Source organism: Halalkalibacter sp. AB-rgal2 (assembly GCF_041821005.1).
Lineage (GTDB): Bacteria > Bacillota > Bacilli > Bacillales > Bacillaceae_D > Halalkalibacter.
In genome coordinates, this window is record NZ_JBGUAV010000005.1 from 173,014 (window position 1) to 215,465 (window position 42,452).

Genomic DNA, 42,452 nt, shown 5'->3' on the forward strand with positions numbered 1-42,452 from the left:
AGCGATTGATGAGCTAGTTAGAAAGCTTGACTCTGCTGGACGGTTAAATGATCCTTCACAGTACAAGAAAGATATTTGGGAGAGAGAAGAACAAAGTACGACGGGAATTGGTGATGGAATCGCGATTCCACATGCGAAAAGTGCCGGTGTCCAAACACCAGCTATTGCATTTGGGCGTTCGTCAGATGGTTTAAACTATGAATCGTTAGACGGACAGCCAACTCACTTATTCTTCATGATTGCAGCATCGGAAAATGCGACTCAATCACATTTAGATACACTATCACGCTTGTCGACATATTTAATGGATGAAGAGTTTCGCAACAAACTTCTAGCAGCAAGCTCTGAGGACGAAATTGTAAGGGCTATTGATGAAAAGGAAGAGGAGCAATTGAAATCAGAAAAGAATCCGTCTTCAAGTTCTCATTTTCAACTATTAGCGGTAACAGGCTGTCCAACAGGCATTGCGCATACGTATATGGCTGCTGATGCTTTGAAGGCAGAAGCGCAAAAGCAGGGAGTGACGATTAAGGTTGAAACGAACGGATCAGGCGGAGTGAAAAATCGTCTAACAGCTGATGAGATTGCAGCGGCTGACGCCATTATTGTTGCGGCTGATACGAAAGTAGATATGGCTCGATTCAGTGGTAAACCAGTTATTCAAACAGGAGTGACAGATGGTATCCGTAAGCCTAACGAGTTAATCTTGAAAGCGTTGTCAGATTCAGTGCCGGTGTATGAAAGTGCAGAACGAGGCAGTCAAGCAAATGAAGGGTCGGGTGAGCGCCGCGGCTTCTATAAGCACTTAATGAATGGTGTATCAAATATGCTGCCATTTGTTGTCGGAGGCGGTATTCTAATCGCGATCTCGTTTATATTTGGAATTGAGGCGAGTGATCCGAATCACCCGAGCTACAATGCCTTTGCTGATATGCTAATGACGATTGGTGGTGGCAATGCATTCGGTCTGATGATTCCTGTTCTTGCGGCCTTTATTGCGATGAGTATTGCTGACCGCCCAGGTTTTGCTGCAGGTATGGTTGGTGGATTAATTGCTTCAACAGGTGAAGCTGGCTTCTTAGGTGGTTTAATTGCCGGTTTCTTAGCAGGGTATGTCGCTTTATTTATGAAGCGTTTGTTAGAAGGGTTACCGCAATTTTTAGAAGGAATTAAAACCGTGTTACTATTTCCGGTTCTCAATATCTTTTTGACAGGTATGGCGATGCTATTGTTAGTTAGTCCATTAGCAGCCTTTAATAGTGGGTTAGAATCGTGGTTATCAGGAATGGGTACGTCGAACATGATCATTCTCGGGATTATTTTAGGTGGCATGATGGCAATTGATATGGGAGGACCAATTAATAAAGCTGCGTTCACATTTGGAATTGCGATGATTGATGCTGGAAACTTCGGTCCGCACGCAGCTGTTATGGCGGGTGGAATGGTTCCGCCACTCGGTATTGCCTTAGCGACGACTTTCTTTAAAAATAAATTTACGAAGCAAGAGCGTGAAGGTGGTAAGACCAATTACGTATTAGGATTATCGTTTATTACGGAAGGTGCGATTCCGTTTGCCGCTGCTGACCCGGGAAGAGTGATTCCTTCGATTATCGTCGGTTCAGCTGTAGCTGGTGGATTAACAGCCTTATTCGGAATCGGTTTACCGGCGCCGCACGGTGGAGCATTTGTCATTCCACTCGTTTATGGAAGTGCGCTTGCTTACTTGTTTGCGATTTTAGTCGGAGCAATCGTTACAGCTCTTATACTAGGAGTATGGAAGAAGAAAACGGTTTAAGATAAATACGGAAGCACCCAACGCTGTATGAAGCGGCTTGGGTGCTATTGGGGTTATAGAAAATTATTCGCAAATAGTCAATTTGTGTTATAGTTAAAGAATTAATTAGGGGATTTAATTCCAATTTTTAAAAGTTAGGATGTTACTGGGTAAACTAAGTATACTTTATTGTACCCTCTAATCGGTAAGGAGGAGAAAAATGAAAATAGGGTTAGAATTAATGCGATTTATTTTATTGCTTTTTGTTGGCGGCACAGTTTTAAGCATTGTTACATTCTTTGTTTATTCACTTATTGGTATTGACGCTGAAAAATACTTATGGACTTCGTTTATATTTACTCTTATTTTCATATATATTCTATATAAAAAAAGAGGATGGGGTAAGGGATATATAGATAGTAGAGCGGTTTGGGTTTCGATCAGTGTAATCATTCTATTCATACTAGTTATTCCAGATAGGTCTCCAGAGCATCTCCATACAGTTAAATACATGTATTCGTACGGCTTTCCGTTTCAATTTTTAACGTTATATGGTGAAAATAATGGTTCAAGTTTCTTTATTTCAAACCTATTTTCTGGAGGGGTTTCGAGTTGGGTTATGAACACTCAAATTTTCGGTAATTTCTTCGTAGTTTATTTTGCTTTTCAATTTTTATTAAAGGTTCGAGAGAGGAAAGTACAGAATTTGGACTTAGAAAGGGGTTAACAGTGAGGGTGCTGAAAAAGTAAAAGCAACTTTTTCAGTCCCTCGTTTTTCTTTCAGTCTTTTAATGAATAGTATTATGATAAAATAAACATACACATATTAGTATAAGGTAGGCGAACGGAGATGAAGGTTGCGATTTATCAGATGGATATTATTGCGGGTGAGATTGAACAAAATCGTCAAAAAGTAGCGAACTGGGCAGAAGAGGTTTGTAAAGAAGATTCAGTGGATCTGCTTGTTTTACCAGAAATGTGGACCACTGCGTATACACTTCCACAACTTCAGCAATTAATTGATGAAAACAACGATGAAATGGAGTTCTTTCTAGCTGGATTAGCGCAAAAATATGAAGTGAATGTTATAGCAGGATCAATCGTTGTAAAAGAAAAAGGTCACTTTTACAACCGAGCTCTCGTCTATAATCGACAAGGGGAGTTAGTATACCAATATGATAAGATTCATTTAGTGCCGATGTTAAAGGAAGACGATTATTTAACCGGTGGGCATAACAAGGCAGAAGTATTTGAATTAGAGGGACGAAAAATAGGATTGATCATTTGTTATGATCTGCGATTCCCGGAGCTCATAAGGTCTTTGGCCTTGGAGGGGGCGGAAATGCTAGTTGTTGTTGCAGAATGGCCTTTAGCTAGAGAGCAGCATTGGAATACGCTACTAAAAGCAAGAGCGATTGAAAATCAATTGTATGTCGTTAGTTCAAATCGTGTCGGTGCATATGATGGGGTGGAATTTGCTGGACAATCTCAAGTAATTAACCCGTGGGGAGAAGTCATCATTAGCGGTTCAGTTGAATGGGAAGAGACGTTGTTAGCCTCATTAAACGTGGAAGATGTTCAGCGCATTCGACAGGATGTTCCAGTGTTTACAAGTCGAGTCCCTTCCTTATATAAATAATAGACTAAGAAAAAGCAAGGGAGTTTACGCCCTTGCTTTTTCTTATATAGTTATTTAATTTTAATGATGTCACTGTCATTACGACTCACACTTTTTCCTGCGAGCACATTAACGGATTGTCCTTCAGCTAAATTCGTGAAAACAATCGGTGTGATCGTAGAAGTTGCATGTTCCCCAATGTAACCAAGGTCGAATTTTAGAAGCTCCTGTCCTTGTGTAATCGTGTCACCTTCTGAAACGAGCGCATCAAAGCCCTCACCCTTCAAGTTCACTGTATCAAGACCAACATGAATTAAGATTTCTTGACCTGAATCAGCTAAAATACCAATAGCATGCTTCGTTGGGAAGAAATTAATAATTTTACCGTTCACAGGTGAAACGACTAAGCCTTCTGATGGTACAATGGCAAAGCCGTCTCCCATCATTTTACCTGAGAACACTTGATCAGGAACTTCTGTAATCGGTAAAACATCCCCAGCAATAGGTGCATGGAACGACAGCTCCCCATTTGTAGTAGGTGTTGTTTCTTGTATCTTTTCTTCAACAGGTTGTTCCTCTGCAGGAGCAGGTGTACGTCCACTAATAATATTTTGCATTTGTGATTTAATTTGATCAGAACGAGGACCAAAGATCGCTTGAATATTGTTACCCATTTGCATCACACCGGATGCACCGAGTTTCTTTAATGTATCTTTCTCCACTTTATTGACATCATCAACGCTAACGCGTAGACGAGTAATACAAGCGTCTAAGTTTGTTAAATTCTCTTTTCCGCCTAGTGCTTTTAATACTTCATATGGTAGTTCTGAAGTAGAGCTTGATGGCTTTTCTTCACTTTCTTCATCATCTTCACGTCCTGGTGTCATTAAGTTAAACTTCTTAATGGCAAAGCGGAAGCCGAAGTAATAAATAACTGCAAATACTAAACCAACTGGAATAACAAGCCACCAGTCTGTACGACCAGGTAAGACACCATAAAGTAAGAAGTCAATAACCCCACCTGAGAAGGTCATTCCAATTTTTACGTCAAGCATGTGCATAACCATAAAGGATAAACCTGCGAAAATCGTATGAATCGCAAATAATAATGGAGCAACGAACAAGAAACTAAATTCAAGTGGCTCTGTAATCCCTGTTAAGAAAGACGTTAAGGCTGCAGAAATCATAATACCAGCTACGACCTTCTTCTTCTCAGGACGTGCGCAATGATAGATCGCTAGTGCTGCTGCTGGAAGACCGAACATCATAAATGGAAACTTACCAGTCATAAATGTACCAGCCGTTAACTCTGCACCATCACGAATTTGATTAAAGAAAATTTGTTGATCTCCACGTATAAGCTGACCAGCTGCATTTGTGTATTGACCAAATTCAAACCAGAATGGTGAATAGAAAATGTGGTGTAGTCCGAACGGGATTAATGCACGTTCAATCACTCCGAAAATAAAAGCAGCTATCGTACGATTGGAATCGACCATTAAGTAAGAGATCGCGTTCATTCCTGTTTGCACAGAAGGCCAAACGAAATGTAAGAGAACCCCAACGAAAAGGGCGAAAAACGCTGTTGCAATTGGAACAAAGCGCTTACCGGCAAAGAATCCAAGGTACGGTGGTAGCTCAATGTTGAAAAATTTGTTATACATATAGGAGCCTAGTAGACCGGCAATAACCCCACCGAATACTCCTGTTCCTAAAGTAGGAATACCGAGAATTAAACTATATTGTGGGTTTTCAGCATTAATCATGTCTGCATGAATACCACCCATAACACCCATCGTTACGTTAATAATCAAGTAACCGATAATGGCAGCAAGTCCAGCAACACCGTCTCCATTTGATAAACCAATCGCTACCCCAACAGCGAATAAAAGCGGAAGGTTATCAAAAACGATGGAACCAGCACTTTGCATGATGCTTGCTAGCATGACAACCCAAGTTGCTTCAAGTGCAGGGATCGCAGATGTAATATCAGGGTTTTGCAGGGCATCACCAAATGCAAGCAGAATACCTGCAGCTGGTAAAAGCGCTACTGGAAGCATAAGTGCTTTACCTACACGCTGTAATACGCCAAAAGACTTCTTAAACATATAATTTCCTCCTTATAAATAGTTTGATGAAGACGATACAACACAAAAAAGACATGAGTGAAAAGAGGTATCACAAATGATATAGGATAACATTATTGTCTCCTAATCATTGTGAATTACTCTCTTTTCTCTCATGCCTGCATGACCAGTCACACGGTAAAAAGAATAATAAAAAATGACATTATTTTTTAGCTAGACGCTGAAGATGTAATGTTAAGTAAACAGCTTCAGCATCAGGGACATCGCGGTGCAATGTTTGCTGCATAATCTTCATCAATTTCCAAGAAAGATTGTAGCATATTGGATATTCTTCTTGCAACACTCTTTTTAAAGATTCTTGATTATCGATGTAATTTTCCTTTTCGATTCGTTCAATGACATGATGAAGATGACGTACTAATCGTAAATAATTAATGTCTTGACGATCAATCGAAATCGATAAGACATTTTCGATAATTTGGACTAACTCACCAATTAATCGTGTATGCTTATTGACTTCAGATAGTGAACGGTTCGACAAGGCGCTATGAATATGCAAAGTAACAAAGCCAATTTCTCCACGTGGAATGTGAATGTTGAGTGACTCATTCAAATATTCGATTAATTCACTTGCAACCGCATATTCCTTCGGATAAGCGAGCTCCGTTTCTGTAAGAAAGGGATTTGAAATATCAAGACCTTGCTTAACACGCTTCACTGCATAGAATAAGTGATCGGTTAAGGCGATATGGATATGTTCATGGAGCTTGATGGAGAAGCGCTTTTCGATTAAATGAATCATATCATCCATTAAACCGATAAAACCTTCATCAACATAATCAAGTAGCTGTTTATACTGCTCTTGTTCTTTTGCTTCTTTTAAAATAAAAAATTTCTCTGCTTCTTCCTCTGATACCGTCTCACCACTTTTTTTACCAAAGCCAATCCCTTTACCGATAAGAACGACTTCTCCATATTTAGAATCTGTGGCTACGAGGACATTGTTATTTAATGATTTTTTGACGGAGAGCATGACTAACCTCCCATCTTATTAAGATTTTCTTTGTAAGTCTTTTTATTCGTACAATTGACACTCATTCTATCATAGCGAGATTGCATGAAAGCGTCAATCATTGTATGTTGTCTATTTTTAGTAAGTGTGTATGGAAAAGGTGAATAATGGAGACCACTGGATAAATACTTAGCCTAAACTTATCCAGTGATCTCGAATGATGGACATATTGGTAACAGTATATAGATCCGTGCTAATCGTCATCCTTTTGTCATGATGATGATCGTGGTATGATAGATATATAGAGAATAACTATTTTGAAAATGGGAGGGTATCATAAACATGGAGCAAGAACAATTACATTCTTATTTTGAACAACGCCTTCAAGCGGCAAAACGACAGTTTGAGAGAACGGTTGATTGTAAGCACACTGAGTTTGATGATCTCTACCCATATATAACAGAACAGCCTCAATTCTTTTGGTATAAGCGCTATGTGGCATGGCAAGAGCTATTGACGCTTGTTGGTATGGCGAAGGATCTCAAGATCAAATGGCAGCCTTTATTTATTGACAAGCAAATTGCCTTTGTTGAGGCTAGAGTCTTGGATGCAAAGGTGTTAGATGAATGGTTTGAAGAGCAAGAAGCAGAAGCGAAATAGACAAAGTACAACACGTAGGGCTTGGTAGCTTTACGTGTTGTTCTCGCTTAAGAAGATATGGTTAAGGTTTACAGATATAGTCGGCTCATGCGTGATAGTATGAAAGAACCCCCCTTTCAGTTGTGCTCAAACTCATTGTAACGGCTACATACGCCGCTAAAAAAATGATAAATGTCGCAGAAGTAAGTGAGGGAATAATTGAGGAAGATCTAGGCGGATTTGTAGGTAAGAAAAGACGCTGTCGCGTTTTTCTTATGACACGCTAATGTGAGAATCGGTATGATCGTAAATGCCGTTGATTTTTTCTCCGGTATCTTCTTCAATTTCTTTATTCGTTGGGACGGAGTCATAGCTTTCAACAATGGTGAAGGTTTTCAAGCAGACTAAGTGATAAGGAAAACGTTCACCTTTATCTTCAATGATGGCATAAAGGTGATTGTCTTTCGTGCTAATTAAATCTCCAGCCTCTTGAACGGTACGCTTACGATTAATACTTATATTCATGCTCATCACCTCTTTTTAGAACCATTATTGGACAAAAGAGGCGATGATATACGTAAAATAAAGCAACGTTCATCTATTAGTGCAACATTTGAAGCTTAACGATTTTTCTTGTTCGCTTTGTTTGATCCGTTATCGACCATTTCGCTTGCTACTTCCTCGTTTAAAAGTGATTCTTTCGGTGTTTTATTATTCGTTAAGGCTTTTTCTTTTTGTGGATTGCGCTTTTTCATGAGTATATGCTCCTTTCTTTGTCAATTCGTTATTTCATTGTTACTATTTCATTAACAACAAATCTTATTCATGAGGTGTTAAATTGGCTAAAAAGAAATTTTATGTCGTTTGGAAAGGGCGTAAGACGGGGATTTTTACGTCGTGGATGGAATGTGAAGCACAGGTGAAAGGGTATGTCGGTGCTAAATTCAAATCTTACCCAACTAGAGAAGAAGCGGAGCGAGCACTGAAAGGTGAACAGGCGCAGAAGAAGACAGCACAATGTGACGATGGTGAAATTGAATGGGATAGTATCTCCGTTGATGTTGGTTGTCGTGGGAACCCGGGTATCGTTGAATATAAAGGAGTCGATACGAAAACAGGGGAAATTCTCTTTGCCCATGATGAAATAAAAATAGGGACAAATAATATGGGTGAATTTTTGGCGATTGTTCATGGTCTCGCTTATTTACATAAGCAAGGAAGTCATAAAACCATTTATTCGGATTCTTTGACGGCGATTAAATGGGTGAAGCAAAAGAAAGCAAAGTCGACATTAGAAAGAAATCTACAAACTGAATACATTTGGTCATTGATGGACCGTGCCGAACATTGGCTACAAACGAATCAGTATGAGAATGAAATTAAGAAATGGCACACCGAGAAGTGGGGAGAAATTAAAGCTGATTATGGTAGAAAGAGTTAATATAGACGGGAGTGAAGAGATAGCTATGGAAACGGTCATTAATAGGCAAAAAGCATATTACATGAATGGAAGTACACGCTCTTTAACATTTCGATTAAATCAGTTAAAACAATTAAAGGAAGCGATAAAGGAATATGAGGAACAGTTGTTAGATGCGCTATTGCTTGACTTAAATAAGCCGAAAGAAGAAGCATTCTTAACGGAATTTGCCCCGGTTTACCAAGAAATAACACATATCCTTACTCATTTATCAAAATGGATGCAGCCTAAAAAGGTCAAGACACCGATTACGCACAAAGGTTCGAAAAGTATCGTCTATTATGAACCTCATGGACTTTGCTTGATTATTGCCCCTTGGAATTATCCATTTCATTTAGCAATTGCACCTTTAATTGGAGCGATTGCCGGAGGAAATTGCGCAATTATCAAACCGTCAGAATTAACCCCACATACTTCAAAAGTCATTGCTGAAATGATTAGAACGTATTTTGATGATGAATATGTGACGGTGATTGAAGGAGATGTCGAGGTGAGTCGAGCTTTGTTAGAACAGCGCTTTGACCATATTTTCTTCACTGGAAGTACAAAGGTAGGCAAGATTGTGATGAAGGCTGCAGCTGAGCATGTAACTCCGGTAACACTTGAGCTTGGTGGGAAAAGTCCGGCCATTGTCGACCGAAGTGCGAAGCTAGATTTGGCTGCTAAGAGGATTGCCTGGGGCAAGTTTTTGAATGCAGGTCAAACGTGTGTAGCACCTGATTATGTCCTCGTGCATGAAGAGGTGATGGATTCCTTTCTGTCACTTATACAGAAGCATACGAAAAAGCTATTTTCAAAGCGTATACGACAGAAGCGTTATCCTAAAATTGTAAGTGAGCGTCACTTGAAACGGTTAGTATCCTTCTTGGAAGATGGTGAAGTCGTAGTAGGTGGAGAAGTTGATGTTGAAAATGATCTATTATCGCCAACGATTTTAACGAATGTGGCATGGGATGCGTCTATTATGCAAGAAGAGATATTCGGTCCTATATTACCGATATTTTCATACACTACAACTGAGGACTGTATGGAAAAGGCCAATCGTAATCCTAATCCATTAGCTCTATATGTCTTCTCAGAAACGAAGGAATTCCAGGAGATGATTACGCAACAAATTCCATTTGGTGGAGGCTGTATCAATGATACAATTATGCACTTAGCTACACCACACTTACCTTTTGGTGGTAAAGGTGAAAGTGGAATCGGAGCTTACCACGGCTATGATAGCTTTTTAACCTTTACGACGAAAAAGAGTTTGCTGAAGCAGGCCACAAACTTTGATATTCCATTTCGCTATAAGCAAGGCTCGGTGCTATTATCTCTATTAAGAAAATGGGTGAAATAAAGCTCCTATTCTTAATTAAATAGTTTATCGAGTTTCTAATTGAGAATATATAGGATGGAAACTGAAACGGTTGTATAACAAAGAGCGAGCTATTGTCGAGGGGAAACTTCTACCATTGCTAGTCAAAGTAAAGATGCTAAAAAAGTTGATTGATACGTTTCAGTGTTCTCCTAGTATCAAAACTTTTTAAAAATGGCCTCTTAATTATAATTATTATAAATAAAAGTTGACAGCTTTAAATAGATTGTTTACAATGATAATTATAATCATATAATAATTATTATAAATAATTAATTTTCCTTGTCGGTCATGTCTAGTGTGATCAACGATTTGAAAATGAAGATATAGGGGGATTCGTAATGAGTAATCAATCAAATGATGTTAAGCAAGACTCAGAAGTGCTAGAGGGGTATCCGTTAATGAAGCAGCTTGCTAGTCAACACATAGCGAAAGAGGAGGACTTCAAGCAAGCAGGAGATATTTACCGTAAGTACACAAAGGAGCAGCAGGACACCCTTGTGACTAACGTAGTCTCGGAGCTTTCACAAGTAGAGGAGCGAACTCGCTTAATCGCGATTTGTAATTTTTATCGTGCGGACGAACAGTTAGGGCATAACTTAGCAGATCGTCTAGGTGTAGACATCTCACCGTATGTTGGTATGCTAAATGGATAGAGATGGAGCAGTGTCTTTAGAGTAATGGACTAGAGACACTGTTTTTTTTATTATTTAGGAAATTCTATGCGGATACTGTTGTCGATAAGAATGCAAAGAGGGCAATGGAACTGTACGCCGCGCGGCTCTTTACAAGCAGCTCACTTGTAGAGAGCTTTCAAAAAAGTACGCTGGCTCTGTATATTGCTTTAAACACGCTATGCTAGTTCAGCCAAAAAAGAAATCAATGACATTTGATGTGCTGGACATTTCCCTATTATAGAGCTCTGAGTAGCCACAGTTTGTGCAGTATACAACGATAAATTTGTTATGTTGAATGTCTAACATTTTAGACAGCCCTGTCCCGGTTGTAGCGATTTCCTTCGTTTTTGCTTCGGTATGTCCACATTTGATACAGCCATTCTTTTTCATCGAATCAATCCTTTCGTAAGGTTGTTTATTCATATACGAGACTCAACCTTTTTACGTTTCAATCGTCGTTGTGAAGGTGATAGAATGAACGGTATCGAAATAGACTACTAGTAAAATCAATGGTGCTGAAAAAGTTTCGCTGCTAACTTTAGATGCCTCAAATAAAGAGAGGGGGATTTGTATGAATTATCCAGACGTATGGGAGCTTTCTTCTATCTTTAAAGGAGGAAGTACATCAAGTGAATTTAAGCAATTTGTCGAGGAAACGGATGGTTGTTTAAATGAGCTGGAAGGCCGGCTACAATCGGGATTAGAAAGGATAGAAGAGCTAGAATCACTTATTGTTGACACTCAGCAAGCGATGCAGCGTGTAAGAGAGGCTAGTGCATTTGTCAGTTGTTTAACCGCTCAAAATGTTAAGGATGAAAAAGCAGCCTTATGGCAGGGGAAAATAACGGTACAGTCGACAGCTTTGCAAACGATTTGGGGGATGATTGACGTTGAATTAACACTGCTGTCTGAAACAGAGTGGGAGCAATTATTAGTAAAGAAGAAGATGAAAGAAATATCCTTCCACCTATTGGAAAGAAGGGAGAGTGCGAAGGAGAAGCTGCCACCAGCTGAAGAGAAGCTAGCGGCACAATTGGCTATTGATGGCTACCATGCATGGGGGAAGGTGTATCAACAGGCAGTCGGTCGAATGAGTATACCATTTGTAGAGGACGGTCAAGAAAAATTTCTATCAGCAGGACAATTGCAAAATCGGCTTCACCATGTAGATCGTCAAGTTCGCAAACGGGCCTTTCATTTATCAGAGAAGGCTTGGGGAGAAGAGGCTGGACTGTTTGCAGCCACTTTAAATCATTTGGCTGGTTTCCGTATCCAGTTGTACAAAGCGAGAGGCTGGACTTCTGTTTTAAAGGAACCACTTGAAATGAATCGAATGCAAGACGAAACGTTGAAAATGATGTGGGATACGATTAAGAAAAACAAACAAATGCTTTATCCTTTTATGGATAGAAAAGCAACGTTGTTAGGAATAAAGAAACTGGCTATTTATGATGTGAATGCACCATTGCCACTGCGGCACAATCAAAGCATTCCTTACGAGCATGCATGTGAATTGATTATTAGCCACTTTAAACGTTTTAGTCAGAAACTAGCGGTGTTTGCTGAAGGAGCTTTGCGCGATGGTTGGGTGGAGGCTGAGAACCGTTCACATAAACGACCAGGGGGGGTTTGTACAACGTTTCCATTGTCAAAGCAATCGCGAATTTTTATGACGTATGACGGCTCAATGTCTAACGTGTCTACGTTAGCACATGAATTGGGCCATGCGTTTCATGCGCATTGTTTGAAGGAGAAGGAGCCACTATCTCAACGGTATGCGATGAATGTGGCTGAAACGGCCTCAACATTTGCTGAAGCTATTGTTGCAGATGCATTAGTGGAGGAAGCAAACACGAAAGAAATGAAAATTGCGCTGTTGGAAAATAAAATTTCTCGAGCAATTGCCTTTTTCATGAACATCCATGCTCGTTTTTTATTTGAAACTCGATTTTATGAACGAAGAAAAGAGGGTATGCTTTCGGCTGAGCAATTAAATGATTTAATGATCACTGCTCAACAGGAGGCATATGGTCAACAATTGTCAACGTATTCACCTACTTTTTGGGCATCTAAATTGCATTTCCATATAACCGGTGTCCCATTTTATAATTTCCCTTATACATTTGGTTATTTATTTAGTCTCGGTTTGTATAAGAAGGCTCAGGAGGTTGGAAGTTCTTATGAGAAAAGCTATATTGCTTTATTGGAGGATACTGCACGAATGAGTGTTGAGGAGTTAGCAAAGAAGCATCTCGATGCTGACTTGACGAAGCCTGACTTTTGGCAGGAGGCTATTAATGTCGTTTTAGCAGATATTGATGAATTTATGGCATTAACAAAAGAATAAAAAGGCTTTAACAGAAAGCTTGATGGTAAACGTGCATATATATGAACGTAAAGCATAGAATGGTGGTAATCATGCGGGCGTTCCTCTTGAATGTCCGCAAAAAGAAAAAATCGATCAGCATGATAGGTCTGAGCGATTTTTAGCTTGTAGATAGGGTCGTTAGTTTTCTTTTTGGTCAGGATCGTCTTGTACGTGTTGGAGACTTGCTTTCATTTGTCTGTCTTCTAGTCGTTTTTCAATTTCGTCTAGAGCTTTGGGGTCTTCGAGTAATTGTTTTTTGTTTTGTTGAACGAGGTCTTGAAACGATGTTAAATGTTTACGCATTAAACATCACCTTTTCTTTAGTAATACAACTATTATAGCAGATAATGCCTCACTTAATGATTGAATTATTATAATTTTTCGAAAAGTTGATTTGTGCATAATACGAAACGAGGTCAGTCAACAACCTCAATAAGAGTAGTCATGTAGAGGTGGTAACGTTGAGTTATATGTTATATGCTCGTGAAATTAATCCTCGTGATCTGCTAAGCATCCTACAATATGAAAGTTCAGACGTATTGAGAATCGATTATTTATCTGTTATTGCCATTAATCGAGAAGAGCGGCAAATATGGAGACGTTTGTTAGCGAGCAGAAGGTTGTATTATAGTCGCATCAAATGGGTATATTCATATTTGACAGGTCAAGAGCCGTCTGTCGATCAATTACCATTTAACAGGCCTGAATCGTATCACGCTGGTGTAGCGGAACAAAAGCAGGCAGATCAACAGCGTCAGCAAAAGCTGCATGCATTATCGAATCAGGCAACAGATTATGTTGTTGTGGAGCGTCTAAATGAGTTGTTAGAGAGACAACAATATGAAAAAAATTTAATTCAGCAAATAAATGAGCAATAACTATTTACAAATAACTAAATTATTGTTAGAATATTTTTAACTTTAAAAGTAATGAATTTCTTTTTTTTTATTATAAAACTGAGCGAGTGCTCAATCAGGGGAAAACAACGATAAAAGGAGCGAGGTCATATGACGGTTTCTCAAAAGCGAATGATCGAGGATATGCAAAAAGAGTTAGAGCGCTTAGCAAACGAGTTAAACGAGTTAAAAAGTGCTGAATATGAAGGCTTTGAATCTGTTGAAACAGATGATTTCCTCACACAAGCATATAATTAAGGTTTGATCGATATGAAGGGATGCACTGTGAATTCGTGCATCCCTTTCTTTTCATTTTCTCAAGCTTATTGGTACAATAAAAGAAAGACTTGTGAAGGAGGATGGGATGATGAGTGAACAAGTAAAGACAGAATTGACGAAGAAGAAATATGGTTCATTATGCAAAGGCTTATGGATAGGTGGCGCTGTAGCTGTTGGCCTTGTTCTTGCAAAGAAGGAGTGGAGAACGAAGATCGTTTCGGAGTGTAAGCATGCAACAGAAAGTGCATCAGAAGCCGTCCGCTTTATTCGTGATCATCGTGAGGAAATTACGACACAGATGAAGCAAGTTTCTAATGAAATTTCTGAGGCTATAAGAGGAATTTCCACCGATCTGAAAACGATGTCTGAAACAGTATCTCATATTAAAGAGAGCTCAGAAGACGTGATTCAAGCGACTAAGGGTGTTGCACAAGAAGTGAAGAAATTGAAAGAATAATGTTTAAGTGGTTGTCTTGGGGAGACAAGCTCTCAATTTTTTTTCGAAGAGAATCTCAGGAAAAGAGCTTCCTTTCGATCAAAAAAAGCCACTGGGCTGATGTCTGATCTCCTAAAAAAATCTGTATAGTTTCATGACAAACGGACATGATAATAATCGAGGACAGCTAAAGCTGTTACTCACTCACCAAATGTTCACGATCATCATTGTTCAAAGGCACAATAGGATAGTAACTGATTTTGTAGTCAATTCTTAATGAGGTGATTACGTTGGAGGATAACAAAGATTTTCAAGATTGTTTTTTAACATGAATGAGATGAGGTGTCTCCAAAAGATAAAAATCGTTTCGACCCCACATTGTTCGTTGAATAATATATAAATGATCGCTGAATTAGGTGAATAAAAGGTGGCCACATTACGTTGGCCACCTTTAGTCTGTCGACAAAGTCTAGCAAAAGCGAGACGGTCGACAGGCTTTTTTGTTTAGAGATTTGTTACTGAGCTTCGAGCCCGCGACCGAGATGGAGGACGTTGAATAACCGACACGCCGGTGGATTTCACCCTGCCCTTTCCTCCTACAGCAGTCGGCCCTTAAGCGGATGGCCAAACTTTATTACCCTCGTTATCACATTTTTGTATTTGGGATGTCACATCTTAAGCAAACGTATGTTAGACTAGACTGAAGAATTGAAAGAAAAGGATGTGGAATGATGGAATTTAAAATGAAAGAGAATGGATTTCAAGGTGAGTTTGAATTTGGGACATTAGATATTTCTGGGAATGAGGAATTTGGATTTCGACCGTTTCAGCTACTAGTGTCATCTGTTGCGGTTTGTAGCGGTGGAGTATTACGTAAGGTTCTTGAAAAAAAGCGAATTACATATGACGATATTACGATTCAAGCGGATGTGACAAGGAATGAAGCAGGTGCAAATGAAGTGACAGATATCCATCTTCATTTTAATATAGTAGGAAGCTCTGCAAGTGATCAGCAAATAGAGAAGTCACTTGAAATTGCGAAAAGAAATTGCCCGATCGTTCAATCGGTGAAAGACAGCATTCAAGTGACGGAAAGCTTCAAGCAGATGTAACTTGATCCCATGGTGCGGAAGAAGGAAAGAACATGAAAGCAGAGCAGCTCGATTTTACACAGGGACCCATCTTAAAGAAGATGATTATCTTTTCATGGCCGATTTTTTTGAGCAATGGTTTACAATCCTCCTATCAATTAATTGATTCCATCTGGGTTGGTAACTTGTTAGGGGCTGATGCATTAGCTGCGATCACGATTTCAGCAACGGTGATCTTTACGATTTTAAGCTTTATTATTGGATTAAATGGTGCGACATTAACGGTTATAAGTCAGCGTAAAGGGGCAAAAGATGAGAAAGGACTGAAGGAGTCCTTAAATGCGTTTGTCTTTGTTCTTGGGACATTAACAGTATTATTAGGATTTATTGGCTTCTTTTTTTCTGGGGCGATTTTACGATTGCTCGGGACACCTGAGCCTGTCCTTCCACTAGCCCAATCTTATTTACAGATTAACTTTGTCGGTATTTTATTTTTATTTGGCTATAATTTTATTGGTACTGTTCTAAGAGCGATGGGAGATAGTCGTACACCTGTCCGTTTTATTTTCATCGCTGTGTTATTAAATGCCGCACTTGATCCATTGTTTATTCATGTGCTTAATTTAGGAATTGACGGAGCTGCTTATGCGACAATTGTCGCGCAGGGAACAGCTTTTGTCTATGGTCTATGGTTTTCAATAAAGAAAGCGGGTATTCCGTTTCAAGTGCCAACATGGCCGGATCGTAATTACTTCATCGTGTTGTTTAAAATGGGTTTACCTGCTGGACTTTCGATGATGACTATTTCAGCAGGAATTTTAGCGATTATGAGTGTCGTCACGAGCTATGGAGAAGATGTTGTTGCTGGATTTGGTGCTGCTCAACGCTTAGATAGCTATATTATGCTACCTGCATTAACGTTAGGTTCAGCTGTTAATAGTATGGCAGGGCAAAATATCGGTGCTAGACTGTGGAAACGAGTAGATGAAATAGCGAAAAAAGCTGTAGGATTAATTGTTGTCGTCTCATTTATAATTAGTTTGATTGTCTTTGTTAGTGCGAGGCCACTTATTCAAATGTTTATCCAGGACGAGCAAACGGTTGATTTTGGTACGATGTACGTTCAGACGATCGCGTTCTTCTACCCTTTTTTAGGCATTAATTTTGTTTTAAATGGGGTCGCACGTGCTGCGGGTGCAATGTTTCCTATATTAATGCTAAATATCATTTCATTCTGGCTGCTTAGATACCCATTAACAGCATTGTTTTCGCACTTTTTAGGTGAAAATGGGATTGCGGTTGGAATGGGAGTTAGTTTTATTGTGAGTAGTTTTTTTGCAATCGGCTATTATTTCCACGGAAATTGGCGAAAGATTAGTGAAGACATTGCTGAACGGACATCGAAGGATACGACAAGAAATAAGGAGAAGTTATAACGATGAATGCTTTTACAATAAGAATTCTAAGCTATGTCGGTGGGTTATTTATCGTTTCATTTGGAATATCGTTAACGATTATATCTGGATTAGGCACGGGCGCTTGGGATGCTTTAAATGTTGGTTTAGCAAATATGACGACATATACTGTCGGCAATTGGGTTATTTTTATTGGTGTTGCATTAATTTTTCTAAATGCTTTACTTACAAAATCAAAGCCTGAATTATTTTCAATTGTTACGATTTTCGTTTTAGGATATTTTATCGATTTTTGGTTGTTGTATATTTTTTCTAATACTTTTTTTGCAACGTTTCTATTACAGCTCATTGTTTTGTGTTTAGGTATTGTTATTATAGCCTTTGGTGCCTCTATCTATTTACAAGCTAAGTTTGCCCGTATTCCGGTTGATGGATTGATGCTCGCGATTAAAGATTTGCTCAAGGTGAACTTTTTCATTGCGAAAACGATTACTGAGCTTCTTGCGTTAGCGATTGCCTTTTTCGTTGGTGGACCGATTGGACTTGGAACGATCTTAGTGACCGTTTTAATTGGACCGATGATTCAATGGTTCTATCCTAGGGTTGAGAAGAAAATCCAATGGGAAAAAGTAAAAAATGAACATAGTTAACGATCAGGCCAGTAAAAAGTTGTATTCAAACTTTTTACTGGCCTTTTGATGGATAATATCTTTTTCCTCTGCTCAAACTACTCATAAAATAGTTTAGATTGAAGGAGGAGTGTACGATGAAGCGTGTACTCATATGGTTCATTGTTATGTTGGCTGTTATGCTGTCTCCGGTTCATATGCTAGCTGAATCAGAAGACGATAAGACAAAAGAGAAGGAAAGCAATTTTGATGTGCCTGATACTGTCATTAAAATCGGTAAGGAAAATACGTATACGAACCCTACTCAAGATTTGCCTTATTTGCAGCCGAGTGAGCTTGCGGAAGAATTAATGGGTACAACAGACATTACGATTGAGAACCCTGATTTAGTTAAGTTGCTGAATGAATCAACGATCCAGTACTCCAAGCTAGCAATTGGCTTTCGAGCATCGATTTATTTAGGTGAATGGCCGTTATCGTATCAATCTGAAAGTACGGAAGTGAATTGGCAGCATCAGAAAATTAATACGAATTTTGTTGATAATCGAGGCGGTAATAGTTCCAAGAAACTCTCCTATTACCAGGAGCAACAGAAGAAGTTCGCAGGTGGTTTAACCGCTAAAATACCGAATAGTGAAGCCGTAAAAAAAATGATGATGATTCATGCAGCAGAAGAAACGAATTTACCTCTTGCGTTTGAAACGGTCATTGGACAAGGAACGAGAAAGCAAAATGAGTATAATGTTCCTGCTAAGCAGGTAGGATACTTGTATAGTCATGTTCCGGCTGTTCATGAAAAAGGGAAAGTGACGTATGGCGAGGTTTATTTAACGTTTAAAGGTGGGAAAAGAAGACTAGAAGTGAAAAATGTAACTCAGCAGGGGGTCGGATCATGGATTCCGGTTCAAGATCATCTTTCGTTCACATTTATCTCCTCTAGTAAGCCGCGGTAATAAGCCATGATAAAGAATGAACGATCGTTTTCGCTCGTAACATGTTGCTTTGAATGAAAATCCTTAAAGTTAAACCAACTATTGTATTCTAATAAAGACCGATATGGAAGCCACTGAAAAAGTTCTTTAGTACCTATGGTGATATAACTTCAACCGATGTTCGCTTTCGTACATTGCCAAAAGAGCACTAGAAAAGTTAAGAACGAAACTTATTCAGTGCTCTTTCTCTATTGCGGATTAGATTATAATGGGTCCTGCCAAAACGACATATTTAAAGAAAGTAAATTGGTTTGGTTCGTTCTGTTCGTCATTCGCACGACCATCGTCGTATTTGGATTTAAAATAATTCTTCCTTGATATTCAATGATAAAAAGTCCACTAGGCTGGACAACTGTATTAAGATTTACACCACCGACTGTTGGATCAGTTACTTGGGAAATAAATTTTGCCGTTGCAATACTATTATCAGGTAAAGTGAAGTTCGTATTTCTTGGGATGAGGCTCGTTCCAGCTTGAGGAAAGGTTGCATTTCGTAAAACGGCAATACTTGTATTGACGCTTGCCCCACCTGATATTCGTGAGATGAATAATTGCGTGCCACTGCCCGCTGGGTTCGTTAGCTGTAAAGTAAGAAATCCATTTGCTACAACACTGATAGAATCAGTCGTCAGTGCATAGAATACACCATCTTTCGCTGCGAGCCCTTCAATTGGAATGACGACAGTAGGTGTTTCGAGCGTAGAAACATTTGTAGTATAGAGTGGCTGATCCTCTGTATTAAAAACCTCAACGGGCCCTTTTTGAAAACCTAGCTTTGCCATTTCGATTCCCCCTTTTCGCATTACTATCTTTATTAAAATGGGAAGGGATTTATTCTATGTAATGAAAAAAGTCAGTTGCTTTCGTGTACGGATTTCAGGGAAGTGAAACATCCTGTAAACTAAAATCGTTTACTGGATGTTTGATTTGCGTGTTTGAAAATCAACCGATGGATAATAAGCATCCTTAACGAGCGTATTCGGACCAAGACATTGTACGGCAGGGCAATGACAGTGGAGCGATTGTGCAAGTGCTGATTTAAGCCATGTGTCGTAAGAATCTTGCAGACGTGTATGCTGGATGTTCCCAAGGGACGGCCCTTCATCACCGAAGTCAGTAACGATCACACTTCCATCAAAAATATTCACATTTAAACGTGAACGACCATCTGGGTCATTTCGCACCGTGACATTCCTTGCATCATAAAGTCTCTTTAAAAGGTGTAGATCTTGCTCCTGCTCATTACATGGATAAAACGGTAACGTACCGAATAACATCCAGACGTCTTCATGACGTGTGTCAAGTAAGCGATGAATACCAGCGCGAATATCATCAAGAGAAGCGACCTCTAATGCACTTGCAAAGTCACTTGGGTACATAGGGTGAACTTCATGACGTTGACAGCCCATTTCAACGATTTTCTCATGGATTTTTTCAAGGTGAGGGAGTGTTCGTTTATTAATCATCGTTTCCGCTGAGACGAGTACGCCTTCACTTGTTAGTGCTTTTGCATTTTCAATCATTCGATTATAAAGATTCTCTCGTTGCTCAAAGGTTGGCTTGCGTTCCATGACAGCAAAGCCAATTGAAGCAAAATCATCAACACTCCCATAATTATAGGATATATGCAGAACGTCTAAATAAGGAATGATCTTTTTATATCGTTTTAAATCAAGGGTTAAATTCGAATTGATTTGCGTACGAATTCCACGTTCATGTGCATATTTGAGAAGTGGTACGACATATTGATCGACCGATTTCATCGAAAGCATCGGCTCTCCACCTGTTATGCTAATGGAGCGAAGCGTTGGAATCTCATCAAGCCTTTTAATTAACAAATTTAAAGGAAGTGGATCGGGATCCTTCGTCTGCAATGTATAACCAACAGCACAATGCTCACAGCGCATATTGCATAAGGTTGTTGTTGTAAATTCAATGTTTGTTAAGGCCATTTTGCCGTATTCTTTTATATCTTCATACGCCTCCCACGGATCATGGTTAGGCGTAATCGCTTGTTTCGTATGTATCACTACCATCGTGCTCCTTTCCACTCTAATCATAACGTAAAACAAGAGATATGACGAGTGGTAGACAAAGGGTGATTGTTTCAAGAGTCTATGTTTGTTACAATTTAAAAGAATTTGAGCGAATAGAGGAGAGAAAGCATGAAACAAGAAGGAAAGCAAATGGACGAGTTGCACGAGAGACTTCACACGGTTTTACATGTATTAGATGAGATTGATCCAGAAGAGGCAGGTGTGAAGGAAATTGATCGCGTGCTTGCAATGTTAGATGATATTGAAGAAAAGTGTAAGCAATTTCGCAAAGGCTGGCAACAAAAAGGAGAATAAATAGATGAAGCTGTACTTGATTCGACATGGTGAATCAGAGGGGAATTCTTTAGGAAGAATCCAAGGTCAGGAAGAATACCATTTAACGGTCAACGGACGAAAGCAAGCGGAGTTGGTTGGACGCTATATAAAAGAAAAGCACATTGCTCATTTGTATAGTAGTGACTTAATTCGAGCGTGGGATACAGCATCGCTCATTTCTAATCATATCGATGTGAAACCAGTGAAAGCTCAAGATGTTCGTGAAATTCATTTAGGTCCATTACAAAATTTAACGCGGACCGAGATTTATGAGAAGTATCCCGATGTTATTGAGACGTCAATTATTTTATCAGGAATCGAAGGGACAGAATCAGCTCAGTCGATTACAGATCGATGTCGCCACTTTCTCTCAGAGATGCTCAAGAAGCATATGAATGAACATGTTGCGGTTGTCTCACATGGCGGATTTCTAAGTATCTTTTTAATGTATATTATTGTTGGTGATCAATGGCCGAAGCATAAGCGTCCATTTCAATTGTCGAATACGAGTGTGACAAGTATTGAATGGCGAGAAGGAAAGTATTCACCTCTTATTCATTATACGAACAAAACCGATCACCTGCTCATGAATGAAACAAGTGGTAAGGGGCTTTTGTAAGAGAGCTGGGGAATATGAAGGACATTGAAAAGTGAATGTTTTCAATGTCCTCATGTCTATTCCTTTTTCTTTTCTTTCATAGGCTTCTCGCTTTATAATAGAGGATAGTAAGAACTTTATAGATGGAAAGGGAGATCTGATGATGGGTATGGAGAAGCTTCAGGAGAGTATGTATAAGCTAATTGTGGAAACGTCTACAAATCTACCAAATGATGTGCGACGTGCGATTGTAGCAGCAAAGGCAAAAGAGAATGCGGGAACTCGTGCTGCACTTTCTTTGAAAACGATAACAGATAATATTAGTATGGCGGATGAGAACATCTCACCGATTTGTCAGGATACGGGGATGCCTACATTTGAGGTTAAAGTACCTGTAGGTATCAATCAAATTGAAATGAAAAAAGCAATCTATGCAGCGATTGAACAGGCGACAGCTGACGGGAAGCTACGACCGAATTCAGTCGATTCATTAACAGGAAAAAATAGTGGTAATAACCTTGGTGGTGGTACGCCTGTTATTCATTTTGAGCAATGGGAAAAGGAAGTTATTGATGTTCGCCTTATTCTTAAAGGTGGTGGCTGTGAGAACAAAAATGTTCAATACAGCTTGCCACAAGAATTAGAAGGATTAGGTCGGGCCGGTCGTGATTTAGATGGTATTCGTAAATGTATTATGCACTCGGTCTATCAAGCGCAAGGACAAGGCTGTAGTGCAGGATTTATTGGAGTCGGCATCGGAGGAGATCGTACGACAAGCTACTCATTGGCAAAGGAGCAGTTGTTCCGTACAGTCGATGACGTGAATGAAAATGAAGATTTACGCAAGCTAGAAGAATATGTGTTAGATAATGCCAACAAGCTTGGTATTGGAACGATGGGCTTTGGTGGAGAAGCGACGCTGTTAGGCTGTAAGATCGGTGCGATGAATCGTTTACCAGCAAGCTTCTTCGTATCGGTAGCATACAATTGCTGGGCGTATCGCCGGTTAGGTGTTGTGTTAGATCAACAATCAGGCGATATTGTTGATTGGTTGTATAAGGATGACGAAACGGTTGATTTGGAACAAGCGTCAAAAGAAGTTGCTGTAGCAGAAGCGACGGATGAGGTTCGTGAGGTCGTACTAGAAGCACCTATTACTGAGGAACAAATTCGTGAGCTGAAAGTAGGAGATGTCGTTGTTATTAATGGCATGATGCACACAGGAAGAGATGCGATTCATCATCATCTAATGGAACATGACGCGCCAATTGATCTTAATGGACAAATTATTTATCATTGTGGTCCAGTTATGATGAAGGACGACGAGGAAAACTGGCACGTTAAGGCGGCAGGTCCGACGACAAGTATTCGTGAAGAACCGTACCAAGGAGATATTATGAAAAAATTTGGTATCCGTGCGGTTATCGGAAAAGGTGGTATGGGACCAAAAACGTTGAAGGCACTTGGAGAGCATGGAGGCGTTTATTTAAATGCGATCGGCGGTGCAGCACAATACTATGCAGACTGTATTAAGGAAGTAAAAGGTGTTGACCTAATGGAATTTGGTATTCCAGAAGCAATGTGGCACCTTGAAGTAGAAGGCTTTGCAGCGATTGTCACAATGGATTCACATGGAAACAGCTTACATGCTGATGTCGATAAGACGTCATTAGAGAAGCTTGAACAGTTTAAAGAGCGAGTGTTTTAACGATAAGTATAGGTTGAATAAGAGGTGCTCCTGATGGGGCATTTCTTTTTTGTTATAAGAGCAAAATAAGGCCAGAATAAGGAATTAAGGCATAAATAGAGAAATGAGAAACCGTAATGATGTGAAATAGAGAGAATAGAGGAATGATGAACCGACTATTAGAGTGTGCTATATGAGGCGTAATTTTAATGGTTCTTCTTTTGAGTGGAACGCTTTGTCTAGTCTCAGCTTTAATACATAAAGAATGAGCAGGAATGGCACTATAAAAGAAAAAAGGAGTTGAAAGCATGGAAAAGAGATTGTTCGTTATTGTGCTTAGTTTTCTGTTCATTTGTGTTCTCACTCCATATGCTTTTGCCTATGAAGAGACGATCTACAATTGGAGTTATAAACCAGAAAAGGATCAAAAACCTGTAACAACAGAGACTCATTACATAGAGTTGCTTGAACAAACAGGCGGTTTTTTTATCGGTGATACGAGTCAGAAAGAGTTGTATTTAACGTTTGATAACGGCTACGAAAATGGGTATACCGAGGTCATATTAGATGTATTGAAGGAAAAACAAGTACCAGCAGCCTTTTTTGTGACGGGGCATTATTTAGAGGATGCTTCAGATCTTGTCATTAGAATGGCTGAGGAGGGGCACATTGTTGGAAACCATTCTTGGTATCACCCAAGCTTACCAAAGGTTGGCGATGGACGACTTTTTAATGAATTGAATAACGTAAAGGAACGGTTTACGGAGCTAACAGGTGTCAAGGAGATGCACTATTTACGTCCGCCTAGAGGAGAGTTTAGTGAACGTTCTCTCAAACTTTCGCAAAAGTTGGGCTATACAAACGTATTTTGGTCGATGGCCTATAAAGATTGGGAGGTTGACAAGCAAAAGGGAGAAGATTATGCTTATGATCAAATCATGAAACGAATCCATCCAGGAGCCATTATGCTCATCCACTCTGTTTCAAGCGACAATGCTAAAGCATTACCGCGAGTCATTGATGACCTAAGAGAGCAAGGGTATGTCTTTAAAAGCTTGGATGATTTAATGTTGCAGAAACAGCTTGAGGCATTACCTTTTCCTTGAAGAAGCTAGGAGAGTCTAAGAAAAAGAGCATCGGATTTTAATTATTATATCGGTCGTCATCCCGATAATTTTGGAAAAACCGAAGGGGATCGCAAATCACGTGCTCTATGCGGTTCCTCATTCCTCTATTTGAGCTAAATGAGTTCAAAAGGAGTCATAAAAGCCAAAATAGCCGAATGAGAATTACATTTTCATCTCAGAATGCGATTTTTCTCTGAATTAGAGGAATGAGGATTACTTTGGTTGGCACTTTGCAAGTAGGTTCGCAAAAGCTGTCGTCTACGCTCGATACACACAAACCCATTTTCATTAATATTTAATTCTATTAACGGCTTCGCATAACGCTTTTAAGGGCACGAAAAAAGTTAAAAACCAAACTTTTTCAGTGCCCTTTTTCTTATTTAATTAGCAAAGCTTTCTTGACCGATTGCTGTTGCGATGGTCTCAAGTGTACTAACATCTGTTACATCAAATGCGATTGGCTGGCGACTTCTTACGATGAGCATGCCAATTTCCTCATCAGACGAATTGGTTATAGGGAATTTTAGTTCTCCGTTACATTCCCATTTTAAATCATCTTCAAAGGACGAAGCGGCGACAAGCTTATGATCGAGCTGCTCGTAAATATAGATTCCGGCCCAATCAATGTACAGAACTTGCTCGACTAAGCTTTCCACTGTTTTCTCAAAAATAGTTTGCATACTTTCCCTCTTATAAACTTGTGCCATAATTTGTAATGAGGCAATATCTGTAGGTATTGACACGTTATCTCTCCTTTATTTGTTTCTGCTGTATCTATTTTATCAGAGGTGAAGAGGAAAGAGGTCTAGTAAGTTTAGGAAGATTTCGTAGATATATAGAAAGTGGCACCTTTCTGTAGAAGAAAAGTAAACTGAGTTCATAGAAAATTGGAAGGATTTCATTCCTAGCTCTTAGCGGAACTGTGCACCAAACAGGAGATAGATGCAGGATTGTGAGAGTATAGAGGAGAAATGTGCATCAAACCGGAGATAGGCGCAGGCTTAAGTTAATATCATGCTCTTTTCATTTGACCTATGCTGATGGCTTTAAATGATGTCGACTTCTTATGCTATAATAAGAAGAATTGTGTGATCGGAGTTGAGTAGGATGAAGAGACATGGACAAAGTCAAAACATAAAGTCTAATCAAATGGAAAAAGGGCAGAAGTTTCCGTTAACGATTAAACGACTTGGGATTAATGGAGAAGGTGTCGGCTATTTCAAGAAGCAGGTTGTGTTTGTAAGAGGAGCGCTACCTGGTGAGGAGGTAGTTGCGGAGGCTGAGGTGATTCATCCTCGTTATACTGAGGCAAAAGTATTAAAAACAAGGAAACAATCAAGTGAGCGAATAGACCCTCCATGTCCAGTCTATGAAAAATGTGGAGGCTGTCAGCTGCAGCATATGAATTATGAGGCGACATTAGCAGAAAAACGTAGTATTGTCATACAAGCGTTTGAGCGTCATACAAAGCTGAATATCGATAAGCTGAACATTCAACCGACGATTGGAATGGACAACCCTTGGCATTATCGAAATAAAAGTCAAATGCAGGTGAAGAAGGAGGGGCCATTCGTAAGAGCGGGTCTATATGCACGAAACTCCCATGAGCTTGTTGATTTGTCTGAGTGTCCTGTCCAGCATGAAGCGATTAATCGTGTGACTAAAGTTGTAAAGCAAATTTTAACAGATTTAAACGTATCGATTTATGATGAGCGTAAGCATAAAGGAGCGATCCGTTCGGTTGTGTCACGAGTAGCGTTTGAGACAGGAGAGATTCAAGTCGTTCTCGTGACGAAAACGAATGACTTACCGAGGCAAGAAGCAATCATTGCGGAAATCAATCAACGCTTACCCGAAGTGAAATCAATTGTTCATAATGTGAATGAAAAGAAAACATCGCTCATTTTCGGTGATCGAACGACGGTTATTTCTGGAAATCGAGCGATTGTTGAGACATTAGGCTCTACATCGTTTGTACTATCAGCACGAGCGTTCTTCCAGCTGAATCCGGTTCAAACGGAAAAGCTATACAACAAAGTAAAGGAAGTTGGTGCGTTCACCGGTAAAGAAAAAGTAGTTGATGCGTACTGTGGGGTTGGAACGATTGGGTTATGGATTGCCGATCAAGCTGCTGAGGTGAGAGGGATGGATGTCATAGCTGAGGCGATTGAGGATGCAAAAACGAATGCACAGGAAAATGAATGTAATCATTTGACGCATGAAGTAGGGAAAGCGGAGAATTTACTACCTAAGTGGATTAAGCAAGGTTGGAAGCCTGATGTGATCATCGTCGATCCACCGAGAGTAGGCTGTGACAAGCAGCTTCTGCAAACGATTAAGAAGGTAAAACCGAAACAGGTGATATACGTCTCCTGTAACCCTGCGACATTAGCGAAGGATGTTGAGGAGCTACGCAAAGAGAGCTATGCAGTGAAGTCGATTCAGCCAGTGGATATGTTTCCATGGACGGCACAGGTTGAAAATGTTGCGGTGTTGGAATTGAATACGTAACGAATGAATAGAGATGTCCAATTGGAAAATTAACTTTTTGAATTAGGCATTGAGGAATCTTATAAAAAACAAAAGGATAAGTACGTTCTAAAGGCATGCAAGAGGTTTTAATATCGACATGTTGTTCTTTGTCTTGCAAAAGGTAAAAAAAACGAATGATATGACTAAAGGATAATGTGAGTTCCAATTTATTTTGCTCTCACCTAATAGATCAAATCAATGCTGATGATGTTCATGTCTGTTTACATCATTTGGTGTATGGTTTTCTGGTAAATGAGTGGTTGAAAGCGTTCCAGCGATAATGACAATGATCCATAATATAACGATCTCTAGTCGGAGAATATATACAAATTTTTTAAGTTGGTTAATTTTATCTTGTTGTTGTTCTATTTTATATAATGATGGTAACCAGATAAAGCGATGAAAACTAGCAATCAAAAAAATGACGCTGGTTAGTGCTACTTTCCAGATTAGTAGATTTCCATATGTTGTAGAAACGATCATGTCCCAACTAGGTAAGTACGTAAAACTGATGATGATTCCCGAAAATATGACGATCATAAACATAACTAACGCATATGATGAAAAACGTGTTATACATCTCTGAATAAAAATCAATTTAAGATAGGATGGTTCCCGTGAAAAAGTATAAATAATGAAACCAGTTAGTCCGCCACACCAGATGGCTGCTGCACTTAAGTGAATAAAGTGAGAAAGGATGGAATGATAGACGACAGCATGACCGGTTAATGAAAATGTTAGTATGATAGACGATAGCACAATGAGATGAGTCCATTTAGGATATTTTCTTCGTATAACAAAAATCAAAATACATACTATTAACGGTCGAATCCAAATAAATAATCCCATTAATGTGAAAGCGATAGTTGAAAATATGTTCAAAAATACAACGAGACTAAAAGGACTAGCCATAAAAGAATAAGTTAGAAGGAAAAGCTGACTGAAGCTTGTCATCATAAAAATGATACTAACACTAATATAGAATGAGATCTCCATTTTGGGGGTAAGTGGGTTCTGTAATTGTGGTGGGGTTTTCTCGCCTAAAATCCAATGTATAAAAAAGTAGAACCCAACTAAACCGATTAACGTCATCGTTTCTATCGCTTTAACGACTGTAATAAGTTTGTTGATATTAAAAATAGAAACCTCTTCTTCTTTCGTATCGATTTCCTTTTCTGTTCCTACCTCTTCCTTAGCTTGAGGAAATGTTTCTTCAATCATAGCATGAGAAAAGACTTGTACTGGTAAACAAAACAAAAATATTAAAAGTATTAAATAAAGGATAAACGAATATCGATTCAAAACCTCACCCCATAATCCGAGCTTAAGATCTTAATGAGTAACAAAGCATGCCCATTACAATAAAGACGATTATCTGAGCAAAACCAATTAATACCAAACTATGCTGTGCCATATCACCAATCATAGGTGCCATAATACCACTCATCACACCACTTGTGATACCCATAATGACCGTTTGATACTCGACTAAGGTACCGAACAATACCCCAATGCCTATTCCAATAATCGTTGTAAAAATCGTTATTTCCGTAAAATGGAAAGGGAAATGATAAATAAGAATCAATCCCGTTACAATTGAGATAAGCCCCGTTGGTGTCATTGCTAGATTCATCCCTAAATGGTAGCCAATTAGCTTACGTTTGTTATACAAATAGCCAAATGTAATTCCAATCAAAACAAAGTTCACGTAAAAAAGCAGCCATAAAATGAATGAAGTCATGTTAACACCTCCCTTTTTACAATATGAATATTTGCCTCGATTAGAAGTAGCTTTTTCCAATAGTTATTAAATAAATTGCTTTTTGTATAAGCCCAAAATTCGAGATTTTATTCCTAAAAGATTGAAGAGGGCATATGTTTAGATAAAATGATATGAACCTAAGGACTGAAAGGAGGATAGAATGAAAAGATCTAATATCCGATTAGATGAGTACTCCAAGAAACTTTGGGAGCAAAGAAAAAAAGAGGACATAAAAGAAAGTGCTGAAAATGTCGTTAGTCTTAAAAATGGGCAAGGACTAACGTCACCAGCTAGTGAACTACCTACGGAAGAATTGAAAATGGTCCAACAATATATGCACCGAACGAACTTGCTAAACCTATCCAAAGCATTACCGGATCGAAAAAAAGCAATGATTTTAAGAAAATTCTTTAAGCATAAACGAAACCAACAAATAGAGATATACACCTTAGGAGAGCAGCCACTTCAAATAATAGGGAAAGTAAACACAATCGGTCGTAATTTTGTGACAGTCACGTCTTTGAGGGATCGGATTTGGATACCTTTTTGGAGGATTGAATCTGCCAAGGTTCCATACGGTTTACCTGAGGTTTCATCTTCTCACCAGCATTTTGTTTATGATGAGGAATTACGTAAAAAATTAATTACTCGATTTAGTGAAACAGTCATTTCAAAGGATGTCTTACTGCAACAGTTTTTTGAAGAGACGTTAGAAACCAATTTGCAAACTTGGAAAGATACGCGTGTTGAAATTATGACAGAAGATATGGAATACATCGGTAAGATTATTCATTCGAACGATGGAAAAGTTGAAATTAACGGATTGAAAGGTAGTCAATCGATTTTACTGTCGGATATTACGCTTATTAAAACAGTAAGGCTTTTTCATATATTAGCCGGTTTATTGAGGAAGAAGAGGTCAAATAATCCATAAGGTGAAATGGAGGATAATAGTATATGGATAATAGCAAAAAGAAGATACGACCAATCATCATCGAACGTAAGAGCAAACGTGTACATGAAACTTATCTTGAAACAACGGAAACAGAGGACGAGAATGTCGATGAACTCGATCCAATAACAGCAGAAAATGAGGAAGAAACGGATCCAGTAACAAATCAATCGAAAGACAATAAAGAAAGTTCTTATCGAAGCACGTTGGGTTCGAGTTTAAATGAAATTGATCTATTTAAAGAACGAATTGGTGAGGATGTTTTAATCGTTCTAGAGGCATCTCAACTAAATATTTTAGGTCAAGTATTTCGTCCAATCTTTACTGGGAGAATCGTTGAAGTAACAGTGGGTTCCATTTTGTTAGAGGATGTCATTATTAAAATGCCTAATGCTCCATTTTTCCAATTTCCTACGCCGCTTAGTTTTCCAATTCAAAAAGTTGTTGGAATGACCCGTTTTGATCCAACGACTAGAATACCGATATTGTAATGACTATCTTCCGGGAGGAGAGAGACAAATATGTCAAACTATGAGTTAAGCAAAATCCCTTATGATTGGCGAATAGAAGCAATAGCTGAAGAATTTACACGTTACATTGGAAATCGAGCGTTTATTCTCGTTCCACAATTTCCGTTTATGTATATTGGTGTCATTTTAGATGTTGTTGGTAGCGAAATAATAATGGATGTGGAAAGGACGCAAATTGAACAGTTAGAAAATCGAATTTGGCAAATTAACATTGATACGATGCAGGTTTTTTATATCGAACGTGGAGATGGATGGCCAACAATTCCTGAATTTTAAATGAAAGAAGGGAATAAAAAACTATGCTAAGACGATACCATGTCGTTGCGATCCCGATCAGAATTGTCTATAACAATTTTGGTGATCATGACCCGGATGGACGAATGTATGTTTTAAAAGAAAATGAGGAGCTAGTTAGAGAGCTCGTTAAAAAAAATCCATTTACACCTGTCGACTTAGTCGAACCGCTGGCGATTAGAGCCAACGAAGGTGATGAAATCGAAATTCTTTTCGAAAATCAATTAAAAACACCTTCCTCTATGCATTTCCAAGAAGCAGACTATGATGTTATGACTTCTGATGGTGCAAATGTTGGCTTTAACGAAGATACAACAGTGCCCCCTGGTCGGGAAATTTTATATTGTCTGAAGGCTAACAAGGAAGGAATTTATTATTTCTCAGATGTCGCTAATCCAATTGATGGTGAAGATTTAGGTACAAATATTCATGGCTTATTTGGGGCGATTTTTGTTCAATATAGAGGATCGACTTGGACTGATCCTGTAACAGGTGGGCCAATAAATAGTGGTGTGATTGCAGATATTCACCACCCAATGTTACCTTCGTTTAGAGAATATGGTTATTATTTTCATGATGAACCTGAAAATGATGATTTAACGGGAAATGAACGGATAAACCCGATGACAGGTCAGCCCGCAGAATCAGTTCATGCGATTAATTATCGCTCAGAGCCGTTACTCAATCGAGCCCGCTTGTTAGAAGAGGGTGTTGTTTGTCCAGATTGTGATTCCGAAGAAGTTCACCATGACTCGTGGGTATTCGGTGATCCGGCAACGCCTATTATGAGAGGATATGTTGGCGATCCGGTCAAAGTTCGTTTAGTGCATGGCGGTGTAAAAGAAACACACGTCTTTCATTATCACGTCCATCAATGGTTGTTTAATCCAAATGATGTTGATTCTTTTACAAAAGATTCTCAAGCAATTAGCCCACAAAATAAATACACAATTGAACCTCTGTATGGTCTAGGAAGCTTACACGGAGCTATAGGTGATGTGATTATGCATTGCCATTTATATCCTCATTTTGAAGATGGGATGTGGAATATTAATCGCATTTTCGACACCTTACAAGATGGCTCCCAATGTTATCCGAACGGTGTCCCAATAAAGCCGTTACAACCACTGCCAGATCGTCCGTGTCCACCGAAGCCAACGCTAGAGTGTCCTGGATTTCCTAACTTTATTCCAGGAAAAGTTGGTTGTAAAGCTCCAAGACCACCGCTTGGCATTGTTGGTGGGAGAGAAATGACGGAATTAGAAGAAAATGCAGCGGTTCCGACTGCTCGACCAGGAGCGGTATTTGTTGAATCCTGCCTTGGGAACCCTGTCGTCAAAGAATTTAACGTTTCGGCAATCGAGCTCCCTATTATTTATAACCGTCAAGGCTGGCATGACCCAAAAGGACGAATTTACGTGTTAGATGAAGACGTTGATGATGTGTTGGCAGGAAGAAAAGAGCCGGAGCCTCTTGTTTTGCAAGCAGAAGCTGGTTCATGTATTCGCGTGAATTTCACCAATCGTCTTCCAAATATTCTTGAAGGGGACGCTTTTCAACTTGTCACGAGAACCTATGAAGCGGGAATGCATGTACATTTTGTCAAATTTGACGTACTCGTATCGGATGCCGCGAATGTAGGCTGGAATTATGATAGTAGTGTTCTACCAGGCGAAACAATTCGTTATGAATGGTTTGCCGATGTTGAATTGAAAGCAACGTTTTTCCATGATCATTTGTTTGCCTCGGTGCACCAACAGCATGGCTTATTTGGTTCTATTAATATCCTTCCGCGTTTTTCGTTTGTGTTTGACTCTTCTACTGGGGAAGAATTAGACTACGGAACGCAAGTAACCGTAACGAACCCTCTTATACCAGATTATCGCGATTATACGCTATTTATTCATGACTTTGCATTACTGTTTGATAAAGATAAATGTCCGATTGCACCTCCGCCATTTCCTGGCTCTCAAGATGATCCAGGTGTATTTGGTGTCAATTACAAAAACGAGCCATTGCAATTTCGTCTAGATAAAGATTGTGATCCTGCTTATTCCTTCAGTTCAACGGTACACGGGGACCCGATAACACCATTGCTTCTAGCCTATGAGGGTGATCCAATTCGTTTTCGAATTTTACAAGGAGCTCATGAAGAAAGTCATAGCTTTGTAGCCCATGGACTTCGCTGGAATGAAGAACGTAGTGATCTAGATTCAAATGAAAAAAACCAAGAGCATCTAGGAGTATCGGAATCGTTTACGTTTGAAACGTTTATCCCACGATCAGGTGATTATTTATGGGCGTTTGAAGATGTCGAAGACCTTTGGATCGGGACGTGGGGTATTTTACGAGCTTATGAAGAAGAGGTAGATGACTTAATCCCTTTACCTGATCAGCCATTGCCACTGGAAAGAGAGACCCCGCTCCCTATCGTGACAGGTTGTCCGCCAGATCCAGCGATCGATGATGGTTGTGTATGTCCAGATGGAGCGATTATACGCAGGTTTAATGTTGTCGCTTTTCAAGCGTGTATTGAGTATAACAAATATGGAGACCATGACCCATATGGCATTGTCTTTGCCTTAGCAGAAGATGTGGAAGACATTTTATCAGGGAAAATAAATCCTGAGCCTCTAGTCATTCGGGCAAATGCTGGTGAATGTGTTGAGATCAACCTATTAAACAAACTTGATCCTAATCTGTTTCATGCTGAAGATGGAATACATGGCTACCCAGCTGTAAAAGTACCAGCCTTTTATCCTCCATCTCCACGTATTTCGCTTCATCCGAATTTAATCGACTTTGATATAAAAACGTCGAGTGGAGAAACAGTCGGTTTTAATCCAGACCAAACAGTTGGACCGGGAGAATCGATTACGTATCGTTGGTACGTTGATAAAGCCTTTGGTGCTTGTAATTTATGGGATATGGCAGATATTAGAAATCACCGTCATCACGGTGCATTTGGGGCATTTATTGCCGAGCCGAGAGGATCGATCTATTTAGATCCACATACGTTAGAGCCTGTCAAATCAGGAGCAAATGTTATTATCGCTAATCCACTATTACCGGATTTCCGAGAATTTGTCCTCCTAATGCATGATGGTGTACGTTTATTAGATAAAAACGGGCAATTAATTTTTGATCCGCCAGATGGGTTAATTGAAGAAATCGATCCAGGTGAAGTGGATACGTATGATCAAGGATCGAGAGGCTTTAATTATAGAACAGAACGTATCATTAATCGCTATACGGAAAAATTTATAATCCAGGATTGGGCAAGTTCGAAAACATTTGGTGACCCTTCTACTCCTGTATTTGAGGCATATGCAGGAGACCCGACAACCGTTCGTTTAGTCGTGCCTGCAGAACGAAGACGATCCCATACGTTCCATCTTCATGGACATTATTGGAAAAGGGATCGAGAAGATGTAGAATCGAGATTACGTTCGGTAGAAGGCCAAAATATTATCGGTCACAAGCTTGATGCACGTCTCGTCGGAGGAGCTGGTGGCTTATACAACATTCCCGGAGATTATATGTACCGATCAGGGAACATCCGTTGGGATATTGAATTAGGGATGTGGGGAATTATTCGTGTTCACGGTAAACCTCAGCCTCATCTTCCGCCAATTTTAGAGTTACCTTGCAATATAGAGGAGGTGGAATAAATGAGCGAACATCATTGTAAAGAATTTCGCTGTCCCGCTTTTGTACCTGCAGATGCGCCAGATGACTTCTGTATCCCTGAAGAATGCTGTCCAGAGAGAATTCCGACACCGAAATTTCCGTCGCCAAATACGTGCTTACCTCCGGAAGAACTTGAAGATTTAGAGCGAAGAATTGAAGCAGCTAATGAATTATTGTTAAGTCTTGCTCTAGCAAGAAGAAATGTAGAGGAGGGAGACGCGGACGCTCAGGAGGAGGAGAGATTACGGCAAGCTTTTGAAGGTTTGCAAGGACAGTTTATTAAGGTTGAGCTTGCTAAACAAGAACAAGGCAGGAAGAAATTAGTTCAAGGGTTCGTATGTTTAGTCGGAAGAGATTTTGTCTTATTAGAGGATGAACGTTTTCTTAAAGTTTTTCGATTAGAAGATGTATGTTCAATAAAACATGATGAAGAGTTTCATAAGAAAGAGCATGAGCACGATCCCATGTTCGATCCTTGCCTTCGGAGGGCAATAACGTTAGACTTTGGGGCAACCGTTGGTCAATCACCAGAATTAATTCAGTTGTTTTTCGGATTAGATTTAAATACCTTCCTTTGCTTCCATTTAGGTAAACGAGTCTATATCGTTATGAAAAGAAACCTTATTAGAGCAAGCCTTATAGATATTAATGCGGATAAGTTAACATTTATGCGTAGAAGAAAAATAGTAATGAATTTGGAAGATATTTATTTGCTGAAAATTAGAAAGGAAGCTAGGAAAAAAACGAGAAGGAAAACGAGAAGGATAAAATAGGAATGAAAAAGAATAATCAGTGTGCCTACATTTGGAAGCACACTAATTATTCTACATTCATTAACAGTGCTTTTTATCGTCTATTACTTTAATTGCTTTGATTTCATCTAGAGGGATGATTACGAAATCAGTTTTTTGGTCCTTTTCTCTATGTCGAGTCGTACAACGGCAATCTCTACGGCGTCTTCTATCTTCATCTATTTTTTCAATTTCAATAAAGTCTCTTCCGACATGGCAAATAACCCCTGTAAATATGTTACACTCATCACCGCATTCAACTTCCAATTTAACTACACAACCGACAAGCTGACGTAATCTGAAAGCAAAGCCACCTTCTAAACCTCTTAAGCGAATATTAAATCTGTCATCGCAAAATCTATCACGATGTCTGAAGTCGCAGTCTCTGTTTCTAAAATGTCTATCGAAGCATTGACAATCTCTGAAATGATCCCTTTTGCAATCACATAAACTACGACAATCATGTCTTCTGTGGAAATCATGGTGACGGAAGTCTATTCCACAAGAACAACGTGAGAAAAAGTCATTTCGGAATTTGCCACATGAATGGCACTCAAAGCCGTGACTCATATTTTCTTCACCTCTTTCCTAAAAAAGATACTTTATCATATGTCATTAGATTGAATGTGAAAGGTACAACAAACTAGCATCTCTCACCATTTCCATAATGGTTAAGCGTTCAAAATTGTAGAAAGGAGAAGCAAAATGTTATGAAAAAACGATCTAATTCCTTACCGTATCTCGTAAATAACGATAACATGAAGGCAAATCAAAGTTTTTACTATTCTGAACACGATAATGATTGTCATGTAATGACTCAATTAGAAAATGAATTACAACAATTTGTTCAAACGAAAAACAGGAACAATCATATTTCGGAGAGAGAATTACTTCAAGCATTAATAGAAGAATGTCGTGAACAAAGAAATCGAATAAAAGAACTCGAAAAGAAAGTAAATATACTTTCAAACGTAAGTCCGTTTAAAAAAGTGTTCGAGTCATTACCAGCAAATTATCCCGTGTATGAAGTAATGCTTAATGGCTGTTCTGTTCCCACTACACGCTTTTTAAATACGGAAGGAGAGCTGGTCCATTTTTCAGATGAGGATAACATTAATTCATTACATGTAAATAAAATTGACGGCGTACGTTGGGGCAATGAGGACATAGAATAAAATGAGGGAAAGATAGTCTCTTTCCCCTATTAGAACTTGTTCAAAAAGCTCTGAAAAAAGTGGCAATGGCTCCGTTCACTACTAGTCTTGTGGGGAGAAAACTACCCCCCACAAGACTTTTAAAAGATGTAGCGACTACGCTCATTGCTTGGAGACTGTTCAAAAAACGGAAAAACCATACTTTTTGAACAGTCTCTATTATAAAAAGATTAATGTGGGTCTGGTGTTTCGCCAAACGAGATACCAGTAATTTTATCAACTTCTAGCACAACAACTTGACATTCTTCATCTAAAAAGTATGCAAGACAATCACAAATGTTTGAGAAAACAGCTACTGGAATGAGCTTACCTTTTACAAAGACACCACCAATTGGGTAGTTTGGAGGAAGGTTTTTAAGAACTTGTTCTACACCACATTTGTCGTCCCGGCGTTTGTCGTCCGGGCATTTGTCGTCCTTCTTTTTATCAAGAAGATCTTTTAGAAGGTTTTCAAGCCCTAAATTTTGTGACATGATAAATCCCCTTTCTGAGTTTGTTATATTTCCTCTGTGGAGAGGACTACTATAATTTATGTTCTTTTCTTTTAATGGATTGGACTTTGTACATTTAATTTTACAAAAAAGGGCTCATGTAACAGGGCACTGAAAAAGTGTGATTTTCACTTTTTCAGTGCCTTTAAGTAATGTGCGTAGCCGTTGCCCGATTTTGAAAGCCTTGAAATGAGTCGGTTTCTCATAGCAAGGCGCGCATCGAGCGGAGCCATTACTCTTCTTTGAGTTACTAGAAAGGACTTTTTCAGTGGACTTCCAATGTAACGATCTACGAGAATCTGTATTGCGGTTAACCGTAATAATAGATGTAAATGTCTGATTAAATTTCATGTATAATAAATATGTATTTATTCCATAATGAGGTATTTTTACAGGTTAGGATAGAGGGGACAAAGTGTCGAGAATTTTCATAAAGGACTCTAGAGTAACAAATAAGCCTATACTGCAAAACAAACGCACCAGCATATAAGTGCTTGTTTCTTTGTAGGGATTCTATTAGGGAGAATCGCCAAATATTCTGATTCTATCTAATAGTAGTGAAAGTGGAATGTTCTTCAGTTTTATTAGTGGGGTAACAACCAATCTAAGGGTATGGATTGTGTTATGGACGTTTATTGCTGTGTGGAGTAAAAGACCTATATTTGTGGCTATAGAAGTATTTGTTTTCTTGTAGGAATGTTAATTGCTTATTTTGTATTCACTAATGTTGTATGATTTTCCAACCATATTACGATCGGGTGAAATCATATTAGATAGTGTGAAATATAGTACAACAGCTTTCGCCGAAGTTGAAGGCATGAAAATAGGTCACATTCTTTGCGATGAGTTAATCGTTCAACGAATAAAAGGAGAAGATTATCACGGTGTAGACTTATTTGTACATCCAATTGGTGTAGGAATGCTTAGCAATGAACAGTTTGAAGAATGAATTGACGAAGCTACTAAAATTGCGATTGACTACAAAACGATGATTCTTGGAACTAGCTAGTGAGGTATTGAAATAACACAAGCAGGCTTTGTAAAAGTGTTAAATCAAATACAGTTGATCATACCGGAAAGACCTGGTAATAAAAGAATGGATTCTATGCGTAATATTTTATCAAACGAAAGAGTAGGTCTTATCTTTTTTATCCCAGGTTTAGGTGAAACATTACGAGTCAATGGGAAAGCAACATTAATCATAGATCAGGAATTGCTCGATAAAATGGCCGTTAATGGGAAGAAGCCCGTACGGTGGTGTAAGAGGTCGGGGGTTATTCACCCCCTCCTACTCTTTTGTTTTAAACAATGTAACTATTTATATTTCTTGTATTCCTCCCCCAAAACCATAATTGAATCTAGTATCGGCTTTAGTTTTTTTCCGATATCGCTCAACGAATATTCGACTTTAGGTGGTATTTGAGGATATACGTTACGAACAACAATGCCATACTCCTCCAAAATGCGAAGCTGCTTGGTTAAGGTTGCATGAGTAATGTCTGGAAACAACCGTTGAATTTCATTAAATCGCATCGTTTTTTCACTTAAAAACAGAATGATCAGCATGGACCATTTTCCCGACAATATCTTTTGAGCGCTTGTGAAACCACATTTCTCCAATATCTCATTTGTGTAGTTCATAATAGCCATCCTTTCCTTTTCTTTCCGGTATCCAATTGCATACTAACGCTACTCCTAGAGCGTAGAAAACCTCTGAAGATACTTCTATAATACTAATTGTACGATATAAATTTATCATATGATAAATTTATATCGTACAATAAAATGAAAAATGGAGGAGAGTGCGCAGATGAATACAAAAGTACCCATTTGCAAAGAACACGTTATTTCAGCTTTTCAATTTAGACATGCTACCAAAACTTTTAATCCGACCAAAAAAATATCCGAAGAGGATTTTAACTATATTCTCGAAACGGGTAGGTTATCTCCCAGCTCGATTGGTTTAGAGCCATGGAGGTTTATCGTTGTACAAAATCCGGAGTTAAGGAATAAGCTAAAAGCAGTTTCACCTGGAGCCCAAGGCCAACTGGACACTGCGAGTCATTTTCTGATCATTCTTGCCCGGACAAATGTAAGGTATGATTCCGAATATGTGATTGATCAAATGAAAAATGTGCAAAAAATGCCCCAAGAGGTTGTTACTTATATCTCTGGTGCATTAAAAGAGGTTCAGGAAGTGCGTGGTTTGTTGAAAGATGAACGTTTAATGTATGAATGGTCTGCCAAGCAAACCTATATAGCTATGGGGAATATGATGACCGCCGCTGCTTTAGCTGGAATCGATTCTTGTCCGATTGAAGGATTTGACTATGCTGCAGTAGACCAAATCTTAAAAGAAGAAGGTTTGTTAGAGGAAGGGAATTTGAAGGCATCCGTGATGGTCGCTTTTGGATATCGGAATGAAGAGCCCGAACGAGCCAAAACAAGAAACAGTATGGATCAAATTGTGCGTTGGACATAAAGGATCGACAATAGACAATCAATTAGAAAGGTCTTAGTCCTAAAACCCATTGGACTGAGGCCTTTTAACTATTGTTTTTAGCTTAATATCATTCCTTAAATCTAGAGAGGCTGGGACAAAAGTGGTTTAACTAAAAGAAAAGCCGAACAATGATAGATGGTGGACGTAAACCGCTCCTGAAATATACTTCGCTTTCCACGGGAAGCCGGTGAGCCTCCTCGTGCTTCGCACTGCGGGGTCTCACCCTTGGCTTTTCATCCCGCAGGAGTCTACGTATATTTCATCCGCTACGTTCATCTTTTGTTCGGGTTTCCAGATAGACACTTTAGTTATGTCCCAGCCTCATCACAATGGTGGCTAAGGGCAATCACAATACCAGTTTGTCCTTTTCAAAAATACATTAATTTTTATTGGCTGTTTGAACGAAGTGTTTAAGTAACTGATTGGCTGCTACTGACAAAGGAACCTCTTTTCTAGTTATTAGCCCCATTTTTCTTTTTTCTATTTTTTCGTTTAAGCACACTTCAAGTAACTCCCCTTCGTATAATTCTTTCAAAACCAAATCTTTAGTGACAAATGCAATCCCCATTCCAATTTTTGCACATTCAATTAACAATTCAACACTACCAACTTCAATATCTGGTTTTACTACCAATCCTTTTCTTAAAAATAATTGGTTAAGGAATTTTCTTGAACTGCTTGTTTCAGAGAAGGAGATTATTGGGTAATTCAACATCTCTTCTAGTAAAACAGGTTTGTTAGCCAACTCTTGATATTTTTTTCCGACTATAAAGGTACTGCTAATATTTATATAATCGGTTACTTTTATTGGATATTTACCAATTGGTAAATGAATAACACCAATATCAATAAGTCCATTCACTAATTTTTCTACTATCTGTGGTGTCGAACCATGTTGAAGCTTAATCTGAATTTCTGGAAAAAGGTCTTGGAATGTTTGTATGTGTGGCAGCAAAAAATGTTTACACGTTGAATCACTACCACCAATTGAAACATGACCACTTTTTAAATTCTTTAACTCTGTAATCTTTTGTTCAGCATTATTAATTAACCCAAAAGCTGGACTAATATATCTAAATAGAGTTTCACCTTCATGTGTCATTGTAACGCCTTTTGAGGTTCTAACAAATAATTGAATTTCAAGGCTTTCTTCCAATTGTTTGATTGCATGACTCACACTTGGCTGTGTAATATATAATTTTTTTGCGGCTTTACTGAAGTTCTTCTCCATTGCCGTAATATAAAAAACTCGATAAAGGTCTAATTGCATGATATAGATACCACCTATAACTGTTGTAAAATATATTAATTTCATTTATATCTTAATTGAAATTACAATAAAAATACAGAAAATAATAAATAATTTGAAAAAGGAGTGCTGATATTGCATAATTATGGATTTGATGAAAAAGCCCGTAGCCCATGGACACCATTAAAAGGCGTAAATACAATAAGTGTTTCACCAAATAAAAGGAGAATAGATGGATCAATTACTATTCCTGGGAGTAAGAGCTTCACTAATAGAGCACTAATTATAAGTGCTTTAGTCAATGGTAAGTCAAAAGTGCAAGGTATTTTAAAAAGTGATGATTCATTTTGGTGTTTAGAATCCTTGAAAAAGTTGGGTGTTAGTATCGAAATGCAAGGTGACACAGTTTTCATTGGGGGGGATGGTGGAAAATGGGAATCAGGAAATTTGTATATTGGTGCAGCAGGAACAATTGCACGATTTTTGCCTGGAACGTTAGCCGTTTCTCCTGAAGGGACATGGGAATTAGAAGCTAGTGAAAGTATGAGTAAACGTCCTGTTTCACCGTTAGTAGATGCTTTAAGAGAGCTTGGTGCTGAGATATCATATCTAAGTAATGAAGGTTACTATCCATTGTTAGTTCAAGGAAAAGGTTTAACTGGAGGCGAGGTTAGCCTTTCGGGTAATATTTCTAGTCAGTTTATAAGTGGTCTATTGATTGCTGCACCTTATTTCAAAGAATCAATTACAATTAATATTAAGGAACATATCGTTCAACACTCATATGTACTTTTAACCTTAGAATTAATGAAAAGATTTGGTGCAAAAGTTCAATATGATAACAATCTAAAAGAAATAGTAGTATATCCTTCGAAGTACACTCCTCAAGATATAAATTTAGAAGCGGATGCTTCAACTGCTTGTTACTTTCTTGCCCTTGCAGCAGTGACAAATGGTAAAATCCGAATTGATAATCTAACTTATGAAACAAAACAACCAGATATTAAAATGGTTGATGTTCTTGAACAAATGGGATGTAAAGTAACAAAGTGTTCGTCTTTTATTGAATTAGAGGGAGTAACCCAATTAAAAGGTGGGTTTGAAATTTCTATGAGAGAGATGTCTGATCAGACGTTAACATTAGCAGCAATTGCCCCATTCGCAGATGGACCAATAACCATAAAAGATGTTGAACATATACGTCATCATGAATCGAATCGAATTAGTGTAATATGTGAAGCACTAGCTAGGTTAGGTATAAAAGTGGAGGAATCTAAAGATGGATTAAAAGTGTATCCAGGAAATCCGAAACCAACTTTATTAAATACGCATGATGATCATAGAGTTGCAATGTCATTAGCACTTATCGGTTCAAGAGTTGAAGGGATACGAATAAATGATCCAGCATGTGTTTCTAAAACGTGTCCCCAGTATTTTGCGTTGTTGAAGAGCTTAGGTTTAAACATCATTCAAAATTAAATTATAACCGAGGACGAATCTTCAGATGATATTCGCTTTTTCATAAAAAATGATTGTGAAACATTATACTCAAACTAAGGGAGCGTTTCTGAAATTGGATCAGGAGATTTTTTTATTGAAGGATAAAGAGTATTTATGTTGAATATTGTATAAATAATCTTAAATAAGGAGTCGATTTCGATGTAAGTAAAACGGTACCCCTAATTCCATTGCAGTATCACAGCTTCGCTTGTTATACGAGACCTACGTCCGATCCAGCCAACAATCATGCTTCTATAAGTAGAGTACAAACGGTTTAGTTGATGGGATCAATGTCCCAGGGGCAGTTACGTTCTCCCCTAGCTACTAATATAATAAGACCATATAAAAAAGATCAGGCAGAAATATTTAACATTCTGGCTAACCTATAATGAGAAGGTGGCAGG

Annotated in this window: 44 protein-coding genes and 1 pseudogene (1 of these 45 running past the window's edge); 30 read left to right on the forward strand and 15 right to left on the reverse strand. The window is 38.7% G+C overall.

Annotated features, from left to right (window positions below):
* From ACERJO_RS06430 to ACERJO_RS06440, 3 genes are all read left to right on the forward strand, one after another.
* Window positions 1-1,795, forward strand: the 3' portion of a protein-coding gene (locus tag ACERJO_RS06430) for a PTS fructose transporter subunit IIABC (RefSeq protein WP_373646958.1). Its footprint begins 68 nt before the window's first position; 1,795 of the gene's 1,863 nt are visible here — the last part of the coding sequence; its start codon lies off the left edge, out of view; the stop codon is at window positions 1,793-1,795.
* Between the two features lie 199 nt (window positions 1,796-1,994).
* The gene (locus ACERJO_RS06435; protein ID WP_373646959.1) at window positions 1,995-2,501 is read left to right on the forward strand and encodes a hypothetical protein; all 507 of its coding nucleotides are present in this window, start codon (window positions 1,995-1,997) and stop codon (window positions 2,499-2,501) included.
* A 123-nt stretch (window positions 2,502-2,624) separates the two neighbouring features.
* The gene (locus tag ACERJO_RS06440) at window positions 2,625-3,413 is read left to right on the forward strand and encodes a carbon-nitrogen family hydrolase (RefSeq protein WP_373646960.1); all 789 of its coding nucleotides are present in this window, start codon (window positions 2,625-2,627) and stop codon (window positions 3,411-3,413) included.
* Window positions 3,414-3,463: 50 nt separating this feature from the next.
* Here the strand turns inward: ACERJO_RS06440 and ptsG are convergent, their stop codons facing one another.
* Both ptsG and glcT read right to left on the reverse strand, forming a co-directional pair.
* On the reverse strand, window positions 3,464-5,500 hold the full coding sequence (gene ptsG, locus ACERJO_RS06445) for a glucose-specific PTS transporter subunit IIBC (RefSeq protein ID WP_373646961.1): 2,037 nt from the start codon (window positions 5,498-5,500) through the stop codon (window positions 3,464-3,466).
* Window positions 5,501-5,681: 181 nt separating this feature from the next.
* Window positions 5,682-6,512: a glucose PTS transporter transcription antiterminator GlcT gene (gene glcT / locus ACERJO_RS06450; RefSeq protein ID WP_247105940.1), complete on the reverse strand. Its 831-nt coding sequence runs from the start codon at window positions 6,510-6,512 to the stop codon at window positions 5,682-5,684.
* 321 nt (window positions 6,513-6,833) lie between these two features.
* Here glcT and ACERJO_RS06455 point away from each other — a divergent pair, with 321 nt between their 5' ends.
* The gene (locus ACERJO_RS06455) at window positions 6,834-7,151 is read left to right on the forward strand and encodes a hypothetical protein (protein ID WP_247105941.1); all 318 of its coding nucleotides are present in this window, start codon (window positions 6,834-6,836) and stop codon (window positions 7,149-7,151) included.
* 252 nt (window positions 7,152-7,403) lie between these two features.
* On the opposite strand, the gene ACERJO_RS06460 is transcribed toward ACERJO_RS06455, so the two are convergent.
* On the reverse strand, window positions 7,404-7,655 hold the full coding sequence (locus ACERJO_RS06460; protein WP_247105942.1) for a hypothetical protein: 252 nt from the start codon (window positions 7,653-7,655) through the stop codon (window positions 7,404-7,406).
* A 95-nt stretch (window positions 7,656-7,750) separates the two neighbouring features.
* On the reverse strand, window positions 7,751-7,885 hold the full coding sequence (locus tag ACERJO_RS06465; RefSeq protein ID WP_260505913.1) for a hypothetical protein: 135 nt from the start codon (window positions 7,883-7,885) through the stop codon (window positions 7,751-7,753).
* 83 nt (window positions 7,886-7,968) lie between these two features.
* Between ACERJO_RS06465 and rnhA the strand changes: the two genes are divergently transcribed.
* The 3 genes from rnhA to ACERJO_RS06480 all read left to right on the forward strand — a co-directional run bounded on the left by rnhA (window position 7,969) and on the right by ACERJO_RS06480 (window position 10,629).
* Window positions 7,969-8,571 carry a ribonuclease H gene (gene rnhA / locus ACERJO_RS06470; RefSeq protein WP_035344332.1) on the forward strand — a complete coding sequence of 201 codons (603 nt, stop codon included), beginning with the start codon at window positions 7,969-7,971 and terminating at the stop codon, window positions 8,569-8,571.
* Window positions 8,555-9,955 (forward strand): aldehyde dehydrogenase, encoded by a 1,401-nt coding sequence (locus tag ACERJO_RS06475; protein ID WP_373646962.1) that lies wholly within the window; start codon window positions 8,555-8,557, stop codon window positions 9,953-9,955. Before rnhA ends, ACERJO_RS06475 begins: the two co-directional genes overlap by 17 nt.
* Before the next feature lie 359 nt (window positions 9,956-10,314).
* A complete protein-coding gene (locus tag ACERJO_RS06480; RefSeq protein ID WP_373646963.1) occupies window positions 10,315-10,629 on the forward strand; it encodes a catalase-related domain-containing protein in 315 nt (104 codons plus the stop codon).
* A 207-nt stretch (window positions 10,630-10,836) separates the two neighbouring features.
* On the opposite strand, the gene ACERJO_RS06485 is transcribed toward ACERJO_RS06480, so the two are convergent.
* The gene (locus ACERJO_RS06485; protein WP_373646987.1) at window positions 10,837-11,040 is read right to left on the reverse strand and encodes a zinc ribbon domain-containing protein; all 204 of its coding nucleotides are present in this window, start codon (window positions 11,038-11,040) and stop codon (window positions 10,837-10,839) included.
* Window positions 11,041-11,221: 181 nt separating this feature from the next.
* Between ACERJO_RS06485 and ACERJO_RS06490 the strand changes: the two genes are divergently transcribed.
* Window positions 11,222-12,997, forward strand: coding sequence for a M3 family oligoendopeptidase (locus ACERJO_RS06490; RefSeq protein WP_373646964.1), 1,776 nt, complete (start codon window positions 11,222-11,224; stop codon window positions 12,995-12,997).
* A 159-nt stretch (window positions 12,998-13,156) separates the two neighbouring features.
* Here ACERJO_RS06490 and ACERJO_RS06495 read toward each other — a convergent pair whose 3' ends face one another.
* On the reverse strand, window positions 13,157-13,321 hold the full coding sequence (locus tag ACERJO_RS06495; RefSeq protein ID WP_081728013.1) for an FbpB family small basic protein: 165 nt from the start codon (window positions 13,319-13,321) through the stop codon (window positions 13,157-13,159).
* Window positions 13,322-13,479: 158 nt separating this feature from the next.
* Between ACERJO_RS06495 and ACERJO_RS06500 the strand changes: the two genes are divergently transcribed.
* From ACERJO_RS06500 to ACERJO_RS06530, 7 genes are all read left to right on the forward strand, one after another.
* Window positions 13,480-13,896 (forward strand): hypothetical protein, encoded by a 417-nt coding sequence (locus tag ACERJO_RS06500; RefSeq protein WP_373646965.1) that lies wholly within the window; start codon window positions 13,480-13,482, stop codon window positions 13,894-13,896.
* Window positions 13,897-14,025: 129 nt separating this feature from the next.
* On the forward strand, window positions 14,026-14,172 hold the full coding sequence (locus tag ACERJO_RS06505; protein ID WP_162831724.1) for a hypothetical protein: 147 nt from the start codon (window positions 14,026-14,028) through the stop codon (window positions 14,170-14,172).
* A gap of 109 nt (window positions 14,173-14,281) precedes the next feature.
* Window positions 14,282-14,650, forward strand: coding sequence for a hypothetical protein (locus ACERJO_RS06510; protein WP_373646966.1), 369 nt, complete (start codon window positions 14,282-14,284; stop codon window positions 14,648-14,650).
* Window positions 14,651-15,360: 710 nt separating this feature from the next.
* A complete protein-coding gene (locus tag ACERJO_RS06515) occupies window positions 15,361-15,741 on the forward strand; it encodes an OsmC family protein (protein WP_373646967.1) in 381 nt (126 codons plus the stop codon).
* Window positions 15,742-15,773: 32 nt separating this feature from the next.
* Window positions 15,774-17,156: an MATE family efflux transporter gene (locus ACERJO_RS06520; RefSeq protein WP_373646968.1), complete on the forward strand. Its 1,383-nt coding sequence runs from the start codon at window positions 15,774-15,776 to the stop codon at window positions 17,154-17,156.
* A gap of 2 nt (window positions 17,157-17,158) precedes the next feature.
* Window positions 17,159-17,785: a YczE/YyaS/YitT family protein gene (locus ACERJO_RS06525; RefSeq protein WP_373646969.1), complete on the forward strand. Its 627-nt coding sequence runs from the start codon at window positions 17,159-17,161 to the stop codon at window positions 17,783-17,785.
* 116 nt (window positions 17,786-17,901) lie between these two features.
* Window positions 17,902-18,717, forward strand: a complete 816-nt coding sequence (locus ACERJO_RS06530) for a YfkD family protein (protein WP_373646970.1) — start codon at window positions 17,902-17,904, stop codon at window positions 18,715-18,717.
* A 242-nt stretch (window positions 18,718-18,959) separates the two neighbouring features.
* Here ACERJO_RS06530 and ACERJO_RS06535 read toward each other — a convergent pair whose 3' ends face one another.
* On the reverse strand, window positions 18,960-19,538 hold the full coding sequence (locus ACERJO_RS06535) for a DUF6143 family protein (RefSeq protein WP_373646971.1): 579 nt from the start codon (window positions 19,536-19,538) through the stop codon (window positions 18,960-18,962).
* Between the two features lie 129 nt (window positions 19,539-19,667).
* Entirely contained in the window at window positions 19,668-20,786 is a 1,119-nt protein-coding gene (gene yfkAB, locus ACERJO_RS06540) for a radical SAM/CxCxxxxC motif protein YfkAB (protein WP_373646972.1), read from the reverse strand.
* 135 nt (window positions 20,787-20,921) lie between these two features.
* On the opposite strand from yfkAB, the gene ACERJO_RS06545 reads away from it, so the two are divergent.
* The 4 genes from ACERJO_RS06545 to pdaA all read left to right on the forward strand — a co-directional run bounded on the left by ACERJO_RS06545 (window position 20,922) and on the right by pdaA (window position 24,519).
* Window positions 20,922-21,107 (forward strand): SE1561 family protein, encoded by a 186-nt coding sequence (locus ACERJO_RS06545; RefSeq protein WP_247105953.1) that lies wholly within the window; start codon window positions 20,922-20,924, stop codon window positions 21,105-21,107.
* A gap of 4 nt (window positions 21,108-21,111) precedes the next feature.
* Entirely contained in the window at window positions 21,112-21,747 is a 636-nt protein-coding gene (locus ACERJO_RS06550) for a histidine phosphatase family protein (RefSeq protein WP_247105954.1), read from the forward strand.
* Between the two features lie 148 nt (window positions 21,748-21,895).
* Window positions 21,896-23,434 (forward strand): fumarate hydratase, encoded by a 1,539-nt coding sequence (locus ACERJO_RS06555; RefSeq protein WP_373646988.1) that lies wholly within the window; start codon window positions 21,896-21,898, stop codon window positions 23,432-23,434.
* Window positions 23,435-23,721: 287 nt separating this feature from the next.
* On the forward strand, window positions 23,722-24,519 hold the full coding sequence (pdaA, locus tag ACERJO_RS06560) for a delta-lactam-biosynthetic de-N-acetylase (protein WP_373646973.1): 798 nt from the start codon (window positions 23,722-23,724) through the stop codon (window positions 24,517-24,519).
* Window positions 24,520-24,920: 401 nt separating this feature from the next.
* Here pdaA and ACERJO_RS06565 read toward each other — a convergent pair whose 3' ends face one another.
* Complete coding sequence (locus tag ACERJO_RS06565; protein WP_373646974.1) at window positions 24,921-25,283, reverse strand: GAF domain-containing protein; 363 nt, start codon at window positions 25,281-25,283, stop codon at window positions 24,921-24,923.
* Between the two features lie 364 nt (window positions 25,284-25,647).
* Between ACERJO_RS06565 and rlmD the strand changes: the two genes are divergently transcribed.
* A complete protein-coding gene (rlmD, locus tag ACERJO_RS06570; RefSeq protein ID WP_373646975.1) occupies window positions 25,648-27,051 on the forward strand; it encodes a 23S rRNA (uracil(1939)-C(5))-methyltransferase RlmD in 1,404 nt (467 codons plus the stop codon).
* Between the two features lie 216 nt (window positions 27,052-27,267).
* On the opposite strand, the gene ACERJO_RS06575 is transcribed toward rlmD, so the two are convergent.
* Window positions 27,268-28,374: a copper resistance D family protein gene (locus ACERJO_RS06575; RefSeq protein ID WP_373646976.1), complete on the reverse strand. Its 1,107-nt coding sequence runs from the start codon at window positions 28,372-28,374 to the stop codon at window positions 27,268-27,270.
* 22 nt (window positions 28,375-28,396) lie between these two features.
* A complete protein-coding gene (locus ACERJO_RS06580) occupies window positions 28,397-28,813 on the reverse strand; it encodes a hypothetical protein (RefSeq protein WP_247105959.1) in 417 nt (138 codons plus the stop codon).
* A gap of 181 nt (window positions 28,814-28,994) precedes the next feature.
* Between ACERJO_RS06580 and ACERJO_RS06585 the strand changes: the two genes are divergently transcribed.
* The 5 genes from ACERJO_RS06585 to ACERJO_RS06605 are packed head-to-tail and all read left to right on the forward strand — an operon-like array spanning window position 28,995 to window position 35,073.
* On the forward strand, window positions 28,995-29,768 hold the full coding sequence (locus tag ACERJO_RS06585) for a hypothetical protein (RefSeq protein WP_373646977.1): 774 nt from the start codon (window positions 28,995-28,997) through the stop codon (window positions 29,766-29,768).
* Window positions 29,769-29,791: 23 nt separating this feature from the next.
* Window positions 29,792-30,277, forward strand: a complete 486-nt coding sequence (locus ACERJO_RS06590; protein ID WP_373646978.1) for a hypothetical protein — start codon at window positions 29,792-29,794, stop codon at window positions 30,275-30,277.
* A 30-nt stretch (window positions 30,278-30,307) separates the two neighbouring features.
* The gene (locus ACERJO_RS06595) at window positions 30,308-30,592 is read left to right on the forward strand and encodes a hypothetical protein (RefSeq protein ID WP_247105962.1); all 285 of its coding nucleotides are present in this window, start codon (window positions 30,308-30,310) and stop codon (window positions 30,590-30,592) included.
* 23 nt (window positions 30,593-30,615) lie between these two features.
* Complete coding sequence (locus ACERJO_RS06600; protein WP_373646979.1) at window positions 30,616-34,281, forward strand: multicopper oxidase domain-containing protein; 3,666 nt, start codon at window positions 30,616-30,618, stop codon at window positions 34,279-34,281.
* The gene (locus ACERJO_RS06605) at window positions 34,282-35,073 is read left to right on the forward strand and encodes a hypothetical protein (RefSeq protein WP_373646980.1); all 792 of its coding nucleotides are present in this window, start codon (window positions 34,282-34,284) and stop codon (window positions 35,071-35,073) included. It begins immediately after the preceding gene.
* A 344-nt stretch (window positions 35,074-35,417) separates the two neighbouring features.
* On the opposite strand, the gene ACERJO_RS06610 is transcribed toward ACERJO_RS06605, so the two are convergent.
* A complete protein-coding gene (locus tag ACERJO_RS06610) occupies window positions 35,418-35,555 on the reverse strand; it encodes a hypothetical protein (RefSeq protein ID WP_247105965.1) in 138 nt (45 codons plus the stop codon).
* 246 nt (window positions 35,556-35,801) lie between these two features.
* Here ACERJO_RS06610 and ACERJO_RS06615 point away from each other — a divergent pair, with 246 nt between their 5' ends.
* Entirely contained in the window at window positions 35,802-36,266 is a 465-nt protein-coding gene (locus tag ACERJO_RS06615; protein ID WP_247105966.1) for a hypothetical protein, read from the forward strand.
* A 209-nt stretch (window positions 36,267-36,475) separates the two neighbouring features.
* Here ACERJO_RS06615 and ACERJO_RS06620 read toward each other — a convergent pair whose 3' ends face one another.
* On the reverse strand, window positions 36,476-36,778 hold the full coding sequence (locus ACERJO_RS06620; protein ID WP_247105967.1) for a hypothetical protein: 303 nt from the start codon (window positions 36,776-36,778) through the stop codon (window positions 36,476-36,478).
* A gap of 721 nt (window positions 36,779-37,499) precedes the next feature.
* Here ACERJO_RS06620 and ACERJO_RS06625 point away from each other — a divergent pair.
* Window positions 37,500-37,745, forward strand: coding sequence for a hypothetical protein (locus ACERJO_RS06625; RefSeq protein WP_373646981.1), 246 nt, complete (start codon window positions 37,500-37,502; stop codon window positions 37,743-37,745).
* 84 nt (window positions 37,746-37,829) lie between these two features.
* Window positions 37,830-38,219: pseudogene (locus tag ACERJO_RS21065) on the forward strand (pyridoxamine 5'-phosphate oxidase family protein); the annotation flags it as partial.
* Here ACERJO_RS21065 and ACERJO_RS06635 read toward each other — a convergent pair.
* Window positions 38,111-38,437, reverse strand: a complete 327-nt coding sequence (locus ACERJO_RS06635; RefSeq protein ID WP_373646982.1) for a winged helix-turn-helix transcriptional regulator — start codon at window positions 38,435-38,437, stop codon at window positions 38,111-38,113. The pseudogene ACERJO_RS21065 and the gene ACERJO_RS06635 overlap by 109 nt on opposite strands.
* A gap of 169 nt (window positions 38,438-38,606) precedes the next feature.
* Here ACERJO_RS06635 and ACERJO_RS06640 point away from each other — a divergent pair, with 169 nt between their 5' ends.
* Window positions 38,607-39,278, forward strand: a complete 672-nt coding sequence (locus tag ACERJO_RS06640; protein ID WP_373646983.1) for an NAD(P)H-dependent oxidoreductase — start codon at window positions 38,607-38,609, stop codon at window positions 39,276-39,278.
* Between the two features lie 400 nt (window positions 39,279-39,678).
* Here the strand turns inward: ACERJO_RS06640 and ACERJO_RS06645 are convergent, their stop codons facing one another.
* Window positions 39,679-40,569 (reverse strand): LysR family transcriptional regulator, encoded by an 891-nt coding sequence (locus tag ACERJO_RS06645; protein ID WP_373646984.1) that lies wholly within the window; start codon window positions 40,567-40,569, stop codon window positions 39,679-39,681.
* A 114-nt stretch (window positions 40,570-40,683) separates the two neighbouring features.
* On the opposite strand from ACERJO_RS06645, the gene aroA reads away from it, so the two are divergent.
* Window positions 40,684-42,027, forward strand: a complete 1,344-nt coding sequence (aroA, locus tag ACERJO_RS06650; protein ID WP_373646985.1) for a 3-phosphoshikimate 1-carboxyvinyltransferase — start codon at window positions 40,684-40,686, stop codon at window positions 42,025-42,027.
* Window positions 42,028-42,452: the final 425 nt, after the last annotated feature.

Excerpts from the sequence above, each read along its gene's own strand:
- ACERJO_RS06585 (WP_373646977.1), top strand. The coding sequence starts at position 28,995 with ATGAAAAGATCTAATATCCGATTAGATGAGTACTCCAAGAAACTTTGG.
- ACERJO_RS06520 (WP_373646968.1), top strand. The coding sequence starts at position 15,774 with ATGAAAGCAGAGCAGCTCGATTTTACACAGGGACCCATCTTAAAGAAG.
- ACERJO_RS06510 (WP_373646966.1), top strand. The coding sequence starts at position 14,282 with ATGAGTGAACAAGTAAAGACAGAATTGACGAAGAAGAAATATGGTTCA.
- ACERJO_RS06645 (WP_373646984.1), bottom strand. The coding sequence starts at position 40,569 with ATGCAATTAGACCTTTATCGAGTTTTTTATATTACGGCAATGGAGAAG.
- ACERJO_RS06475 (WP_373646962.1), top strand. The coding sequence starts at position 8,555 with ATGGTAGAAAGAGTTAATATAGACGGGAGTGAAGAGATAGCTATGGAA.
- ACERJO_RS06505 (WP_162831724.1), top strand. The coding sequence starts at position 14,026 with ATGACGGTTTCTCAAAAGCGAATGATCGAGGATATGCAAAAAGAGTTA.
- ACERJO_RS06480 (WP_373646963.1), top strand. The coding sequence starts at position 10,315 with ATGAGTAATCAATCAAATGATGTTAAGCAAGACTCAGAAGTGCTAGAG.
- ACERJO_RS06440 (WP_373646960.1), top strand. The coding sequence starts at position 2,625 with ATGAAGGTTGCGATTTATCAGATGGATATTATTGCGGGTGAGATTGAA.
- ACERJO_RS06635 (WP_373646982.1), bottom strand. The coding sequence starts at position 38,437 with ATGAACTACACAAATGAGATATTGGAGAAATGTGGTTTCACAAGCGCT.
- ACERJO_RS06515 (WP_373646967.1), top strand. The coding sequence starts at position 15,361 with ATGGAATTTAAAATGAAAGAGAATGGATTTCAAGGTGAGTTTGAATTT.
- ACERJO_RS06610 (WP_247105965.1), bottom strand. The coding sequence starts at position 35,555 with ATGATTGTCGTAGTTTATGTGATTGCAAAAGGGATCATTTCAGAGATT.
- ACERJO_RS06595 (WP_247105962.1), top strand. The coding sequence starts at position 30,308 with ATGTCAAACTATGAGTTAAGCAAAATCCCTTATGATTGGCGAATAGAA.
- ACERJO_RS06550 (WP_247105954.1), top strand. The coding sequence starts at position 21,112 with ATGAAGCTGTACTTGATTCGACATGGTGAATCAGAGGGGAATTCTTTA.
- ACERJO_RS06455 (WP_247105941.1), top strand. The coding sequence starts at position 6,834 with ATGGAGCAAGAACAATTACATTCTTATTTTGAACAACGCCTTCAAGCG.
- pdaA (WP_373646973.1), top strand. The coding sequence starts at position 23,722 with ATGGAAAAGAGATTGTTCGTTATTGTGCTTAGTTTTCTGTTCATTTGT.
- ACERJO_RS06605 (WP_373646980.1), top strand. The coding sequence starts at position 34,282 with ATGAGCGAACATCATTGTAAAGAATTTCGCTGTCCCGCTTTTGTACCT.
- ACERJO_RS06640 (WP_373646983.1), top strand. The coding sequence starts at position 38,607 with ATGAATACAAAAGTACCCATTTGCAAAGAACACGTTATTTCAGCTTTT.
- ACERJO_RS06460 (WP_247105942.1), bottom strand. The coding sequence starts at position 7,655 with ATGAATATAAGTATTAATCGTAAGCGTACCGTTCAAGAGGCTGGAGAT.
- ACERJO_RS06495 (WP_081728013.1), bottom strand. The coding sequence starts at position 13,321 with ATGCGTAAACATTTAACATCGTTTCAAGACCTCGTTCAACAAAACAAA.
- ACERJO_RS06435 (WP_373646959.1), top strand. The coding sequence starts at position 1,995 with ATGAAAATAGGGTTAGAATTAATGCGATTTATTTTATTGCTTTTTGTT.
- ACERJO_RS06615 (WP_247105966.1), top strand. The coding sequence starts at position 35,802 with ATGAAAAAACGATCTAATTCCTTACCGTATCTCGTAAATAACGATAAC.
- ACERJO_RS06530 (WP_373646970.1), top strand. The coding sequence starts at position 17,902 with ATGAAGCGTGTACTCATATGGTTCATTGTTATGTTGGCTGTTATGCTG.
- ACERJO_RS06465 (WP_260505913.1), bottom strand. The coding sequence starts at position 7,885 with ATGAAAAAGCGCAATCCACAAAAAGAAAAAGCCTTAACGAATAATAAA.
- ACERJO_RS06590 (WP_373646978.1), top strand. The coding sequence starts at position 29,792 with ATGGATAATAGCAAAAAGAAGATACGACCAATCATCATCGAACGTAAG.
- ACERJO_RS06580 (WP_247105959.1), bottom strand. The coding sequence starts at position 28,813 with ATGACTTCATTCATTTTATGGCTGCTTTTTTACGTGAACTTTGTTTTG.
- ptsG (WP_373646961.1), bottom strand. The coding sequence starts at position 5,500 with ATGTTTAAGAAGTCTTTTGGCGTATTACAGCGTGTAGGTAAAGCACTT.
- rlmD (WP_373646975.1), top strand. The coding sequence starts at position 25,648 with ATGAAGAGACATGGACAAAGTCAAAACATAAAGTCTAATCAAATGGAA.
- ACERJO_RS06545 (WP_247105953.1), top strand. The coding sequence starts at position 20,922 with ATGAAACAAGAAGGAAAGCAAATGGACGAGTTGCACGAGAGACTTCAC.
- ACERJO_RS06485 (WP_373646987.1), bottom strand. The coding sequence starts at position 11,040 with ATGAAAAAGAATGGCTGTATCAAATGTGGACATACCGAAGCAAAAACG.
- glcT (WP_247105940.1), bottom strand. The coding sequence starts at position 6,512 with ATGCTCTCCGTCAAAAAATCATTAAATAACAATGTCCTCGTAGCCACA.
- ACERJO_RS06490 (WP_373646964.1), top strand. The coding sequence starts at position 11,222 with ATGAATTATCCAGACGTATGGGAGCTTTCTTCTATCTTTAAAGGAGGA.
- ACERJO_RS06535 (WP_373646971.1), bottom strand. The coding sequence starts at position 19,538 with ATGGCAAAGCTAGGTTTTCAAAAAGGGCCCGTTGAGGTTTTTAATACA.
- ACERJO_RS06555 (WP_373646988.1), top strand. The coding sequence starts at position 21,896 with ATGGAGAAGCTTCAGGAGAGTATGTATAAGCTAATTGTGGAAACGTCT.
- ACERJO_RS06620 (WP_247105967.1), bottom strand. The coding sequence starts at position 36,778 with ATGTCACAAAATTTAGGGCTTGAAAACCTTCTAAAAGATCTTCTTGAT.
- ACERJO_RS06525 (WP_373646969.1), top strand. The coding sequence starts at position 17,159 with ATGAATGCTTTTACAATAAGAATTCTAAGCTATGTCGGTGGGTTATTT.
- ACERJO_RS06600 (WP_373646979.1), top strand. The coding sequence starts at position 30,616 with ATGCTAAGACGATACCATGTCGTTGCGATCCCGATCAGAATTGTCTAT.